Annotated in this window: 57 protein-coding genes (1 of these 57 only partly in view); 37 read left to right on the top strand and 20 right to left on the bottom strand. The window is 40.7% G+C overall.

Annotation, left to right across the window (positions count from 1 at the left end):
- Positions 1 to 553: 553 nt before the first annotated feature.
- Positions 554 to 1282, bottom strand: a complete 729-nt coding sequence (locus HF078_RS07810) for a TspO/MBR family protein (protein WP_169290620.1) — start codon at positions 1280 to 1282, stop codon at positions 554 to 556.
- Positions 1283 to 1471: 189 nt separating this feature from the next.
- Between HF078_RS07810 and HF078_RS07805 the strand changes: the two genes are divergently transcribed.
- From HF078_RS07805 to HF078_RS07795, 3 genes are all read left to right on the top strand, one after another.
- Positions 1472 to 2800: a polysaccharide biosynthesis protein gene (locus tag HF078_RS07805; RefSeq protein ID WP_169290619.1), complete on the top strand. Its 1329-nt coding sequence runs from the start codon at positions 1472 to 1474 to the stop codon at positions 2798 to 2800.
- A gap of 436 nt (positions 2801 to 3236) precedes the next feature.
- Positions 3237 to 4091, top strand: coding sequence for a YitT family protein (locus HF078_RS07800; protein WP_169290618.1), 855 nt, complete (start codon positions 3237 to 3239; stop codon positions 4089 to 4091).
- Positions 4092 to 4224: 133 nt separating this feature from the next.
- The gene (locus HF078_RS07795) at positions 4225 to 5316 is read left to right on the top strand and encodes a nitric oxide synthase oxygenase (RefSeq protein ID WP_169290617.1); all 1092 of its coding nucleotides are present in this window, start codon (positions 4225 to 4227) and stop codon (positions 5314 to 5316) included.
- A gap of 494 nt (positions 5317 to 5810) precedes the next feature.
- Here HF078_RS07795 and mreBH read toward each other — a convergent pair whose 3' ends face one another.
- Positions 5811 to 6818: a rod-share determining protein MreBH gene (mreBH, locus tag HF078_RS07790; protein ID WP_060664306.1), complete on the bottom strand. Its 1008-nt coding sequence runs from the start codon at positions 6816 to 6818 to the stop codon at positions 5811 to 5813.
- Between the two features lie 218 nt (positions 6819 to 7036).
- Between mreBH and HF078_RS07785 the strand changes: the two genes are divergently transcribed.
- A complete protein-coding gene (locus HF078_RS07785) occupies positions 7037 to 7609 on the top strand; it encodes a hypothetical protein (protein ID WP_169290616.1) in 573 nt (190 codons plus the stop codon).
- 33 nt (positions 7610 to 7642) lie between these two features.
- On the opposite strand, the gene HF078_RS07780 is transcribed toward HF078_RS07785, so the two are convergent.
- The gene (locus HF078_RS07780) at positions 7643 to 8314 is read right to left on the bottom strand and encodes a class F sortase (protein ID WP_240951701.1); all 672 of its coding nucleotides are present in this window, start codon (positions 8312 to 8314) and stop codon (positions 7643 to 7645) included.
- Entirely contained in the window at positions 8298 to 9098 is an 801-nt protein-coding gene (locus tag HF078_RS07775) for a DUF4397 domain-containing protein (RefSeq protein ID WP_169290614.1), read from the bottom strand. Before HF078_RS07775 ends, HF078_RS07780 begins: the two co-directional genes overlap by 17 nt.
- Before the next feature lie 333 nt (positions 9099 to 9431).
- On the opposite strand from HF078_RS07775, the gene HF078_RS07770 reads away from it, so the two are divergent.
- Both HF078_RS07770 and HF078_RS07765 read left to right on the top strand, forming a co-directional pair.
- Complete coding sequence (locus HF078_RS07770) at positions 9432 to 9749, top strand: hypothetical protein (RefSeq protein WP_169290613.1); 318 nt, start codon at positions 9432 to 9434, stop codon at positions 9747 to 9749.
- A 183-nt stretch (positions 9750 to 9932) separates the two neighbouring features.
- Entirely contained in the window at positions 9933 to 10382 is a 450-nt protein-coding gene (locus HF078_RS07765; protein WP_240951700.1) for an NUDIX domain-containing protein, read from the top strand.
- A gap of 153 nt (positions 10383 to 10535) precedes the next feature.
- Here the strand turns inward: HF078_RS07765 and HF078_RS07760 are convergent, their stop codons facing one another.
- Entirely contained in the window at positions 10536 to 11831 is a 1296-nt protein-coding gene (locus HF078_RS07760; protein ID WP_169290612.1) for an NCS2 family permease, read from the bottom strand.
- Between the two features lie 170 nt (positions 11832 to 12001).
- Here HF078_RS07760 and HF078_RS07755 point away from each other — a divergent pair, with 170 nt between their 5' ends.
- The 5 genes from HF078_RS07755 to HF078_RS21040 all read left to right on the top strand — a co-directional run bounded on the left by HF078_RS07755 (position 12002) and on the right by HF078_RS21040 (position 16249).
- Positions 12002 to 12394, top strand: a complete 393-nt coding sequence (locus HF078_RS07755) for a DnaJ family domain-containing protein (protein WP_205831554.1) — start codon at positions 12002 to 12004, stop codon at positions 12392 to 12394.
- Between the two features lie 209 nt (positions 12395 to 12603).
- Positions 12604 to 13281, top strand: a complete 678-nt coding sequence (locus HF078_RS07750) for a response regulator transcription factor (RefSeq protein WP_169290611.1) — start codon at positions 12604 to 12606, stop codon at positions 13279 to 13281.
- On the top strand, positions 13278 to 14702 hold the full coding sequence (locus HF078_RS07745; protein ID WP_169290610.1) for a sensor histidine kinase: 1425 nt from the start codon (positions 13278 to 13280) through the stop codon (positions 14700 to 14702). Before HF078_RS07750 ends, HF078_RS07745 begins: the two co-directional genes overlap by 4 nt.
- 104 nt (positions 14703 to 14806) lie before the next feature.
- Complete coding sequence (locus HF078_RS07740; RefSeq protein ID WP_169290609.1) at positions 14807 to 16048, top strand: S1C family serine protease; 1242 nt, start codon at positions 14807 to 14809, stop codon at positions 16046 to 16048.
- 66 nt (positions 16049 to 16114) lie between these two features.
- Positions 16115 to 16249 carry a hypothetical protein gene (locus tag HF078_RS21040; protein WP_010191666.1) on the top strand — a complete coding sequence of 45 codons (135 nt, stop codon included), beginning with the start codon at positions 16115 to 16117 and terminating at the stop codon, positions 16247 to 16249.
- Between the two features lie 157 nt (positions 16250 to 16406).
- Here HF078_RS21040 and HF078_RS07735 read toward each other — a convergent pair whose 3' ends face one another.
- The 4 genes from HF078_RS07735 to HF078_RS07720 all read right to left on the bottom strand — a co-directional run bounded on the left by HF078_RS07735 (position 16407) and on the right by HF078_RS07720 (position 18573).
- Positions 16407 to 16571: a hypothetical protein gene (locus tag HF078_RS07735; RefSeq protein ID WP_169290608.1), complete on the bottom strand. Its 165-nt coding sequence runs from the start codon at positions 16569 to 16571 to the stop codon at positions 16407 to 16409.
- A 315-nt stretch (positions 16572 to 16886) separates the two neighbouring features.
- A complete protein-coding gene (locus tag HF078_RS07730; RefSeq protein ID WP_169290607.1) occupies positions 16887 to 17753 on the bottom strand; it encodes a metal-dependent hydrolase in 867 nt (288 codons plus the stop codon).
- 87 nt (positions 17754 to 17840) lie between these two features.
- Entirely contained in the window at positions 17841 to 18008 is a 168-nt protein-coding gene (locus HF078_RS07725) for a hypothetical protein (protein WP_169290606.1), read from the bottom strand.
- A 340-nt stretch (positions 18009 to 18348) separates the two neighbouring features.
- The gene (locus HF078_RS07720) at positions 18349 to 18573 is read right to left on the bottom strand and encodes a DUF1128 domain-containing protein (RefSeq protein ID WP_010191662.1); all 225 of its coding nucleotides are present in this window, start codon (positions 18571 to 18573) and stop codon (positions 18349 to 18351) included.
- Positions 18574 to 18765: 192 nt separating this feature from the next.
- Between HF078_RS07720 and HF078_RS07715 the strand changes: the two genes are divergently transcribed.
- Together HF078_RS07715 and HF078_RS07710 are read left to right on the top strand one after the other, a co-directional pair.
- Positions 18766 to 19122 (top strand): YtxH domain-containing protein, encoded by a 357-nt coding sequence (locus tag HF078_RS07715; RefSeq protein ID WP_169290605.1) that lies wholly within the window; start codon positions 18766 to 18768, stop codon positions 19120 to 19122.
- 54 nt (positions 19123 to 19176) lie between these two features.
- The gene (locus HF078_RS07710) at positions 19177 to 20001 is read left to right on the top strand and encodes a YihY/virulence factor BrkB family protein (RefSeq protein ID WP_169290604.1); all 825 of its coding nucleotides are present in this window, start codon (positions 19177 to 19179) and stop codon (positions 19999 to 20001) included.
- A gap of 233 nt (positions 20002 to 20234) precedes the next feature.
- Here the strand turns inward: HF078_RS07710 and HF078_RS07705 are convergent, their stop codons facing one another.
- The gene (locus HF078_RS07705; protein WP_169290603.1) at positions 20235 to 22136 is read right to left on the bottom strand and encodes a heavy metal translocating P-type ATPase; all 1902 of its coding nucleotides are present in this window, start codon (positions 22134 to 22136) and stop codon (positions 20235 to 20237) included.
- Between the two features lie 267 nt (positions 22137 to 22403).
- Here HF078_RS07705 and HF078_RS07700 point away from each other — a divergent pair, with 267 nt between their 5' ends.
- Positions 22404 to 23357, top strand: a complete 954-nt coding sequence (locus HF078_RS07700; protein ID WP_169290629.1) for an EamA family transporter — start codon at positions 22404 to 22406, stop codon at positions 23355 to 23357.
- 43 nt (positions 23358 to 23400) lie between these two features.
- On the opposite strand, the gene HF078_RS07695 is transcribed toward HF078_RS07700, so the two are convergent.
- Positions 23401 to 23550, bottom strand: a complete 150-nt coding sequence (locus tag HF078_RS07695) for a BH0509 family protein (protein WP_010191652.1) — start codon at positions 23548 to 23550, stop codon at positions 23401 to 23403.
- A 240-nt stretch (positions 23551 to 23790) separates the two neighbouring features.
- Here HF078_RS07695 and HF078_RS07690 point away from each other — a divergent pair, with 240 nt between their 5' ends.
- Positions 23791 to 24228, top strand: a complete 438-nt coding sequence (locus HF078_RS07690; protein WP_169290602.1) for an SRPBCC family protein — start codon at positions 23791 to 23793, stop codon at positions 24226 to 24228.
- 347 nt (positions 24229 to 24575) lie between these two features.
- On the opposite strand, the gene HF078_RS07685 is transcribed toward HF078_RS07690, so the two are convergent.
- Positions 24576 to 25829 (bottom strand): MFS transporter, encoded by a 1254-nt coding sequence (locus HF078_RS07685; protein WP_346775321.1) that lies wholly within the window; start codon positions 25827 to 25829, stop codon positions 24576 to 24578.
- Positions 25830 to 25890: 61 nt separating this feature from the next.
- Here HF078_RS07685 and HF078_RS07680 point away from each other — a divergent pair, with 61 nt between their 5' ends.
- The 14 genes from HF078_RS07680 (at position 25891) to HF078_RS07615 (ending at position 40334) form a co-directional block, all read left to right on the top strand.
- Complete coding sequence (locus HF078_RS07680; RefSeq protein WP_169290600.1) at positions 25891 to 26271, top strand: OsmC family protein; 381 nt, start codon at positions 25891 to 25893, stop codon at positions 26269 to 26271.
- 499 nt (positions 26272 to 26770) lie between these two features.
- On the top strand, positions 26771 to 27517 hold the full coding sequence (gene map / locus HF078_RS07675) for a type I methionyl aminopeptidase (protein WP_169290599.1): 747 nt from the start codon (positions 26771 to 26773) through the stop codon (positions 27515 to 27517).
- 9 nt (positions 27518 to 27526) lie between these two features.
- The gene (locus HF078_RS07670) at positions 27527 to 28249 is read left to right on the top strand and encodes a hypothetical protein (RefSeq protein WP_169290598.1); all 723 of its coding nucleotides are present in this window, start codon (positions 27527 to 27529) and stop codon (positions 28247 to 28249) included.
- Between the two features lie 234 nt (positions 28250 to 28483).
- Positions 28484 to 29482 (top strand): N-acetylglucosamine kinase, encoded by a 999-nt coding sequence (locus tag HF078_RS07665; RefSeq protein WP_169290597.1) that lies wholly within the window; start codon positions 28484 to 28486, stop codon positions 29480 to 29482.
- Positions 29483 to 29488: 6 nt separating this feature from the next.
- On the top strand, positions 29489 to 30340 hold the full coding sequence (locus tag HF078_RS07660) for a MurR/RpiR family transcriptional regulator (protein WP_169290596.1): 852 nt from the start codon (positions 29489 to 29491) through the stop codon (positions 30338 to 30340).
- 31 nt (positions 30341 to 30371) lie between these two features.
- Positions 30372 to 31283 (top strand): N-acetylmuramic acid 6-phosphate etherase, encoded by a 912-nt coding sequence (murQ, locus tag HF078_RS07655; RefSeq protein WP_169290628.1) that lies wholly within the window; start codon positions 30372 to 30374, stop codon positions 31281 to 31283.
- A gap of 23 nt (positions 31284 to 31306) precedes the next feature.
- The gene (locus HF078_RS07650) at positions 31307 to 32629 is read left to right on the top strand and encodes an ABC transporter substrate-binding protein (RefSeq protein ID WP_346775320.1); all 1323 of its coding nucleotides are present in this window, start codon (positions 31307 to 31309) and stop codon (positions 32627 to 32629) included.
- A gap of 61 nt (positions 32630 to 32690) precedes the next feature.
- Positions 32691 to 33611, top strand: a complete 921-nt coding sequence (locus HF078_RS07645; RefSeq protein WP_169290595.1) for a carbohydrate ABC transporter permease — start codon at positions 32691 to 32693, stop codon at positions 33609 to 33611.
- An 18-nt stretch (positions 33612 to 33629) separates the two neighbouring features.
- Complete coding sequence (locus tag HF078_RS07640; protein ID WP_240951699.1) at positions 33630 to 34523, top strand: carbohydrate ABC transporter permease; 894 nt, start codon at positions 33630 to 33632, stop codon at positions 34521 to 34523.
- Between the two features lie 9 nt (positions 34524 to 34532).
- Positions 34533 to 35642, top strand: a complete 1110-nt coding sequence (locus HF078_RS07635; protein ID WP_169290594.1) for an ABC transporter ATP-binding protein — start codon at positions 34533 to 34535, stop codon at positions 35640 to 35642.
- A 42-nt stretch (positions 35643 to 35684) separates the two neighbouring features.
- Positions 35685 to 36359 (top strand): hypothetical protein, encoded by a 675-nt coding sequence (locus tag HF078_RS07630; RefSeq protein ID WP_169290593.1) that lies wholly within the window; start codon positions 35685 to 35687, stop codon positions 36357 to 36359.
- 9 nt (positions 36360 to 36368) lie between these two features.
- Complete coding sequence (locus HF078_RS07625) at positions 36369 to 37529, top strand: exo-beta-N-acetylmuramidase NamZ family protein (RefSeq protein ID WP_169290592.1); 1161 nt, start codon at positions 36369 to 36371, stop codon at positions 37527 to 37529.
- A gap of 16 nt (positions 37530 to 37545) precedes the next feature.
- Positions 37546 to 39150 (top strand): glycoside hydrolase family 3 protein, encoded by a 1605-nt coding sequence (locus tag HF078_RS07620; protein WP_240951698.1) that lies wholly within the window; start codon positions 37546 to 37548, stop codon positions 39148 to 39150.
- A gap of 2 nt (positions 39151 to 39152) precedes the next feature.
- Positions 39153 to 40334 (top strand): anhydro-N-acetylmuramic acid kinase, encoded by a 1182-nt coding sequence (locus tag HF078_RS07615; RefSeq protein WP_169290591.1) that lies wholly within the window; start codon positions 39153 to 39155, stop codon positions 40332 to 40334.
- Between the two features lie 317 nt (positions 40335 to 40651).
- Here the strand turns inward: HF078_RS07615 and HF078_RS07610 are convergent, their stop codons facing one another.
- The 4 genes from HF078_RS07610 to HF078_RS07595 form a co-directional block, all read right to left on the bottom strand.
- Positions 40652 to 41992, bottom strand: a complete 1341-nt coding sequence (locus tag HF078_RS07610; protein WP_169290590.1) for a (Fe-S)-binding protein — start codon at positions 41990 to 41992, stop codon at positions 40652 to 40654.
- Positions 41989 to 43401 carry a glycolate oxidase subunit GlcD gene (gene glcD / locus HF078_RS07605; RefSeq protein ID WP_169290589.1) on the bottom strand — a complete coding sequence of 471 codons (1413 nt, stop codon included), beginning with the start codon at positions 43399 to 43401 and terminating at the stop codon, positions 41989 to 41991. Before glcD ends, HF078_RS07610 begins: the two co-directional genes overlap by 4 nt.
- Positions 43402 to 43497: 96 nt before the next feature.
- Positions 43498 to 44616, bottom strand: a complete 1119-nt coding sequence (locus HF078_RS07600; RefSeq protein WP_169290588.1) for a CdaR family transcriptional regulator — start codon at positions 44614 to 44616, stop codon at positions 43498 to 43500.
- A gap of 91 nt (positions 44617 to 44707) precedes the next feature.
- Positions 44708 to 45127, bottom strand: coding sequence for a pyridoxamine 5'-phosphate oxidase family protein (locus HF078_RS07595; protein ID WP_169290587.1), 420 nt, complete (start codon positions 45125 to 45127; stop codon positions 44708 to 44710).
- 586 nt (positions 45128 to 45713) lie between these two features.
- Between HF078_RS07595 and HF078_RS07590 the strand changes: the two genes are divergently transcribed.
- Complete coding sequence (locus HF078_RS07590) at positions 45714 to 46322, top strand: YczE/YyaS/YitT family protein (protein WP_169290586.1); 609 nt, start codon at positions 45714 to 45716, stop codon at positions 46320 to 46322.
- A gap of 187 nt (positions 46323 to 46509) precedes the next feature.
- Here HF078_RS07590 and HF078_RS07585 read toward each other — a convergent pair whose 3' ends face one another.
- Positions 46510 to 46815, bottom strand: coding sequence for a TIGR04104 family putative zinc finger protein (locus HF078_RS07585; protein ID WP_169290585.1), 306 nt, complete (start codon positions 46813 to 46815; stop codon positions 46510 to 46512).
- A 136-nt stretch (positions 46816 to 46951) separates the two neighbouring features.
- On the opposite strand from HF078_RS07585, the gene HF078_RS07580 reads away from it, so the two are divergent.
- Together HF078_RS07580 and HF078_RS07575 are read left to right on the top strand one after the other, a co-directional pair.
- Positions 46952 to 47761, top strand: a complete 810-nt coding sequence (locus HF078_RS07580) for a YfkD famly protein (protein ID WP_169290584.1) — start codon at positions 46952 to 46954, stop codon at positions 47759 to 47761.
- 211 nt (positions 47762 to 47972) lie between these two features.
- Positions 47973 to 48296, top strand: a complete 324-nt coding sequence (locus tag HF078_RS07575) for a hypothetical protein (RefSeq protein WP_169290583.1) — start codon at positions 47973 to 47975, stop codon at positions 48294 to 48296.
- Positions 48297 to 48345: 49 nt separating this feature from the next.
- Here the strand turns inward: HF078_RS07575 and yfkAB are convergent, their stop codons facing one another.
- Positions 48346 to 49470: a radical SAM/CxCxxxxC motif protein YfkAB gene (gene yfkAB, locus HF078_RS07570; protein WP_169290582.1), complete on the bottom strand. Its 1125-nt coding sequence runs from the start codon at positions 49468 to 49470 to the stop codon at positions 48346 to 48348.
- A gap of 149 nt (positions 49471 to 49619) precedes the next feature.
- On the opposite strand from yfkAB, the gene HF078_RS07565 reads away from it, so the two are divergent.
- Entirely contained in the window at positions 49620 to 49802 is a 183-nt protein-coding gene (locus HF078_RS07565) for an SE1561 family protein (protein WP_148988634.1), read from the top strand.
- A 36-nt stretch (positions 49803 to 49838) separates the two neighbouring features.
- On the opposite strand, the gene HF078_RS07560 is transcribed toward HF078_RS07565, so the two are convergent.
- Entirely contained in the window at positions 49839 to 50735 is an 897-nt protein-coding gene (locus tag HF078_RS07560) for a GNAT family N-acetyltransferase (protein WP_169290581.1), read from the bottom strand.
- Positions 50736 to 50925: 190 nt separating this feature from the next.
- Here HF078_RS07560 and HF078_RS07555 point away from each other — a divergent pair, with 190 nt between their 5' ends.
- The 4 genes from HF078_RS07555 (at position 50926) to rlmD (ending at position 55958) form a co-directional block, all read left to right on the top strand.
- Positions 50926 to 52467 carry a fumarate hydratase gene (locus tag HF078_RS07555; protein WP_169290580.1) on the top strand — a complete coding sequence of 514 codons (1542 nt, stop codon included), beginning with the start codon at positions 50926 to 50928 and terminating at the stop codon, positions 52465 to 52467.
- Between the two features lie 265 nt (positions 52468 to 52732).
- Positions 52733 to 53548 carry a delta-lactam-biosynthetic de-N-acetylase gene (gene pdaA / locus HF078_RS07550; protein ID WP_169290579.1) on the top strand — a complete coding sequence of 272 codons (816 nt, stop codon included), beginning with the start codon at positions 52733 to 52735 and terminating at the stop codon, positions 53546 to 53548.
- 131 nt (positions 53549 to 53679) lie between these two features.
- On the top strand, positions 53680 to 54561 hold the full coding sequence (locus HF078_RS07545; protein ID WP_169290578.1) for a DNA-3-methyladenine glycosylase family protein: 882 nt from the start codon (positions 53680 to 53682) through the stop codon (positions 54559 to 54561).
- Positions 54558 to 55958: a 23S rRNA (uracil(1939)-C(5))-methyltransferase RlmD gene (gene rlmD, locus HF078_RS07540; RefSeq protein WP_169290577.1), complete on the top strand. Its 1401-nt coding sequence runs from the start codon at positions 54558 to 54560 to the stop codon at positions 55956 to 55958. The genes HF078_RS07545 and rlmD overlap by 4 nt, the downstream gene beginning before the upstream one ends.
- Before the next feature lie 414 nt (positions 55959 to 56372).
- Here rlmD and HF078_RS07535 read toward each other — a convergent pair whose 3' ends face one another.
- Positions 56373 to 56537 carry the final stretch of a GGDEF domain-containing protein gene (locus tag HF078_RS07535; RefSeq protein ID WP_169290576.1) on the bottom strand. 507 nt of this gene lie beyond the right edge of the window, so only the last 165 of its 672 coding nucleotides appear in the window; its start codon lies beyond the right edge, outside the window — the gene reads right to left on this strand; its stop codon occupies positions 56373 to 56375.

The raw sequence follows: 56537 nt of genomic DNA, 5'->3' as shown, positions 1-56537 counted from the left end.
GCCCTCCGCGGTTAAAAAGGAGGAAACATTGTCCTCATAGAGAGCGAATGACGCCCTGGACGGTGTAAAAGGAGGGAACATTGTCCTCATAGAGAGCGAATGACGCCCTCCACGGTGTAAAAAGAGGGAACATTGTCCTCATAGAGAGAGAATGACGCTCTGCACCGTTGAAAAAGAGGTAACATTTTCATCATAAAAACAGAATGACGACCTCCAGGGAGCAAAAGTAAGAACCATTGCCCTCATAGAGAGGAAATAACGCACTCCAAGGTTAAAAAGGAAGAAACATTGTCCTCATAGAGAACGAATGACGCCCTCCACGGTGAAAAAGGAGGAAACATTGTCCTCATAGGGAGCGAATGACGCCCTCGAAGGTTGAAAAGGAGGGAACATTGTCCTCATAGAGAGCGAATGACGCCCTCCACGGTTAAAAAGGAGGAAACATTGTCCTCATAGGAGGGGAATGACGCCCTCCGCGGTTAAAAAAGAGGAAACATTGTCCTCATTCATACAAATCAATACTGTTCGGCAAATCCATCATATAACAATATAACTACTCTTTCTTACCAACCTTACCCCCAAGCAACGTCATCACCGAAATCACGGCAGCCAAGGCATACGCAACATAAGCGACATTGCTATACTCCTCCATATTCTTCACACCGATTCCAATAAATGCCCATACGAACACTAGTGGATAAATCCAGTCGCCTTGAGAAATTCGGAACCAGATAGCTAAAAGCGTGGCCACAACGAGCATGATGACCGTCCATGTCACATCTGATAATCCAAATCCATCCCAGCCCTTTTCAACCAAAACATAACTGATATTGGCAATGGTTGCGACACTAATCCAGCCAAGATAAATGGAGAACGTTGCAAAATCCAGCTTGCCGGGGTTAGATGCGCGCATTTTCGTATATAGTGCGATTAGTGTTAACAATAAGCTAATCATCACAACCACCGTTGTCACCCAGAATCCGTAATGCCACAATACCACCCACGCACTGTTCAATAAGCAGCTTAAGACAAAAAGGCCACTAGTGTTCACATATATAGGCAGGTCCCTCCGTGATTTCGGAAACTGACGAATAATCCAAATACCTAGCAAAAGATAGATTAAACTCCAGATGGAAAATACATAGCCTGCAGGTTGAAAAAGAACGGTGATACGGTTCGCGATATCGCCTGTAGTAAGCCCATTAAGCGGAAGGGCATTAGCAAGATAATTTACAACTATGACCAATATAAATGCTGCGATGTTCAATAAAAGTCTCCACATCCGAAACACTCCTTTCTTCTCTCTACTATTACTATTCCTTTTGAGGAACATCCATAACCTTCCGAATATGCCAGGGATGAAGAATAAGTAGAAGGACTCACAACATTCCAGCCATATTTTCACAACCTGTCTCATAAAATAGGAAATGGATTTTCAAGAGTGAGAGTTGGAGAGGGGACAATTTCATTTATGAATAAATTTTTCAAAGGGACACTCCTTCTGGCAATCGCCGCCTTTCTAGGAGAAAGCATAGAATTTATTGTAAATATGGTATTGGCAAAAAACCTTGGAGAAGAAGGTATGGGGCTTTATATGTCTGTCCTGCCAGTTATTTTTCTGGTAGTGGTCATCTCGAGTTTGGAGTTGCCAATATCTATTTCCAAATTTGTCGCTGCCAAAGAAGAGAAATATCACCAAAGTATGCTTCATCATGCCATGAGGCTGACCATTGTTTTTACCATGATGGTGCTGTTTGTTGCAGCTATCATTCTGCCATTTGTTCCGGTTTTTCAGCACTACCATCCACTTGTAAAATGGTTGGTTCTGATTTTGATACCGGTCATTTCCTTCTCTTCTATCGCGAGAGGATACTTTATGGGCCTTCAGCATATGGGTAAAATTGCGATCTCTAACTTTCTAAGAAAAATAGTGCAACTGAGTCTACTTGTTCTTGTGTATCATTTCTTCCATTTTACGTTGGAGGTTTCCATCCTTATCGCCCTTTGTACATTGGTGGCGACGGAGCTGATTGTCTGTTTGTATCTTCTTTATATGTACAGGCTCCAGTATATCGAATTAAAAACGAAGGCTGCGGCCCGAATTGATGGCAGAACAGTGAGGAAGAGCTTGCTTGAGGTCTCCATTCCTACAACAGGGATGAGACTTTTCCATGCCGTCACCAATGCAATTCAACCTTTTCTTATTAAAATAGCGCTTGTAAAAGCAGGACTCAGCCATACCATTGCACTCGAGGAGTTTGGGCTTCTTGCAGGGGTGGCGCTGACCATTGGCTTTTTTCCTGGATTTATTGCCCACTCGTTGTTGATAGTCCTGATTCCCACAGTGTCTGAGGCTCATGCGAATCATGATTTTAGGAAAATGCAGAGGCTGTTAAAGCAAGTGATGGTTATCACCTTTTTTTATGGCATTCCTATTGTGATGGTCTTTTATCACTTTGCTATCCCGCTGACCAATGTCTTTTTTGAAAATTCTCATGCTGCATCTTATGTGCAACTATTATGGCCATTCTTTCTCTTTCATTTGTTTGTCTCGCCATTACAGGCATATTTGATAGGTTTAGGGTTAATTAAAGATGCTTTCTTACACTCCATCTGGTCAACATGTAGTTCATTTATACTTATGTTTCTTCTCGGTTCACTTCCAAGTCTGCAAATGAACGGGGTGATCCTTGGCATGAATACGGGGATGGTGCTTTTAACGTTGATGCATTATTTTACTGTTTGCAACAAAATCCATGTCACCTTGTGGTTGAAACGGATAGATTCTCCCTCTGTTTAAGGAAGCCACTGAAAGAATCTCTTATTTAAGATATGGTTTTGACACCGTTGTTGATTTCCGCAAATGGCTTCGCTGTCCTAGGGGCGGTGCTTGAGCCTCCTCGCTCTGCTGCGGGGTCTTAAGCTACCGCTATCTCCCTTAGGACAGACAAGGAAGGCTCGGGCAGCGATACATCGCACGAAGAAAATGAGTAGCATTTTCGAGGAGTCTTCGCCTTTTGCTCCAATCAACAGCTAGAATTCACTAATTACATAATATTTAAGTTTTCAGTGACTTGCTTTTAAGCAAGAAGAAATGTTTAAACAAACGTTTGTTTCACGTGAAAAAAATTAATCCGCTTTCAATTGTGCAACTTCTTTTTTATGTGTTTACATGCTTGGTCAGGGTCTTTATAATCCCAACTAGACTGTAAAAAAATAGAGGGAGGCTGACCGTTATGAACAAACACTTGAAAACACTTTTATTCTTGCACGTAGGTCCTCTTTTTGTAGCGATACATGTACACTTTTTTCTTTCTCCCAATAGCTTGGCAACAGGGGGAGTAAGTGGGCTTTCCATTATATTAAACGATGTGTTCCCAATGGTTTCTATCGGTGTGTTAATGTTGATCGTCAATTTACTTTTATTTGTTGTGGGTTTTTTACTTCTTGGATTTGGATTTGGAGCAAAAACGATTTATGCGAGTGTCATGCTGTCTGTAATGGTATGGCTCTTAGAGGCTCTTTTTCCTATTAGCGGGCCATTTAGTGAGGACATTTTAATTCAATTGATCATAGGGCAATGCATTGCAGCGCTTGGAATGGCACTTGTATTTAATCAGCGTGCTTCCACGGGAGGGACCGATATTATTGCATTGATTTTAAATAAATATTTTTCGGTTGATATGGGTCGCGGCGTCCTGTTGGCAGATATCTTTATTGCTTTATCTTCCATTTTAGTTTTCGGACCAGAAGTAGGGATGTATGCCGTATTCGGCGTCATCCTAAATGGCTTGGTTATTGACTACGTACTTCAGCAGGTGAACGAAATGAGGGAAGTGGTCATCATAAGTAGTGAAAGTGATCAGATTCGCTCCTATATCGTGGGGCAGTTGGGCCGTGGGGCAACCATACACTATGCAAAAGGTGCCTTTACCTCTGATGAAAAAGAAGTAATTACCACCATCTTAAACAAAAAAGACTTCTCTAAATTGAAAAAGTTCATCGGTGCAACGGATGAACAGGCGTTTATTACCGTTCATAATATGAAAGAAATATTAGGACAGAACTTTAAACAATTGGTGACGAAGTGAGTTTGGGGGACAGGTTCCTCGACCCATTTGCGGTTGAGGGACCTGTCCCTATTTATTACCAGCACCCAAAAGTTTCATTTCCTATGCCAAAAAGCTACAATAGGAGAAGGGAAATTTAGTTGAGGTGGACATATTGTTAGAAAAAAAGGAAGTTCTTACAAAAAAGGCAGAGGAATTCATCCTGCAATGTTATCAGGAATTGGGAAAATCCGAGGACGAAATGAATTCCAGATTGCAGCTGATAAAAGATGAAATTGACCTTTATGGATATTATGAACATACATATGAAGAGTTGTCACATGGTGCAAAAATGGCTTGGCGCAACAGCAATCGTTGCATAGGCAGGCTATTCTGGAATTCGTTACATGTAATAGACCGTCGACACTTAGAAGACGAAGCAGATATTGCAGAAGCGTTGAAGCATCACATTGAATTTGCAACAAACAATGGAAAAATAAAGCCTACTATCACTGTTTTTCGTCAGCAAAAAGAAGAAGAGAAACAGTTGCGTATATGGAATCATCAACTATTGCGATACGCTGGATATGAGACCGATTACGGAATTATCGGGGACCCTGCATCCATTGAGTTCACTAGAAAATGTCAGGAACTAGGATGGGAGGGGGCAAAGACTCATTTTGATATTTTGCCATTGGTTGTGCAGGTGGATGGAGCGGAGCCGCATCTATTTACCATACCAGATAACATTGTGCATGAAGTGCCGATCGTGCATCCTACTATACCAGCGTTTGATGATTTGGGTTTAAAGTGGTATGGAACTCCACTAATTTCTGATATGCGTTTAGAGATTGGCGGCATCCACTATACTGCTGCCCCGTTTAACGGATGGTATATGGAAACAGAGATCGGTGCGAGAAATCTTGCAGATGTGGATAGATACAATATGCTTCCAAAAGTTGCTTCCCTTATGGAGCTTGATATGAGTACGAATGCGACGATGTGGAAGGATAAGGCGTTGATAGAGTTGAATTTAGCGGTGGTCCACTCCTTTAAGGAAAAGGGCGTCAGCATTGTCGATCATCATACGGCAGCGATGCAGTTTAAGCATTTTGAGGAGAGGGAAGCACAAAGCTGCCGACATGTAACAGGAGAATGGGCATGGTTGATTCCACCGGTGTCTCCTGCTGCCACACATATCTTCCATAAGTCGTATGAGAATAAAATAGTGCTGCCGAATTATTTTTATCAGGATAGGTTGTATTGAATAAGGTCTCTTCCCGTGGATGGGGAGGGGCTTTTTATTTTGATTAGAAAATATTATATGACGGCTGATTTCCGTTCCTGGCGCTTCGCTTGCCTGCGGGTGGTCCGTGAGCCTCCCTCACAACGCTTCAGGGGTCTCACCTGTCCCTTCCTCCCGCGGGCGTCTACGCGCCTTCCACTAAAATCAACAAGGGGACTTTATTCAACTTAAGGTCAATAAAGTTAACTAACCGAATTTGATAAGCCAATAACGTTTCTTTTACGTTATTTCTAGCTGTGGATTGGAGCAAATGGCGAAGACTCCAGCGGGGGAGAAACGGTAGGTTGAGACCCCCGAAACGAAGTGAGGAGGCTCAAGCACCGTCCCGCGGAAAGCGAAGCCATTTGCGGAAAGGAACAGCGGTAATTAACTAAACAACTAAAGTTTTATGAAGTTTTTAGACAAACAAAAACCGAGCCCTAAGAAGAGCTCGGTTTTTATCTTATTTTTTATAATCAAGTAGCAGCCTTTTGCAACTTATGAATAACAGTCAATGATTTTCCTGTCCCAATCGCAACAGACTCTAATGGATTTGGTGCAACATACACAGGCACAACAATTTCATTGCTTAACCATTCCTGCATGCCGTTTAACAGAGCTCCACCACCAGTGATGATAACCCCTCTGTCTACAATGTCCCCACTTAGTTCAGGAGGGCAATCTTCTAGTGTTGCACGGATTGCTTCTAGAATGTGCAACAAAGATTCTTTGATTGCTTTTTGAATTTCAGTAGAATGCAATTCGATTGTTTTTGGTAGACCTGTAACAAGGTCACGACCGCGGATTTCCATTGTGATTTCTTCGTGGTCCACTAGTGCATAACCAATCGTCATTTTGATTTGCTCAGCAGTACGTTCCCCAATTAATAGGTTGTAATTTTTGCGAACGTGGTGCACGATATCATCATCAAATTGGTCTCCACCTACACGGATAGAGTTACAAGATACCACGCCGCCATAAGAGATGATGGCAACCTCAGTTGTACCTCCACCGATGTCCACTACCACGTTAGCCACAGGCTCGTCTACCGGTAAGTCTGCACCGATTGCAGCAGCTACAGGCTCTTCAATCAAATGAACGTGCTTTGCACCACAGTTTTTTACCGCGTCTTGAATAGCACGACGCTCAACAGACGTAGAACCAGATGGTGTACAAACAACCACACTTGGCTTACGGATGGAGAAACCCATCGCTTTGCCCGCTTTTTTCATGATTTGCTTTAACATGCTAGTCGTAATGTCGAAATCTGCGATAACACCATCCTTCAATGGTCGAACGGCCACAATTCTTCCTGGAGTCTTACCAATCATGTTTTTCGCTTCTGTCCCAACAGCAAGCACGGCCTTTGTTTCTAAATCAATTGCTACAACGGACGGTTCATTGAACACAATCCCTTTACTTTTACTATAAACCAGCGTATTCGCTGTACCTAAGTCGATCCCAATTTCAGTTGTTGAAAACATAATCCATTCACCCAATCTTTTAGTTAGTTAGTTTAGGTCTCTTATATATATACTTTCTACGAAGAATGTCGTTTTGTGGGGGTGAATGCGCTAGAATAATATGGTAATATATTTAGGGGGAATGTGAAGAGTGGATACAGTATTAAACTATTAGAAACTCATGGATTTTACTGGATAGTTATGTTATATTCTAGAAAAAAAACGGGGATATACTGCCTATGATTTTTCGTAATGAGCAAAAAGAAATAGAAGAATTAGAAGACGATCGCTTTTGGGATATTAATCCTAGGACGGTTACTTTTTACTTAATGGCGTTGGCCCTAATTGTGGGGATCATCACTTTTCTAAGCTTTTATGATGGGATGAAAGTGAAGAGTCAGGAAGAAGTAGCGAATTATGTAAATGAAATGAATCAACTTTTGATAAAAAGTAAACATTATTCCGATTCTGTGGAAGACTCCCTTAAGAATGGTACCGTTTCTGTTTTCGCCAAAGAAGACGAACAGGAATTTCGTTCCCTTATGGTTACTGCAAGTAAATTGTCTGTTCCACTAAAGTGGAAAGAGCATCAAGAAGCAGCAATGGGTCTTATAACTGCCAGGTATATGTTTTTCTATCAATATCAACAGAGTGTTAGGCTGGGAGAAGAAGACATCGAGGAAAAGTTGTCTGAACTTGAAAAGCTTGAAAAAGTAGAAAAAGAAGTGCTCCTTTCTTCGTTTGATGCTTCAGGTATTACTTATCGTGAATCTGAAGAGGGTAAGATCACCTTCTCCATTAAAACCTATTAAAAAACCTGAAGTTCTCTCTTTTATAGAGAAGCTTCAGGTTTCTTTTAATTCCGTATAGACAACAAGCCGTTCTTGATGGTTGTTTGTTTTACGATCATATAGGCCTGTACAAGTAATCAAGTTCAATTGTTGCTTGTTTGTTGGTCCAAATATGGTCCGAATGGGTGCTTGGTTGTACGGATAGGCTTCCTTCCCTGTGACAACAAAGGTTAAGGTCTGGTCACCGTCTTCCACTATAATCTCGTCACCAATCTCCAAATCTTTCAAATAGAAAAAAATGGCGGGGCCGGTGTAGTCGTCAACATGTGCAGCCAAGACTGCATTACCTTTTGCACCAGGTTTTGTTCCAGGTTCAAACCAAGCGACAGTTTCCCCGTCTTCAGGAACAGCCATCGCACCTGATTCATCGAGTCCGTATGGTTTCACATTCGCATCAACATTGATGGCAGGAATGGTGAGCCGAGTAGGAATGATGCCTTTGGGAGGAGTTACAATTTCCGTTTTGCTTTGCCTTGTTTGATTTTCTTTGTCTGGTTTAGTAGGATTCTCATCTACCTGCGAAGCTATTTCTTCCGCCGGAGCTTTGACAGACTCCGGTGGAAGATTTGTGTCAGCTTCATTTTGTACAATGGGTGTACATGCTGTGGAGAAGATTAGAAGGCTTCCCAACAGACCAATTAATATTCTATTATTTTTGTGCCGCAAAGCGACGCACTCCAACAACCGCTGCTCCAACCACTAGAAGACCGGCAATCAAAGCCCAAGAGTTCATTCCATTAGATTGGGAAGCGCCACCCATACCTGTTTGAGGCATTTCGCTTGGCATCATCGTGTTATCTTCTAATAATAGTACTTCAATGCTGTCTACTGTGTTGATTGCATACACAGAGTAAACTTTATTTTCCTCAAGCATTGTACCAGACAAGTCTAATACTTGCTCTCCACCATCAGCAGTTCGAACTTCCAAATCATACGTTCCAGCATCCAGTGTCATGTAATCTGTTACTGCTTTAAATTCAGCACCAGAGAATACGTCATCTCCACCGATTAATCCAACATTTACTGCAGGTGCATCAGGTGAGAAGTGACCTACACGAATTTTTGATTGGCCTTCCGCTATCATGTTGTCATCAGAGGTAACGGATAATTCAAGGTTTTCCACTGTGTTGATTGCTGCAACAGTATAAGACATTCCTGCTTCAACTGTTAAATCAGTAGCGATAACCGGATCTGCTTCGCCCATTGTTCCAGCTGCATAGATTTCCACTTTGTGCGTTCCTGCTGGCAGGTTCATATAATCAGTAGCTGCTTTGAATTCTGCATTTTCCACTGTTGCTTCGCCATTTACATAAACATCAACTGCCGGGGCATCAGGTGAAGCGTGAATGATACGAACCATTGCGTGGTCATCTGCACTTGCAAAGCTTCCTAATACCGAGAATGCCAAAATACTTGCGATACCTGCAATCAATAAACGTAACTTCTTCAATCAAATCTCTCCCTTTTGTATAATTTATGTACAGGTGATGTTCATCTCCTGTATAACTACTATATACCACATTACTTTGAATTAAAACTAATTATATGCTCTTGAATGTGCTCTATTAAAAAATGAATTTGTTTTATGAGTGAGGAGTGCGGGTATTACAAGACTATAAAACAAGGAGGCGATAAAATGAGTAAACTATTTAAAAGAGTGTTTGTTGCGGTGTTGCCGATATTGGTGAAGGAAGGATTCCGATATTATAAAGAAAGAAAAAGCTCGTCCACCAGCAACACAAAAAGTGCGTAAGGTATTGGTGTTTGAAAGGAGGGAATCACATTGGATAAGTTTACTTATTATGTAACAATGGAAACAGGCCAGATTCACAGGGAACCTTTTGACGATCAGGTTAAATATTATGAAGTTCTTGCAACACAGGAAGAAATTCATGAGATTGAAAGACTTTTTGAGGAGTTGCATACGACAGAATATAGTCCAGATGCGTTCAAAAGCCCGCTAAATGAAAAAAGCACCCAAGAACATAGGGACAAACAGCAATTAATACTAGATAAAATTCTTGTAGCCATCTATGAGTTGGGTACGGAAGTGACCAAAGAAGAGATTCGCACAATGAATGGAATGAACCAGCGTGTTTAATAGGACGCTGGTTTTTTTATGGGGGTAGAGTGTAAGATTGGTAGCATCTAACCATAAATAAGAACAATATGGAATAATTTATTTGGAATAAAGACCTATTTTTGGCTATGCCTTGGGCTTTCCGTTGAAAGTAGCGTGAGACCGCGTTAGACTAGGTTAAAAAGTAGTGTTAGGAGTATTCCTATGATGAATAAACAAAAACCAATTAGCATGTATCCTGCAGTGGCAGTGATCATCTTTGATGAACAAAAAAGAATCTTATTACAAAAGCGAGCAGATGTGGGTTTATGGACCATTCCAGCCGGGCATGTAGAGCCCGGTGAGACAGTAGAGGAAGCGGCTGTGCGCGAGGTGTATCAAGATACAGGGCTGGTGGTCGATCCGTACCGCCTGATTGGAGTGTACTCAGATCCAGAATCACAAACTTTCGAATACCCGGATGGGCGCTTAGTCCAGTTTGTCACATCCTATTTTGAAGCGGAAATTACGGGAGGGACAACAACTAAGAAGGACCCTGCATTGATTGAACTAGAATTCTTCGCCCCAAACAAATTGCCGCATGACCTGTTGCCTATGCATCCAAGATGGCTCGTCGATGCATTTTCAGATCGACGTGAGGCGTTTGTACGATAAAGATAGAATACGAATAAAGGATAATTTGGTGCAACCATTTAGTATTCGACACTAACTAAAAAAATCCTTGAGGGGTCTGACCCCCTCAAGGATTTTTTTTTCATATCTTTCTACTCATATATATCAATCAATCTAAAATCAATCTTCGAACCATCAATGCACATTTGTTAGAAACGTCAGGAAGAAGAGTGCCGCGATCACATAGAGTGGGGCGGAGACTTCTTTTGCTTTGCCTAGTACCAGCTTCATTAGCGGGTAGGCGATGAATCCGAATGCAATTCCGTCTGCGATAGAGTAAGAGAATGGGATCATTACAATTACTAAGAATGCAGGGAATCCTTCTGATAGGTCTTGGAAGTCGATTTGCTTCACCGATTGAAGCATCAATACACCAATGATAATCAAAATTGGCGCAATCGCACTGCCAGGAATTATTTTAATGAAGGGAATCGCAAACAAGGAAAGCAAAAATAGGCTTCCTGTCGTTATTGCTGTTACACCGGTTCTTCCGCCAGCGGCGATACCTGCTGCCGTTTCCACTGTCGAAACGGTAGGGCTGGTACCGAAAAATCCACTTGTTAAAATGGAAATTCCGTTTGCCTGGAAGGAACGTTTGAACTTTTCAGGGCGGTTAATCATTCCAAGGTGTCCGTTGATAAGCCCGATGTTCTCAAACAGGAGAACCATCGTTAAAGAGAAGACAGCCACTAAAAATGTGAACTCTCCAATCTTTGCAAAAGAAACGGCACCAAATAAGGAAAGATAGCTATCCATCGGTAAAGCACTTCCTCCAACATCAGAAAAGCTTACCACTCCTAAAACAGCTGCAATAATTGTACCAGCAACAATACTAATTAAAAAGTTGGCTGGGACATTTCGCATAAATAACGTAACGGCTAAAATAACAGTCAGAATTGTGGCAACCACATAGGGATTAGAAACATCTCCAAGTGATAGTAGAGAGTTTTCACCCTTTACGATAAGACCGCCTTTTTCTAAACCGATCAGGGTCAAAAATAATCCTAACCCAACCGTAATCGCATGCTTTAAAGAGCTTGGAATTGCCTCGAGTAGCACTTGTGCAAGTTTTGTAAACGAAATAATCGTTACTATCACACCAGAAACCACTACAACGCCCAATGCTTCTTGCCAAGTTAATCCCATAGAGTGAACCAACGTATAGGTAAACATAGCGTTGATTCCCATACCCGGAACGAGGATGATCGGCGCATTTGCCCAAAACCCCATCAGCCAACAGCCCACTACACAAGTGAGGATAGTGGCGATGATTCCGGCTTCCATCGGAATACCTGCTTCTGCAAGAATCGTTGCATTAACAGCAATAATGTACACAATGGTAAAGAAAGAGATCATTCCGGCCATCATTTCACGCTTTAGAGTCGTCTCATGACCAGCCAAATCAAATGAATTCTTCATCCATTGAAGCATAATAAAACACCTTATTCAGTTTCCCTCTCCCACCCGGCCGCACAGGACCCACAAACATGTATTATAACGCGCAAACACCCTTCCGACAATAGTAAATTTCGTTGAGTGTTGTTAGAATGTTCAGAAAAAATACACATTCTTTTATATATAAATGGGGTAAACTGGTAGTAATGAAAAGGAAAAGGGTGAGTGCGGTGGACTTTTTTCGACTAACAGATGAAAAAATTAGAAAAGCTTATGAAGATGGAGAATTTGAAAACCTGCCAGGATACGGAAAACGTTTGGAACTTGAAGACTTATCCAATGTTCCTCCAGAAATGAGAATGGCCTACAAAATGATGAAGAATGCCGGAATGATGGAAGAACAACAAGTGCGGACAGAAATTGAATATTTGGAGGACCTTATCGAAGGAGCGCATAGTGATTTAGAGGAAGCCAGGTTGAACCAAAGACTGACTGAAAAACAACTTCGATTACAGCAACTCATCCAAAAGAAGAAAAAAGATGCCAACTCAGCAGTTTTTAAAGACTATCAGAACCAAATCATGAAAAGGTTTGATTAAACTATAAAATCCACAACCGAGTCACCTCTTGAATTAGGTGAACTCGGTTTTTATTTTACATAGACGTTACACCAACATTACACTTTCAATTCTCATCAAATTCTCATCCCACCAGCACCAATATTTAGGTAGTATAAAAGAGAGACTCAAAATTAGGCAATTCGTCTAAAATAAATCATAGAACCCACACTTAAAGTGGAGGTGCAACCATGTGCAAAGTACTTATTATAGAAGACGAAAAAAATCTTGCTCGCTTTATTGAGCTGGAATTACAATATGAAGGTTTTGAAGTTGCCACATCTTATGATGGGAGAGAGGGACTTGATCTCGCATTAAAAGAAGAGTGGGATATAATCTTGCTAGATCTGATGCTACCCGGACTTAGTGGGATGGAAGTTTGTCGGAGAATACGTGCAGCCAAAGAAACCCCCATCATTATGCTGACTGCAAGGGATAGTGTGATGGACAAGGTATCAGGTCTTGATAGTGGTGCAGATGACTATATGTCCAAACCATTTGCAATTGAGGAGCTACTTGCAAGAATTCGTGCACTTTTCCGCCGTATGGAAGGGAAGAAGGAAGAGGCACACAATATTCTTTCATTCAGAGAGCTGAAAGTAGACCTGGATGCAAGAACCGTCACGAGGGCGGATGAACAGATTGAACTGACAAAAAGGGAATTCGACCTTCTTGTGGTGTTCATAACCAATATTAACAGGGTGCTAACAAGGGAACTATTGTTAGATAAAGTATGGGAGCTAGGTTCTTACGCTGAAACAAATGTTGTTGATGTCTATGTCCGTTATCTGCGCAATAAGATTGATAAACCAAACGAAGAGAGCTATATCCAAACAGTACGAGGCACAGGTTACGTGATGAGAAAATGACTAAATTGCAAAGATATATTAAGCAACTGCCAATCAGATGGAAAATAACTATTTGGTCATCATTAGTATTATTTGTCCTCTTTGTAGCCTATAATTCTGTTCAATATTATGTAATGAGAACGTGGATGATTGAACAAGAGGAACGTAATATTCAGGAAAAGATGAAAGAAATACAAGCATATTTCTCTGAACAACCATTTTTTATAGGAAGGTCTGAGATAGTTAATAGCAGCGGTTTTATTGAGAAAGTAAATGAAACGAATGAACTTATCCGTGTCATCGACAGAGAAGGGACTCTGCTGGTTGCTGTTGCAACAAATCTCCCTCGAGAATTACTTATCACACCAGTGGAAAGCAAAAACCTTGAGCATGTGAAGGTAAATGGAAAACACTATCTCATTCATCGAAAACCCGTGATTACCAATGGATTTATTGGGTACATAGAAATAATAAGAGACTTAAAGAATTATGAGCGGCTTCGAGGACTGATTTTTCTTGTCACATGGTCTGCTGGTGCTGGAGCCATTCTTTTGAGCGGAGTCGGCGGTATGCTTATTGCCAAACAACTCCTTGCCCCAATCCAAGCGCTCACGGATACAATGAAACGAATTAAGATGCGCGGCTTTAAAGAACGGGTGCCGCAGGATAAAAACCAAAAGGATGAGATAGCAGATCTGTCCAATGTTTTCAATGAAATGATGGATGATGTAGAAATTTCTTTCCAAAAACAAAAACAATTTGTAGAGGATGCCTCCCATGAATTGCGTACTCCAATATCCATTTTAGAGGGACATCTGAAACTGCTCAATCGTTGGGGGAAAAATGATCCTGAGGTGTTGGAAGAGTCACTAAAGGCTTCACAACAAGAAGTAGAACGGCTCAAAATGCTTGTCTATGAGTTGCTGGAACTCACCAGACTGGAATCAGATAGATTGGAATTAGCAGAGGACTTCATACAACCTGTCCATGTGGTAGAAGAGGTTGTGAAAAAATTCACCTTGCTCTACCCTTCTCTCTCATTTAAGTATGAGAATAACTTAAATAGTGATATGAAAGTAGCCATAGCAGAAAGGCATTTGGAGCAGGTTCTCATCATTTTACTTGATAATGCCGTGAAATATTCTAATGGTTCCACAACAGTTGAGATTGTTACAGAACAAATAGAAGACCAATTTGCCTTATCCATAAAAGATTATGGGATTGGAATTCCAAAAGATGATCTAGAAAAAGTTTTTGATCGTTTTTATAGAGTTGATAAAGCACGGAGCAGAGAAAAAGGTGGTCAAGGACTTGGACTCTCCATCGCAAAAAGAATGGTGACGAATTACAAAGGTACCATTATAGCGGATAGTGTAGAAGGAGAATGGACGATGATTACTGTTAAGCTGAATGGTGTACTAGAAGAAACACAACAAGAGTAGCGTAACTGAAAATTTCTCATCATATTCTCATTTTTCTTTAAGATTACTTTCATCCTAATAGGGTTAAATAAAAGTAGATAAAAAACTGATGAGGTGAAGCGAGTATGGGTTATTATGACGATCATGTAACTCAAAAGAGAACTAGGAAAGAAAAAAGCTTCGGAAAAGTAGTCTTTGCAGCAGTTACAGGAGGAGTTGTAGGTGCGCTTGGAATTGTAGCCATGTTACCCGTCCTTTTGGACTGGGGATTTTACATGGATAACAATGAAGCAGGTGCAACTGAATCAACACCAATGAGTGTAGAAACCAACTCTGTAGTTCAAACAGACCAAGTGGAATATGAAAAAATACAAACAAACATCACAAATGCGGTAGAAAACGTTTCTGAAGCTGTAGTTGGGGTAGTTAATATACAAAGTGGCGGAAATTCCTTGTTTGACCCACGAGGCGCACAGGGAGATCAGGAGGCTGGAACCGGCTCAGGTGTTGTTTACAAAAAGGAGAACGGTAAAGCTTATATTGTAACTAACGCACATGTTATTGACGGAGCTTCGAAAGTGGAAGTAAGCTTGGTGGATGGAACGAGAGTGGAAGCTGAAGTGGTTGGCAGCGATGCATTGACAGATTTGGCTGTTTTGACGGTAGATGATGCAAACATTAAACAAGTTGCAACTTTCGGTGACTCTGATGCAATCACCTTAGGTGAACCGGTCATTGCTATTGGTAACCCTCTAGGACTTGAGTTTTTTGGATCTGTAACACAAGGAATCATTAGTGGAAAAGAGCGGATTATTCCCGTTGACATAGATCAAAATGGCCAGGCTGACTGGGAAGCAGATGTTATTCAAACTGATGCTGCCATTAATCCAGGGAACAGTGGTGGAGCACTTGTTAACCTTCGTGGGGAAGTTATCGGAATCAACTCCATGAAAATTGCTCAATCAAGAGTAGAAGGAATAGGATTTGCCATCCCTATTCGTGCTGTTCAACCGATCATCGAAGATCTGGAGAAGCATAAAGAAGTGCAAAGACCGTTTATGGGAGTAGGCTTAGCTTCCCTATCTGATGTGCCACTTGAAGCACAAAGGTCTACTTTAAAGCTTCCTGAAGAAGTGAAAAGCGGAATCGTCGTTACAGGAGTAGAACCAACTTCTCCTGCAGATAAGGCTAATCTTAAACAATACGATGTAATTGTAAAACTAGATGACCAAGAAATAAAGGACGCACTTGGTTTAAGAAAATTCCTTTATAGCCAAAAAAATATCGGCGATACGATGAAAGTTACTTATTATCGTGATGGCAAGTTGGAAGAAACTGAAATGAAACTAGTTAAGCAAATGTTCTAGTGTAGAATATAGATCAAATATGTATGTGTGAAAGTCCAAAAATCTAATGAATAGAGGGATTGAAACATGCAAAAAACTGTAGAAAAAGCCAAAAAAGGAATCGACGTCAGGAAGATTGTCGATAAGTACAAAGCTAAAGGAATTAAGGTAGAAGTCGTAAAACCCAGGTTAGATCTTATTAAAGGATTAAGCCCACAATAACCATATATTCTCCCCCCTTAAATATATATAGGCGATCTGTTATCAAGAGTGGTAACTGGTCGCCTTTTGTGGTTCTTTAACAATTTTGAAAAAGATTATTAAATTTGGTCAAACTAAAAAACCGGACATTTGTCACGGTTTTGTAAGGGAAATCTATTTATTTCGTAATTAGTTCTTGAACCATGTATTTTTGGTAGATGTGAATGATTTCTTCATCATCCATTCCTAAAACTTCTTCACGCAGGTGACCTTTGTTAGCTAATGTTTGTTCTACACTTTCACGTTCCATGTCCGTTAAAAAGTATCTCTTTGAAACTATCATCTTCTAGCACCTCGTTTGTTTTTAGTATTTAATGATAGTATTCCCAGTTTAGTAGAATAATATACATGAAAAGCTAAAAAAAACGAAAATTTATGATATATCCTCAAACGCCGCTGTTGATCTACGCAAATGGCTTCGCTTTCCTAGGGGCGCTGCTGGAGCCTCCTCGGCTACGCCTGCGGGGTCTCCACCTAGCGCTATCTCCCTCAGGAGTCTTCGCCTTTTGCTCCAATCCACAGCTGTAAATTATTAAGTACCGCAGGAGTCTCGTAACTTTTTTTCAACAAGCAAGTGGGATATGTTAATACTTTACATTTACTGTTTTTCTATATATTCAAATAGGAATGATTGGCCGTTTCGGTAGAATCTTGGGTCGTAGATGCCCAGTTTTTCTTTGTCATCGACTATTACTACAAATGGAGACCATTCGTATAAGGTTTTTGCTTCTGGAACTTCGGCAAATAGTGTGTCCAGGTCGGCTTCTTCTGCGGATTTTAATGTGTATTGCAATTTAGGTTCTGTGAAAAGTGCATCATCAAAGATTTCCACGGTATGTTCATTTTTACCTATGATAGAAAAGTGCCAAGGGAGGAAACTTGCAGACAATGCGACTTGATCGTATTTATCTTCATATTGCTTATACAACAGATATCCCTGGCTAGTCTGTAAGGCAATATGAGCAATTATCAGAACCCACACCAAGCGATAAAGTTGATGTCTTTCTTTATTCCAAAGCTTTCTGGCGAAAAAGGCGAGAGCAATAACTATCCAGATAACAAAATCCACAATGGGGATGGTGCCAAAGGTTATTCTTATAGTGGAGAATGGCTCTAGGTATCCTGTTCCCCAAGCGTTGAACAAGTCTGATGTGTTATGGATGAAAACAGCAATAAGCGGGACCCAGAGAAAACGCCAATCTTTTCTCTTCAAAAACCAGATACTAATTAGAAAGAAAAGCAATGCCCAAATCGGAACCATAAACAATGAGTGGGTAATGCCTCTGTGCCACATTTGATACATGCCTTCTGTATCCCAGAGGCTGGAGATGACATCACTGTCCGGAATTTGGCTTGCCCCAACAGCTGAGACAAACATTGCTATTTTTGTTTTTTTGTCATCTTGGCGCTTGTCGACTGCACCGTATATGGTCATCCCAAAAAGTGTATGGGTAATCGTATCCAAATAAGCCACCTCATTGTATGTCTATTCCTTATTTATTTTACCTTATTAAGTCCAAATAAAAAAAGAAACAACCTTCTGCAGGTTGCTTCATTTTGCGTTTATTGATTCATTTTCTTCTGTCGGTTCTGGAGGCAGAGGATCAATTTCTATGGCGTCTTTTTTGTTAAGTCCTTGTGAGACATTATAGAGAAAGATGCCCATCAATAAAAATAATAATAAGACAAATCCTATTGTTGCTGCGTATAGAAAAGCCATGCTTATCCCCCCTCTGTACACTTATATGCACAAGGAAGTAGGGCTAGTACTATGTATAATTTAGGGTGAATGTTGAAACTGTAAATTTTTTAGCTGTTGATTGGAGCAAAAGGCGAAGACTCCTCGAAAATGCTACGCATTTTCTTCGTGCGATGAATCGCTGCCGAAGCCTTCCTTGTCCTGAGGGAGATAGCGCTAGGTGGAGACCCCGCAGGCAAAGCCGAGGAGGCTCTCGTCAGCCCCTAGGAAAGCGAAGCCATTTGCGGAAATCAACAGCGGCGTTTAGCAAAGTATTTTAGATAAAAAAACACCTACCGAAGTAAGTGTTTTAGAATTCAAGTTATTGTTTACGCAGGTTGCCCAGTTCTTCTGCGATTGCTTGCATTTCGTTCGGGCTGAATGATGGTTTTCTCATGACAAGTTCATAAATATCTTTTAACTCTTCATACATTTCTTCATCAAAATGGGAAGGCTTAATGGCGCCAAGGTTTAATACTTTGAGTTTGCCTTTGATGGCTTCAATCATATATTCTACATTTTCTGTTGATTTTTCTGTTAAGTTCATCTGAACCGTCCTTTCGTTCAATAGCTTTTCCTTATTTTATCACGAATGGAGAAAAAACAGTATCTTCTTATGGAAACTAGGGTATTAAACCATTACAAGATTCGTGAAAGTTTCAAAATATGTTTATAATAAAGGTATGTTTGACGGAAAATGTATGTAAAAGAAAAACTATTGGATAGGAGAGAGATTATTATGGGGAACAGAAATAAATTAGTGGATGGTATGTTGATTGGGGCGCTTATCGGTGGGGCCATTTCTTTATTAGATAAAAATACAAGAACCACAGTCATACATAATGGCAGGTGTGTTGGTTCAAAATTAAAGTATGCGATGCAGCATCCACAGGAAATTGCTGATTCAGTACGTCATCAAATCGAATCTGTAAAAACAAAAGTGGAAGATGTATCGAAGGATATTGATTATCTTCGTTCTAAAGTGAATGAGTTAAAAGAAACGACACCTCAGATGCTCGAGATAGTTTCAGAAACTAAAGAAGTTATTGCTAAGCATTTGGATTCAGCAGAGCGAAAGAATAAAAACTTGTCGTAAGGTGGACTTGCTCACAATAGAATAGAGTAAATGATACGTGCTGGAGGAGAGTGAATGGGGATATTACGTTTTGGAAAACAGCTGTTTCATCGCCTAGATCGGAATGAAGCATTGGGTATGTCAGCAGAGTTAGCGTATTTTTTCTTATTATCTCTTTTTCCGTTTCTTATTTTTTTACTCACCCTAATTGCTTATGTGCCGATTACACAGGATGATGTGTTAGGAATGATTCACCAGTATGCTCCAGGAGATACGATGCTTCTAATTGAATCAAATGTAGTTCGCATCCTAAATGAACAACGTGGAGACTTATTGTCTTTTGGGATCATCGCGACGATTTGGTTTGCTTCTAATGGAATTAATGCAATTGTTCGGGCGTTCAATAGGGCATTTGATGTAAATGAGAATAGACATTTCTTCATTGTAAGAGGCACGGCAATCTTGTTAACCCTTGCGATGGTATTTGTCATTATTGTGGCGTTGTTATTGCCTGTTTTTGGTAGGGAGATCGGTTTGTTTATTTTTTCCTCCTACGGCCTGTCAGAAGAATTTATCACCATCTGGAATACCATTAGGTGGGGAGTAAGTTTTGTCATTTTGTTTTTTGTTTTTACTTGTTTGTATTTGGCTGCACCAAACATCCGTCTTCACTTAAAGGATGTGTTGGCAGGTTCTTTTTTTGCAACAATCGGTTGGATGTCTGTTTCGGTTTTGTTTTCCTATTATGTGAGCAACTTTGGGAACTATACAGCGATGTATGGAAGTCTTGGAGGGATAATTGTTCTGCTTGTGTGGTTTTATCTTTCAGGTCTGATGATTATCATTGGTGGAGAAATCAATGCAATCTTGCTGCAATGGAAGAAAAGCTTTGTGCGATAAAAATTCCCAGACAAACTTTTCACTCAAAAGGGAAATCTATTGTTGAAAGACACTCTAACCAAATCGGAGGGACCTTTCATGACAAAGCATACGAAAAAAGATGGCGGTACAAAACAAAACTCTAAGCACAAACCGAAGAATAAAACTTCAGGAAGTGCAAACGGGCAAAACGGCTATCACTAGATAGCAAAAAAGCAGCGGGCATATGGCCTCGCTGCTTTTTTATGGTGAATCTATCGTAATAATCTTAATCCATTTAGGATAACAAGTATGGTACTGCCTTCATGGCCAATGACACCGAATGGAAGGTCAATGAATTGAAGGAAGTTGGAACTGATTAGAAGCATAATTACTGTGATAGAGAAAATGACATTTTGTTTAATGATTTTGTTCATTCTTTTCGATAGCTTTATGGCTTCAGCAATTTTCACTAGATCATTTTTCATCAGTACGACGTCAGCAGTTTCAAGTGCTACATCTGTGCCTTCCCCCATTGCTATTCCTACATTGGCTGTTGCGAGTGCCGGAGCATCATTTATCCCGTCCCCAACCATTCCGACCATGTTATATTCTTCTTTTAAATTTTTTACGGTTTCTACTTTTGTCTCTGGCAAGCATTCCGCTACAAATTTTCCAATAGCAGCCTGATCTGCAATGGCCGCAGCTGTGCGTTCGCTATCACCAGTAATCATAATGGTCTGAACCTCAAGAGTACGAAGTTGCTTGATAGCTTCTACGGTTTCTTTGCGGATAACATCTTTTAAAGCCAGAATGCCGACAATTCCTGCTTCATCTTTTACATAAACGACCGTTTTTCCTTCATTGGTGTAGGATTCTGCAATCCCATCCCCAAACAATTTGGCAGTATCTGTCCCAACATAATCGGCCTTGCCTACAAGATATTCCTTATCATGTAAGTTTCCTTTTACTCCCCAGCCTGCTTTATCGTCCAAGTGATCCGGACGTATGAGAGGTTTAGGGCTATTTTTTCGGGCATATGCTGTAATTGCCTGTGCGAGCGGATGGTTAGAATAGCTTTCAATGGAACCGACAATATATAAGAATTCGTCTTCCGTTATATTTTCACGGACTACCACGTCTGTTACTTCAGGCTTTCCTTTCGTTAGCGTCCCAGTTTTATCAAAAGCGATGGCTTGCAGATGGCTTAAATTCTCCAGGTGCACGCCGCCTTTAAACAAGATTCCTTTGCGCGCACCATTGGAGATGGCAGACAATGTTGCCGGCATAATGGAAGCAACTAGTGCACAAGGAGAAGCAACAACAAGAAGAATCATCGCCCGGTAAAAGGTTTCGTTCCAGCTCCATCCGAGAAGGAAATGGGGGAGAACCATCATGACAGCAACAACCCCAAGGACAATTTTCACATACGGTCCTTCAAAACGTTCCAAAAATTGTTGAGAAGGAGATTTTTCACTTTGAGCATTTTGGACAAGATTGATAATTTTTTGGAACAAGGTTTCTGTAGAGAGTTTGGTGACCTCCACCACTATTGAGCCGTTAACGTTCATGGTTCCTGCATAGACCCCATCGCCTTGTTTTTTCTCAAGAGGGATCGATTCGCCTGTGATGGCAGCTTCATCTATCGCGGATTCTCCTCTGACAATGTTTCCGTCTGTTGGAATACGTTCGCCAGGTTTAACAAGTACGTGTTCACCTATGGCAAGCTCGGAAATATGCACTCGTTCTTCCTTGTCACCCATTATTCTTAATGCTTCCTCAGGTTGAATGTCCATGAGGGCGGAAATTTCTTTTTGACTCCGGTTCATTGTGTATGTTTCTAAAGCGCCACTTAGTGCGAAAATAAAGATAAGAATGGCGCCTTCCATCCAATACCCGATGATTGCAGCACCAATGGCTGCAATGATCATCAGCATTTCTACATTCAGTTCTTTTTCTTCGATGGTATCTTGTATGCCTTCTTTTGCTTTAAAGTATCCACCAATCAAAAACGAAAGAATGAAAATAGGGACAGCAACGGTTTGGATATCAAACTTTAACAATATCCAACCTGTAAAAATTAGTACCCCTGAAATTATGGCGAAAATAAGTTCGATGTGAGTGGTGAACCTGGTGAGAACTGATTCTTTTTGTAGACTTTCTGTCATTTCTTTCATATTATGCAACCTCCTAATTGAGAAAAATAATCAACATCAGTAACCTAATTAAATGATGAAAGCTGCCATCTATGTGATAGCAGCAACACTTATAAGGAGTCTTTTCTACTGAGAGTAATTATCAATAAATTATATTAATTATTATCTAGTTATTATTATAGATTAATGCAATGGAGATTGCCAGTATTTTTTCTTTTCCAAGACTATACAGTATGTAAGATATAATTCTTGTGTGTATAATGTAGCTTGGAGAGAAGGTGAATGGCCGTGAAAGCTGAAAAATTTTTTACAAGCAAGCTTGGTATCATTGCAGCAGCGATGTTTGCGACATTTCTGTGGGGCAGTGCATTTCCTGCCATTAAACTAAGTTATACTGCTTTAGATATAGGGGCGAGTGATTATGACAAGCAGCTTTTATTTGCTGGCTATCGATTTTTCCTCGCTGGTGTTATGATCTTTCTATTTTTTACCCTATTGAGCCAACCGCTAAAACTGAGAAGAGCGACTATCATTCCATTGGCACAGCTAGGGTTAGTACAGACTTTCTTGCAATATTTATTGTTCTACTTTGGTTTAAGTTATTCAACGGGAATGCAGGGAGCAGTTATAGCTGGAACGGCTTCGTTTTTTCAAATTTTGTTTGCTCATTTTTTATATGCCGACGATTCCTTGTCTGTCAGGAAATGGATTGGTATAGCATTGGGGTTTGGTGGCGTGTTAGTGGTTAATTTGCCAAAAGCCGGTGCGGGTGTTCAATTTGGAATAGGGGAGTTACTTCTTTTGCTGGCGATGATGGCTTCTGCTTATGGAAACATTATGGCAAAAGAACGCGCGGCATCCATGAATGTGTCTTATCTAACGGCGTATCAAATGTTGTTCGGGTCGGTAGGGTTAATTGTCGTTGGTGGAGTTAGCGCAGGGTTTCTTCCATTTGCCTTTAATGGGTATACGCTGTTGCTTGTGGTGTATCTTGCATTTTTATCCGCAGCAGGCTTTATTCTGTGGAACAACGTAATGAAATATAACAAGGTTGGTAAAGTGTCGATGTACCTTTTCCTAGTACCTGTGTTTGGTGTAATGCTATCTGGTGTGTTTTTAGATGAAGTTATGCATTATTCCATATTGATTGGCTTAATGCTTGTGGTTGTAGGGATCATTATTGTCAATGGACAGAAAAAAGCAAAAGTAACACAAAATGAAAAACTGCAACCTTCCGCTTGATGTGGGAGGTTGCAGTTTTTTCTTTTTGGGTGGAACTTCGATTTTAGAGACTTTGATGAATCATCATTTGCTCGTAAACATTATTGTATAGATGCTCGATATCGGCATCCGTCATAAAAGCCAATGACTCACGATCTGCCTTCTTCATCACTTCAATAAAATTAATCATGTTTTTACGTTCCTGTCTGCTCATGTTCTCTTCTCCTCCTTTGTATTAGTACAGTGTATGTTCGATTTATATTATTATATAACAGAATATTTAGAAATGGAACAACTTTTTGAAAGTTTTTTGAAAAAGGGGTCAGACCCCTTTATGTCGCGGTAATAAGGTGATGCGACAAAGGAAAAGGTTGATGTAAGGGGGTATTCCAGAAGTTAGTGGTATGGTAGGATTAGACATTAGTTAGAGTTTTTTATGTCAGGAGGGTAATTTATGGTGAATGTTACAACAGAGGTTATCATTAACTGTTCGAAGATGCAGGTGGCGGACTATGCAGCCAATCCGGATCATGCGCCGGTTTGGTATTATAATATCGATTCATCCGATTGGCGGACACCCAAACCTTTGCAGCTAGGTTCACAAATTGCGTTTAGAGCAAAATTTCTTGGCAAGGAACTCGCTTACATATATGAAATTGTTGAATTTATACCTGGCGAAAAATTAACGATGAAAACTGCACAAGGTCCATTCCCAATGGAAACCACTTATACATGGACTGCAATAAATACCAATACAACTAAGATGACACTTCAAAACAAGGGAGAGCCAAAGGGCTTTTCCAAATTGTTTTCACCTATTATGGCAACTATGATGAAAAAGGCAAACGAGAAAGATTTGAAGAAAGTTAAGGAGATATTGGAAAACCAATAAATTCTGGGATAGGAAAAAGGAGACTAATAATGTTTTTCAAAAAGACATGTTATTTTTGTAAGAAAAAAGTAAGAACCTATTTCACTTACAAGGAAAAGAACAAAAAGATTTACTGCTGTCCCCTTTGCAAAACCTATGCGGATAGGAGAGCGTTTGTACCATATTAATTGGTTTATATTATGCTTCAACTCTTTCATTAAATCTCCTAGCTTATGGATAGGGATTAAAGAAGTGCCAAAAACACCTGTTGTCTAAATAAGTAGGACAACAGGTGTTTTTACTAGGGACTAAATATTGATACTGCATTTAAAGGAGCTTGCAAGTAATCGCATCTTGTTTATATCGATTTATCCTTTCACCGCAACCATCCCTCGTTCTCCAAAAGAATACGTCAACAAGAATATCACAAACAGCAAAAAGCTAATGATGTGGAAAAAGCTGATGTCAGAAAAGTATTGAATAAAAAGCCCTCCGAAAAATGGCCCGCCCAGACTCCCAATACTAAAAGCAATTCCACACATAAGATTACCAGTAGGGAGAAGGTTTTTAGGCATCAGGTCTGTCATGTAGCTGATACCGAGCGAGAAGGTAGATCCCACGAGCATTCCTGCGATGAAGATGCATACCGCCAATGCGATGAAAGTTTCTTCAAGGAAACTTGCGGTTACAAAACTTAAGCAACCCGTGGAAAGAATAACCAGTAAAATATTGCGACGACCAAATTTGTCGCTCAATATCCCAAGAGGCAACTGAAAAACGATTCCACCGATAGCAAAGGAAGCAAGTAATACAGAAACACTTCCAACCTCAATTCCAGTCCGCAAAGCGTATATAGGAAAACTACCGTTCAATGAAGCTTCCAAGAAGCCATAGCCTAGAGGTGGCAGGAAGGCAATCCATCCATATTTCCAGGCTTTACGGAAGCGTGCAATGGTTTCAAAGAAAGAGTTAACTCCAAGTTCCTGTTCAGGATGTTCATTTTTCAGAAAGAAGAGAAACACCCAACCTATCAAACAAAGTATGGAGGATAAAATAAATGGAAGTGCCTGGTTTATCTCAACCAATGGCGTCATTAGAGGGCCAGTTGCAAAACCAATTCCAAAAAACACTCCGTATAGAGAAATATTTCGGCCTCGTACATTTTCAGCTGAAAACGATGTAATCCAAGTTTGCGTTGCAAAGTGCAAGGCATGGTCTCCAATCCCAATCAGCAAACGTAAAATAAACCAGAACCAGAAGCTCTGCCATAATGGAAAAAGTGCGAGGGAAACAACAACTAGAAAACCGCCGACCAAGATTACTGGACGGTAGCCGTATTTACGCAAAGGTTGTTCCATAAAAGGGGATGCAAGTAATATTCCAATATATAAGGCTGTGGCGTTTAGTCCATTTAAAGTAGAGGATATGCCACTATTTTCAAATATAACAGCAATTAAAGGTAACAGCATTCCTTGGCTAAAGCCGGAAACTGCTACAATGGATACAAGGATCCAAAAACGGAAACGATTCATAAGATGCAACCTCGAAATGTTAGTATTTTTACCACCCCTAATTCTACATAACTTATTACGATTTTGGAATGGATAATATGTAGCAGACAAAAAACTGGCAAGGGTATTTGTAGATTTGCTATTCTAAATGTAAGAAGGAGATGAAAGCCAAATGGAATTCAAAATGAGAGAAGTCGGATTTAAGACGAACTTGGAATACGGAGAGTTACATGTTGCAGGCGATGAGCAATACGGTTTCCGTCCGTATCAGTTGATGGTATCTTCCATCGCAGTTTGCAGTGGCGGCGTGCTAAAGAGCATCCTGAAAAAGAAGCGCATGGAAATAGAGGATATCACGATTAATGCAGATGTTACACGTAATGAAAAAGAAGCGAATCGAATTGAGAAAATACATATTCATTACACGATAAAAGGACAAGACCTAGTGGAAAGTAAGATCGAATCTGCCATCGAGCTTGCCAGCAAGAACTGTCCGATGGTCCAATCTGTTAAGGGCAGCATTGAAATTGAAGAGTCATTTGAATTGGTTTAACACCATTAGAAGTACTATCCACTTGGTTGGATGGTGCTTTTTTAGGTTGTGGGATTAGGGGTGCCCTTACTAGAAGTGGTTTTAGGTAATTGATCTTTTATATTAAGAATGGATCTAAAAAACGGGGCTAAATTTGTACGAAATCAGCAAAAACTCATACTTTTAAATGTGTTCGGCCATTTTGGGCCGTGCTTCGGACACTTTGCTCGTATTTCAGCAGGACGTTCGGACAATTGAGGGTGGAGTTCGGTCAATTTTTTTTCACCTTTGGACACTAAAAAATTTCGTTCGGTCATTTAACGTCAATCTTCGGTCAACTTCTCCAAATCTTTGGTCAAAAATCCGAAATCTTCGGACATTTAGACTTACGAAACAAGTATATGGCACTCAAAACCCCACGACACACTTTATCACTGGTATTTTCATAAACTAACTATCAATATAAAAAAAGGAAAATTTTATAATATATAGAATACAAACAGAAAAGGGTGCAAACACAATGATAATTCTAAAATCAGAAAGGGAAATAGAAGCAATGGCAAAAGCGGGGAAACTTTTGGCGGCCTGTCACAGAGGATTGGCGAAAAAGATTAAACCCGGAATTACTACCATAGAAATTGATAAGTATGTGGACGCATTTTTAAAAAAGAATGGTGCTAAATCGGAACAATACGGATATAGGGGATACAAGTTTGCTACATGTGCCTCCGTTAATGATGAGATTTGTCATGGATTCCCTAGGGAGACACCTCTAAAAAAAGGAGATCTTGTCACGATTGATATGGTAGTGAATCTCCATGGTGCACTCGCTGATTCGGCCTGGACCTATGCTGTTGGTGAGGTATGTGATGCAGCACAAAAACTGATGGATGTGACGAAAAAATCCTTATATCTAGGAATTGAAAAGGCGGTTATCGGTAACCGTCTTGGAGATATCGGTCATGCAATCCAAACGTATGTAGAAAAAGAAGGCTATTCAGTTGTCCGTGATTTTACTGGACACGGCATTGGCAAAAGCATTCATGAAGAGCCGCAAGTTTTCCACTTTGGGTCACCGGGTCGTGGCGTCCGTCTAAAGGAAGGAATGGTCATCACCATTGAACCGATGGTTAACGAAGGCACCTGGCACAGTAAGATGGATGATAATCGATGGACGGCTAGGACAGTGGACGGAAAACTTTCTGCACAATATGAACATACCATAGCCATCACAAAAAATGGACCGGTTATTTTGACTGAGCAATAAAAAAAGGAGATGATACTGATTAAAAGATGGAATGATTTAACGGCATATGAGTGGATTGAAGAAAATACCGTAAGTGTTGATTTTGAAAATTGGAATGGCGGCAGAGTCGGCAATCTTATTCCGAATGGCTATACCCACTATTGCAAAATCATGAATTCAACCTTTTATCGAGACCAAAGTATCCAAGATGAGACACTTTTCTGGAGTCAGTTTCATCCGCTCCATGAAATAGAAATGGACCTTGGTGAAGGGATAACCCTAAAGGAGCTCGCTACAAAGTACGATATCTTATATGACAAAAAGATTAGCAGTAAGGCAATTGCCAAAAAGCTTGGAGGCTGTCCAAGATATTTAATTTATCCTGATGAAGGTCATATCAATCTGGATGTACTGAAGGAAATGACCAAGGTATTGGCACCCTTCGCGAATAATAAAACATGTTATTTCTTTTATCATATTATGAAGCTAATTGGCAGGATCCCGGAAGATGAAGTGGAAAACGGGCATCTGTATACAGGCAAACTCAGCGATATATTCACTATTTATAACAAGGGGGAATTGGACGGCTCCCCTACATATTGGTGGCCCGAAGATCGTAGCTGGTGCCTGTCCACCGACTATGACCTTGATTTCACGATTTTCGGAGGAAGTAAACGTCTATTCGATGCATTAATGTCCAATGATAAGTTAGAATGTATAGAAGTAGATTTGGAGACTAGGATTGATGAATAGTCTTTATTCTAAAGTAATATGGGGCAACCTTGTTGATCGAAGCGCCTGGAACGAAGATCAACCGATACATGATATAACCAAAATGGTTAATAGTTTCTAGGTTTGTAGACCACTCACCCCGAGTGGTCTTTTTAGAACCATTTTTGAAATTAAATTTCAACTTTAAAAATAATTGTTGACACTAAAAATCAGAAAATTTATACTTATATTAATAAAAGTGTTAGGGGATTAACAATGATTATAGGCATTGACGGGGGAGGAACCAAAACTACCGGAGTGGCTGTAGAAGAGGGTGGAAAGATCCTTGCGTTAAAAACGGTAGGTCCCTCTAACCCGAATAGTTCGTCCGAAGAAGCAGTTCGTCATGAAATCAATGAGTTGTTTTCTATTTTAACAAAAGGGAAAGCGCTTACAGAAGAAGATGTTGTTTTTGCCGGTATATCAGGTGTCGAAAGTGGTGGAAAAAAAGAGTGGTTCATCAAGTTGTTGAGAGAGTTTACAGGTCCGCTTGCCAACATTTTCGTTGATAACGATGCTGTGACAGCACTTTATTCGGAAACAAAAGGTCAACCAGGAATTGTATGTATCAGTGGTACAGGTTCTATCGTCTATGGAATTAACGACATGCTAGAACGTGACCGTGTTGGTGGCTGGGGGTACCTGATTGGCGATGGGTATAGTGGATTTGCCCTAGGGAAAAAAGCGTTGGATCATATTTTCTCTAACTATGATTATCAAGGCGAGTCACCAGGAGAAATGAGCGATAAAATACTCAACCAATTTAAAGTGGAGACGGTTCCTGAATTGGTACCTGTTATGTATGAGATGGGGAAAAGCCGTGACAGAGTAGCTTCCATTGCTAAGATAGTGATAGAGCTTTCAAGTATAGGTGATGAAAAAGCTATTAGTTTTTTACATGAAGCAGCAGACTCCATGATGAAAGACATTACTATTTTATTTTACAAATTATATGGGCAAGATGGTGAACATAAGCAAATTCCTATCGTCTTAACTGGCGGAATTAATCAACATGCCAAAGAGATTATAACTTATCTGAAAGAAAAAGGATTGAAAGAGCGTTCGCCGTTTTCTTTCAAGCGGGCAGCCCAACATCCTGTGGCAGGTGCTATATATGCTTCTCATAAGGAAATGGGAAAAGACATCACTCCAATCTTTATAAAAAGGTTGGAAGCAGAATTAACAAAATGGATGAAAACGGATGTAAAAGGATGATAGAAAATGAATGGTGGACTATTACGGTTACGTGAAGCATTATCAACAATCAATCCCGCGGAGAAAAATGCCGCAACTTTCATACTCGAACACCCTGAGGAAGTTTGCACTTTATCAGTGAAAGAATTGGCTGACAAGAGTAATTCCAGTCAAGCAGCCATCATCAGACTTTGTAAGAAAATTGGTCTGGATGGGTACAAAGAATTAAAACTTCGTATTGCAGGAGATGTTACAAGCATCTCGTCCAACACCCAAGAAGCCTATCATGAGTTTAAATATAACGCAGATATTCCAACTTTTATGAAAACCATTACCGAAAACAATATTAAATCTTTACGCGACACGTTGGAACTACTTGATAAAGAGGAAGTAACCAGAGCCGTTCAGTTGTTACATAAAGCACATCGAATAGACTTCTACGGAGTGGCTGCATCACAGTTAATCGCTCAGGATGCTCAACAGAAATTTATGCGAATTAATAAGCTGTGTACAGCGTACAGTGATTCCCACCTGCAACTTACATCTGCTACAACCATGACCAAAGGGGATGTAGCTGTTGGGATATCTTATTCAGGAGAGACAACACAGACAATTGAGGCAATCAGAGAAGCAAAGAAGGCCGGGGCATTAACAATCGCCATTACGAAATATGGTATAAATTCTTTGAAGGAGCTTTCTGATATTTCTTTATCCATCTCTTCCATGGAATCTTCCATTCGAAGTGCGGCTACTTCTTCTAGAATCTCGCAATTGAATGTAATAGACATACTATTCACAGCAGTAGCAGCGATTGACTTCGAGCAATCGGTCGAATATCTGAAAAAATCCAGAGAGACAATCAATAACATTTACAGATAATAAGAGATGCATAAAAAAGGTGATGGTGATGATGGGATTAGAAAATTTACAAGATTTAGTGACGGAACAACAAAACTTGAAAACATTGAAGATAGATCGTAAGTCTACCGAAGAAATCCTTGGAGTCATCAATGAGGAAGACCAAACAGTACCACTTCATATAAAAAGGGAAATCCCAAGCATTGCTGCGGTGGTGGATCAAGTGGTGAAATCCTTTGAAATGGGCGGAAGACTCTTTTATGTTGGCGCAGGAACGTCGGGTAGAATCGGAATCTTGGATGCCTCCGAGTGCCCCCCAACTTTTGGAACCCCTTCAGAAATGGTGAAGGCAATCATTGCTGGTGGGGAATCGGCAATTTTTAAAGCAGTGGAGGGTGCTGAAGATAGTGAAGAACTTGGAGCTTCCGACATGCAAAATAACGGGGTAAGGCTTCATGATGTGGTCATAGGCATTACGGCGAGTGGAAGAGCTCCTTATGTAATAGGTGCCCTAAAGGAAGCCAAAAAGCTCGGTGCCAATACGGTTTCCTTCACTTGCACAAAGGATTCTGCCCTTAATAAAGTAGCAGATTACAAGATTAATATAGAGGTTGGCCCAGAAGTTATCACAGGTTCTACAAGAATGAAAGCTGGTACCACGCAGAAGCTGGTTTTGAATATGATCACAACCACTTCGATGGTGAAACTAGGGAAAGTATACAACAACTTAATGGTAGATGTTCAACCGTTAAATAAAAAACTGGTAGATCGCGCAAAAAGAATTATTCAAAACGTGACTGGCTGCACATTTGATGAGGCTAGTGAGCTCTTTGATCAATCAGAAGGCAATCCGAAAATCGCTATTATCATTTTTACCTGTCAAGTCGACAAGGACAAGGCGGCAGAACTACTGAAGGACGCAAATGGATTCGTTTATAAGGCTATTAAGGCTTATAATAAATAAAAATTATCAAGGGGGAATTGGTTGTGAAAAGGGGTTTAAGTTTAATGATGGTCTTGTTGCTTGTAGCTGCCGTAGTTCTTGGCTGCTCCAACAATTCATCGACTTCATCAGATGGAAAAGACGTTGTAACAGTTTGGACATATCCGGTTCATGCAGAATATGAAGCGGAACTAGAAGAGTTAATTGCTTCATTTGAAAAAGAAAATGAAGATATTAAAGTAGAGTATGAAGTGCTAAGCTGGGCGGAAGGTCCACAGAAGTTTGATATAGCTTTGAACTCTGGTAATCCACCGGATGTTTATTTTGGAAAACCACAAGGTAAATATGTGGATTCCGGTTTAATTGTAAACCTTAATGACAAATTGAATGTTTCTCCAGATGATTATAATGAAGTTGCTTTGGATTATATGAAAATTGAAGACAATCTGTATGGTTTGCCAATTTATATGTTCTTGCATGTATGGGGCGGAAACAAACAAATGCTAGAAGCAGCTGGCGTTGATTATGAAAAGATTCAACAAGAAGGCTGGACTTGGGATGAATTTGAAGAGCTAGCATCTAAAGGTATTGGGAAAAAAGACTCTGGTGAAGATACTTACGGATTTGTATTCCAAGGAAATAACGAAGAGCTTCTTGTTCATTTAGCGATGAACAATGGTCTTCCAAGCCGTTATAATGCGGATGGAACGACTTGGAATGACGATAAAATCTTAGACACAATGAAGTATATTACCAACTTAGTTGATTCTGGGATCATGCCAAAAGAAACGGCAGCAGTTGACCCTGCAAAACGTATGGAACTTTTCTATAACCACCAAGCAATGTTCTTTGGTCGCGCTATCCCTTATTTTGACCCGGTAGTAGAAGCTCATAATGAAGAAATCAAAGCAGGGAAAATTGAAGGGGAAGAAGTAGATTTCGTTCTATTACCAATCCCTCATAACGAAGGGGAAGAGCAAGTATCATTTGGTGGATCTGAAGGATACATGTTATTCACACAAAAGAATGCGAAAGAAGAACACTTGAATAATAGCGTAAAAGTATTAGAGCATCTAACAAGTTCAGAAGCTGGTAAAGCAGCAGCAGCATTGGCGTTGCCACAAGTTCATAAAGATGCAGAAGGCAAGTTTGAAATGCCATTAGCTCCTTATAATGAAACGGCTGCAGAAGTTTTAGCTTCTAAAGTTTTACCACCTGCAAATGCAAATGCTGAAATGGCAGCAAAAGATGATCGCTTCCGTACAGAGGTAGTCATCCCAACATTCCAAGGTCTACTAAGCGGTGAATTGACACCTGAAGAGGCGTTAGAAACGTTTAAGACCAAGGGTGAGGAAATCTTTAAGTAAGGAAGAAGAAAAAGAGGAGGGGGTAACGCTCTTCCTCTTTTATTTTCAAGGAGGTGTAGACATGTCAGCGAAGCCAGCAGTAGCCGCAACTACCAACAAATTTAATTTCTCCCAGTTTATAAAAGATTATGGATGGTGTTATGCCTTCATAGCTGTTCCTATCATTCTCTTTTTAATGTTTACACTCTTTCCAGTAGGTTACGCCTTTATTATGAGTTTTCAAAACTATCATGTATTAGGCTCCACTTGGGTAGGGTTGGAAAACTATCAAACAATGGTAAACGATGATATCTTCTGGAAAGCGATGAAGAACACATTCATTTTTACGGTTGGTACCGTACCTGTGAATGTAGCCATCACCCTATTTTTAGCAGTGTTAATCTTTCCTCGTGCAAAAAAAGCTCAAACCTTCTTTAAAGCATCGTTATATCTTCCAACGGTAGCTTCAGGGGTAACTATTGCATTAGTATGGTTCTGGATTTATGATCCGACCACTGCGGGACTTTTTAATATGTTTTTAGGTCTTTTTGGTATCGATAACATCATGTGGCTCGGGCAGAGTAGTACAGCACTATTTTCTATCATGCTAATGTCTTATCTGACAGGACATGGCGCCGGTATTATTCTTTACCTAGCAGCACTTGGAGGAATTCCAAAATCGCTTTATGAGGCAGCAGACATCGACCATGCATCCGAGTGGTCCAAATTTCGAAATATCACTTGGCCATTACTGAAGCCTACCACTTTATATCTTTTAGTAACGGGAATCATCATGAGTTTCCAAGTGTTCATGAGCATCTATCTTATGACTCAAGGTGGTCCGAACTTTGCGACAACGACCATTGCCTATTTAATTTACACACATGCATTTGAATATTATAAATTCGGCTTGGCGGCTGCGGAATCATTTGTGCTTGGAGCAGTGATTATTGTGGCTTCTGTCATCCAATTTAAAGTGATGTCATCTGACGTAGAGTTTTAGGAAAGGAGGAAACATCTTTTGGAAACGACAACGGTAAGCAATCAACAATATGCAGAAATCGCTTTGAAAAAAGAAAAAGCAAGAAATCGCAAAAAGAAGATTTATAGTGTAATCAGTTATAGCATTCTTATTTTATGGGTAATTATCACAATCATCCCCTTATACTGGATGTTAATATCCTCCTTCCGGGATACCACTGTCAGTGTCTCCTTTAAACCTGAATGGTTCCCTTCCGAAGTGACACTTGCGACGTATGTTCGATTTTTGACAGAAACGGATGCATTACGTTGGTTATTTAATAGCATTTTCGTATCTTCCGTGTTAACGATAACCAATGTTATCTTCTCTTCACTTGCAGGTTATGCATTTGCAAAACTGCGGTTTCCGGGAAGAAACACTATTTTCTGGTTACTGCTTGGTACGATGATGATTCCAGCTCAGGTTACATTAATTCCTGTTTATATCATGATTGTAAACGTGTTCGGGCTAGTAGATACATATTTAGCCATTATGCTCCCGATGTTTACAGTAGTGGGCAACATCTTTTTGATGAAACAATACATGTCTACACTTCCTACCACTCTCATTCAAGCAGCCCGTATTGATGGGTGCAGTGAGATTGGCATATTCAGAAAGATTATTTTGCCGATATCAAAGCCCGGTGTGGCTGTGTTAGCGATCTTCACGTTTGTGTCTACTTGGAATGAATTCTTTTGGCCGTTCCTTGTTACACAATCGAGTTCCATGAGAACCATACAAGTTGGTTTGGCGAGCTTTAAATTCCAAGATGCAACAGACTATGGAGCAATGATGGCAGGCTCCATGCTTGCGGCCCTGCCAATGTTTATATTGTTCTTTGCATTACAACGTTACTTCCTTCAAGGAATTACAATAGGTGCAGTGAAAGGATAGGTGGAAGAAATGGCAAGTATCATTATGGAAAACATCACAAAAACCTTCGTGGACGAAAAGCGTGGCGGAACCTTCACTGCTGTTAATGATGCCAGCTTTGAGATAAAAGATAAAGAGTTTCTTGTATTTGTAGGACCTTCGGGTTGTGGAAAGACGACTTCTTTACGAATGATAGCAGGTCTAGAAAGACAAACATCAGGAAACATCTACATTGGAGATAAAGTAGTAAACAATATGCACCCAAAAGATAGAGATATCGCGATGGTGTTCCAGGATTATGCGCTATACCCGCATATGACCATTGAACAGAACCTTGAATTTGGATTGAAAAACATGAAGGTTTCCAAAGATGAAATAAAAAAGAAGGTTCAATATGCTTCAAGAATTCTTGGGCTTGATGAGATGCTTGATAGAAAACCAAAAGAATTGAGTGGGGGACAACGACAACGTGTGGCTGTAGGTAGAGCCATCGTCCGCGACCCGAAAGTCTTCCTTTTTGATGAACCTTTATCTAACTTGGATGCCAAGTTACGTGTGCAAATGCGTATTGAACTTGCTGAATTGCATCAGAGATTAGGAGCGACAATTGTATATGTAACGCATGATCAGGTGGAAGCAATGACACTTGGAGAACGAATTGTTGTCATGAATAAAGGGGAAGTCCAACAGATAGCATCACCAAGAGAGTTATACCGCAACCCTGCAAACATGTTTGTTGCGGGATTCATCGGTTCTCCACCAATGAACTTTTTTGATGGAGTACTTGAAACGGCATCTACCTTAAGGATTGGTGATATTACCTTCACTATTCCAGAAGGACTTGTTAAACAATATAAAGACTATATTGGCAAAGAAGTTATTCTAGGATTACGTCCAGAAGATATTTATGACGAAGAGTTTGCGTTTACCGTTCCAACTAATAATAAAGCGGCTATAAAGGTTAAGGCGATGGAACATTTAGGCGGAGAAAACCTTGTTTACTTCTCTATTGGAGACCGAATGATTACCGCGAAAGTAAATGGGGAAAGTTTCGTTCGTCCTGGAGAAGCTAAAAATTATGTATTCAACCTAGATAAAATGCATCTGTTTGATCCAACAACAGAGAAAAGAATATTTTAATCGAAAAGACAACAAAGAAAAGAGTTTAAAGGAGAGAGTGCAATGGATGGATTAACACAAATTATAAGAGTCACAGGGAGAGAATATTACAAGCATATAGTTTCTATGGTCATGATCAGCCTTATAATGGTGACGGTACTTAGTCCATCCTTCTTTCTTATTAAACTACCTTTTTCCATTGTATACGTCATGATTGTAATGGGGCCTTTGTTTGTGGGGGCTGCCTGGGCTGTTCAACAGTTATTGCTTGATAGAAGCACATCTGTTATCAAAAGTTTTTTTCAGGGGGTAATAAGATACTTTCTTCCAAGTATCGGCTATAGCTTGTTTTTATCCTTTTTCGTCATCATCATTGCAGCTTCCTGGTGGCATTACAATCAAGCGGGTGGAACCTTTTCCTTTGCATTAGCGTGCTTTCAGACTTATTTCTGCGGCATGGTTTTCTTAAGTCAGATCTATACGGTTCCTTTAGTGGTGAAATTTGAGTATTCATTAAAAGATAGTATCTTCACCAGTGTGAAACTTTTGGTGAAGAATCCTTTGTACACCATCCTATCGTTCTTTCAAATCTTATCGGTATTTGCTTTATTGTTATTAACCGTCGTGGGACTTTTTCTAATTTTCCCAGCTCTTGCGACTCTTTTTAATAACATCGTAACAAGTTCCGTCATTGCTACAGAAGAAAACATCGATAGTTGGGAAACGGTAAATATTTAGGAGGGGAATATGGCCAAAGTCTTTTATGGAATTGATTGTTTTGTAGAAGAAAACTCAGGGGCTTGGAGCGGGAAAAGAATTGCTCTTGTAACAAATCAAACAGGGATTACTTCTGATTTCCGGTCTACTATCGATGTGTTGAAAGAGATGGAAGGAGTATCTCTTCATAAACTATTTGCGTGTGAACATGGAGTAAGAGGAGATGTTCAGGCAGGTGTGCATATAGAAGATTTTATAGATGAGAAGACAGCATTGCCTGTTTTTAGCTTATATGGCCCATCCAAAAAGGTATCTACAGAGTTGTTGGAAAATGTAGATGCCATTTTTTTTGATATTCAAGATGTTGGAGTAAGATTTTATACATACTTGGCTACCGTTAAGTACATCATGGAGGCTTGTCATAAGACTGGGACGGCATTTGTGGTACTGGACCGTCCAAATCCAATTGCGCCGCTCATCTCAGGAAATATCATAGAGTCAGACTTTGTATCCTTTGTAGGCCCGTATTCCCTGCCAATATGCACTGGCATAACTATTGGGGAATATGCAAGGCTCATACAAAAGGAGTTATATCCGGAGGTTGAGTTGCATGTGTATGAGGTGAAGAATTGGGATCGGAGCATGTGGGGAGATCAATGGGAGCAGCAATGGATCCCGCCATCTCCAAATATTCCGCACTTCTCCACCACGTTGGCCTATCCCATTACATGCTTTATCGAAGGGACGAACCTTTCAGAAGGAAGAGGCACGACCAAACCTTTTGAGTGGATTGGTGCACCTTGGTTTAAACCGGAAGAGATGATTAAGCATTTTTTAGATAAAAATATTGATGGTGTGGAACTTATTCCAACGTATTTTACACCAAACATGAGTAAACATGCTGGTGCGCTATGTAAGGGAGTTCAACTCTTGATTACGGAACGGGACTCCTTACAAGTTTTCCAAATAGCATTTGAATTCTTGCATTCTATCTTTTCCGTTCATGAAGAGGCAGAGTGGTTAGAACCTTTTAAAGAAGGCATGCATCCTTTTGCTGACCTATTGTGGGGAACAGAAAAAGTCCGGAAGGGAATCGACGCCCTTTTGCCGTATGAGGTTGTAGGAGAAAGCTGGGAAAAAGGATTAGAAGACTGGAAGAAACGAATAGATTCCATATTACTTTATAAATGATAGAGGAGGACTTGGAATGAAGACAATTCACGAGATGACTTTGCGGGAAAAAGTTGGTCAATTGTTTGTTGCGGGCTTTCACGGTACTTCACCTTCTGAGGAAATAGTAAAACTAATAAAGGATTATCATGTTAGCGGAGTTATTTATTTTGCTCGTAATGTGGAAGAGCCTAAACAGGTTCATGCGCTGTCAAAAGGATTGCAGAGAGCTGCAAAGGATGCGGGAGCAGTTCCACTGTTCATTTCCATCGACCAGGAGGGAGGAATGGTTGCCCGTATAACAGAAGGTGTGACGTTAAACCCTGGCAACATGGCACTTGGCGCAGGACGTGATGAAGAGACAGTTTACCAGCTAGGAAAAATAGTAGGGGCGGAACTTCGCATGCTGGGGATAAATATGAATTATGCCCCATGCATCGATGTAAACAACAACCCTTTAAATCCTGTCATCGGGGTTCGTTCTTATGGCGAGAGTGCAGAGTTTGTTGCCAAGATGGGGGTACAGGCGGTGAATGGATTGCAGGATGCCAATGTATCTGCAGTTGTTAAACATTTTCCGGGTCATGGAGATACTAGCGTGGATTCTCATTTAGACCTTCCTGTGGTAGGACATGACATTAAGCGATTAAAAGAAATAGAATTGGTTCCATTTTATGAAACATTTAAGCATGAAGTGGATGCTGTCATGGTTGCGCACGTTGCCTTTCCTTCCATTGATCCAGAGAAAGTTCCTTCTACTCTATCTCGTCCTGTTGTAACAGGGTTGTTGCGAAAGGAAATGGGTTTTAACGGAGTCGTCATGACAGATTGCATGGAGATGAATGCCATTATTGATTATTATGGCATGGAAGAAGCAGCTATCCTGGCAGTCGAAGCAGGTATCGATCAAGTCCTTATCAGTCATACGTTTGAGCGGCAAAAAAGAGCGATTGAAGCGGTTATAGAAGCAGTGGAATCAGGCCGGATCTCCTTGCAGCATATTGACGCTGCGGTGAAGAGGGTTCTTAATCTTAAGGAAATACGTAAGCTTCAGGAAGACATTCCTGAATGGACAGAGATTAGTAGTGAAATTGGATCTAGGAAACATTTAGAGATTGCTCAAAAGGCTAGTGAAGCAAGCATTACTCTGGTGAAAGAAAGTAAAGGACTACTTCCTCTTCAATCTGAAGAAAAGATTCTCTTTATATCTGTAGATCCCTATGTCACTTCAGGAGCAGATGAAACCTTATATTCACAGGTCACGATTGGTAGCTGCTTAGAGGAAAAGTTACCAAATTTAACTGAAGTCATCATTTCTGTCACACCTGAGGAAGAAGAAGTGGAGAAGTTAGTCATTGCAGCTTCTCATGTGGATAAAATATTTGTGGCTACTTACCAAGCCATTCAGCACAATTCACAGGCAAAACTTGTTCAAAGACTTGTAAACGAATTTGGAAAAAAGGTAGGAGTCATCGCTTTACGGAGTCCATATGATGTGGAAAAGTTCCCAGAGGTATCCACCTATATTATTACGTATGAAAGCAGAAAGCTTGCCCTTCAATCTGTTGGCAAATTCCTATTGGGAGAGATAGAAGCAAAAGGGAAGCTGCCTATCACCCTTGGAACAGCACCGGTAAATTAATTATGCTTAACAAATTATTAAACGTTACAAGTAAACCAGAACGGATTGGAATTGGCATTATGTCTGGAACGTCTGTAGATGGCGTCGATGTGGCGATTGTATCTGTAAAAGGTAGCGGTGAAAAGTTGACGTATCGCCAACTTGCCTTTGATACGGTGGAAATCCCACAAGCATTGAGACGGAAGATTTTTAATCAGTTTAACCTTGTAGAAAGCTCTGTGGATAAACTGTGCAGTCTTAATTTTGAACTTGGCCAGCTTTTTGCTTTAGCCGCTCGCTCTGTTGTGGAAAATGCAGGCTTGCGCATGGAGGATATTGACTTCATTGGATCACATGGTCAAACAATCTATCATATACCTGTGGATCAGAGTGATTTGGGCTTAGTAAAATCGACCATGCAGATAGGAGAAGCATCCGTTCTGGCAGAGATGTTCCAATGTCCTGTCGTTTCTGATTTCAGGGTACGCGATATGGCGGTCGGTGGGGAAGGTGCACCATTAGTTCCATATGTTGATCATCTTCTTTTTAGGTCTGATACCGAGAATATCGCCTTGCAAAACATCGGTGGTATTGGAAATGTAACCTATTTGCCCAGAGGCGGCTCTGCCTCTGATGTGATTGCCTTTGATACGGGGCCGGGGAATATGATTATGGATGAGGCGATGAACATCCTAACTCAGGGGAAATTTCTGTTTGATGAAAATGGTGAGATGGCAGCGGAAGGGACGGTTCATCATGAAATTTTAAAAGAATTGATGGCTCATCCTTACTTTACGTTGCCTGTACCTAAAAGTACGGGCAGGGAATTGTTCGGGGCAGCTTTTACTAGGAAGCTAGTTGATAGAATGGTTGAGATGGGGCTTTCTTCAGCTGACATTTTGGCAACGGTCACGATGTTTACTGCTCTGACAATTGTAGATCAGACAGAACGATTCTTGCCAGGTGAGATTGATACACTTGTGGTGAGTGGTGGTGGGGCTTATAATGCAACCCTGCTTGGTTTCTTGAAGGAGTTAGGTAGTTTTGCGGTGAAGACGCAAGAGGATCTTGGTTTTTCCAGCGAATCTAAAGAGGCGGTGGCTTTTGCTTTATTGGCAAATGAGACGATGTTTGGGCTGCCTAATAATGTACCAAGTGCTACTGGTGCGGCCAAGCAGGTGGTGCTCGGGAAGTTGACGATTTGAAAAGCTGAGGCGGTTTCTCCTTTCTTAAAGACCTCTTTAGCGTGAAAATTGAAAGGAAGAGGTCTTCCCTCTCTCCGATGCCAGAAATCCTTGGTTCAATGTGGCTTTGTCATCGATGACGGTCACCGATGCCAGAAATCCCTGGTTCACTATGATTTTGTCATCGATGACGCTTACCGATACCAGAAATCCCTGGTTCATTGTGGTTTTGTCATCGATGACGCTCTTCAATGCCAGCAATCCCTGATTCACTATAGTTTCGTCATCCAAGTTTTAAAACAAAACCACTATTACCTGAAATTTCACGATTTCCGAAATTACTTGTTTCCTTTTAGTTGCCCCTCCAAACCCTCTAACAAAAAGTCCGCTATATGAACTGCTCGTAGCACCCCTGTCAATCCTTCTCGCTCTATTCCAAGCTTCATCTGCAGCAGACATCCCGGATTTGCAGTTACAATGGTCGTTGCCATAGTTTCTGCTACTTTCTCCATTTTATTGTCCAATATCTGCATGGACATTTCCGATTCTACGAAGTTGTAGATTCCCGCCGAGCCGCAGCAACGGTCAGCATCTTTCATTTCATAAAAGTCTGCACCAACAACTGCCTGCAATAGCATCCTTGGCTGAAGAAAGGTTCCCTGTACATTTCGAAGATGGCAGGAATCCTGATAGGTGACCCGTTGCGGTCGCACCGATAAATTTTTCTCATGAAACTTCAATTCTACTAAAATTGCGGACATGTCTTTGATTTTCTTTTTAAAGGTATGCGCGCGCTCCGCCCACTCGGGATCGTCTTTTAACAGATGGTCATAGTCGATAAGGAAGGCCCCGCAGCCCCCTGCATTGGTGATGATATAGTCAACATCGAGACCTTCAAATGCAGCAATATTCTGCTTTGCTAGCTCCTTGCCTCTATTTTTCTCCCCGCTATGGCCGTGTAGCGCTCCACAACAATTTTGAGAGGGTGGTATGACAATCTCACAACCTGCATGCTGGAGCAGTTTCATTGTGGCATCATTTGTTTTAAGAAACATCGTATCCATCAGGCAACCGGAAAAGAAAGCCACTCGTTTCTTCTGCGCTTGAAGCGCTGGAAGGTGAGAAGGGCGATTTTTCATTTCCTTCATAGTGGGAACTTTTGGGAGGACGCGCTCCATGCTTGACATGCTTTCAGGTAACAACTTTAGCAATCCTGTATGATGTACAGCGCTTTGAAGTCCAGAACGCTGATAGATTCCGAGAAAATTTGTCATCATCCTCATGCGATTTTGGTGTGGAAACAGCCCTTCAAAAATAGTTTTTCGGAGGACACGAATCGGAAGCGAGTGTTTTTTATTCTGATTAATGATGTCGCGTGCCTCCTCGAGAAGGTGGCCATATTTTACTCCTGAAGGACACACAGGCTCACAAGCTCTGCAGCCTAAACAAAGATCAAGAGTGCGTTCCACATCTTCATCAGGTTCTATCACACCATCTACCACCGCTTTCATTAAAGCAATTCGTCCCCGTGGGGAGTGAGATTCTTTAAAACCTGACTCCACATAGGTAGGACAGGAAGGAAGGCAGAATCCACAACGCATACAATTTAGCAATTCATCCTCGTCCATGCGACTTTTAAATTCGGCTTGAATGACTTGTTTTTCTTTTACTGAGGTCATCTGGATACCACCACCCGTTTTCTGGATTCCTTGGCAAAAACCTTGCCTGGATTCATGATGTTATTCGGGTCGAATGCCAGTTTAATAGCCTTCATGGCTGCTATACCTTCCTCGCCGAGCTTCCATTCTAGATAGGGTGCTTTCATCATTCCAACTCCGTGCTCTCCGGTGATGGTTCCGCCAAGTTCAATTGCCTTTGCAAAAATGTCTTCAAATGCCGCTTCGACCCGTTCCATTTCTGCGTGGTCCCGAGCGTCCGTTGCTACTGTAGGGTGGAGGTTACCGTCTCCTGCATGGCCGAATGTACAGATCTTTACCTGATGTTTTACGGCAATCTCATTAATTGCTTTTACCATCGTGGCAATTTCCGAGCGAGGGACTGTTGCGTCCTCGAGTATTGTCGTAGGCTTGAGTCTAGCAAGTGCTGAAAGAGCAGAGCGACGTGCGGTTCGTAATGCTTCTGCTTCCGTCTCCGTTTTAGCAACCTGAACCGAAACAGCCTTCTCTGCCAGACAAATTTCCTGTATTTTTTGCATATCTCTTGCTACTACTTCAAGCGGGCCGTCTTGTTCGATGAGAAGAACTGCCTGTACGTCTGTAGGTAGCCCGATTTTAGCAAAATCCTCGACCACCTCAAGGGTGGGCTGATCCAAAAATTCTAGTGTGGAAGGAATGATTTTATTGGAAATGATGGTGGAAACCGTTTTGGCTGCAGCCTCTATATCATGATAGAGGGCAAGCATGGTTTGTTTTGTTTCCGGCATGGGAACAAGTTTCAATGTGGCTTCTGTAATAATGCAAAGCGTTCCCTCTGAACCAACAAATAGTCTAGTAAGGTCATAACCTGCAACATCTTTCGCAAGTTTGCCACCTGTCCTGATGACATCGCCATTAGGCATGACAGCCTCCAGTGCAAGAACATAGTCACGCGTTACCCCGTATTTTAATCCGCGTAATCCACCTGAATTCTCGTTAATGTTGCCACCAATCGTGGATATTTTCATGGAGCTTGGATCTGGCGGATAAAATAACCCCTTTGCTTCAACAGCTTGAATCATATCAAGGGTTACAAGGCCAGGCTGAACGGTAACAGTCAAGTTCTCTTCATCCAACTCAAGTAGCTTGTTCATGTGAGTGAAAAGGACGACGATACCGCCTTCTGTTGGACAGGTTCCTGCACAGAGGTTGGTCCCAGAACCTCTTGGGACAAGCGGAATGCGATGCTCGTTGCACAGTTTCACAATGTTAGAGACATCTTCAGTGTTGCGGGGAACGATGATAGCATCAGGCATAGCTTGATAGTTTGGTGTAGCATCATAGGAATAAACAAGTTTTTCTGAAGGGCTGTCCTGATAGTTATACGGGCCGACAATATTAATAAATTGCTTTTTTAACAGTTCACTAATCATAAAAAAACCTCCCAGTCTATAAAACATCTTTTCTTTATTTTATAAAAAGGAAGGGAGGGGCACTATGTATGATTAACTAAAATAAAAGGTAGATAACTAGTGTTTATTTGTAGAATCATCCAAAAGAATGCAAGCTAGGTATAAAGTTGTCAGATCATGAGGCTTTTTGAGTTCTAACCCGGTTAAACTCTCCACTTTACGCAATCGATAATGAAGCGTATTGATATGAATGTGCATAGATTGGGCCGTGTCTTTCAACGATAGATGGTGGAAAAAATATTTCTGGATGGTCTCGAACAAGTCCTTTTCGGATAGGACGGGAGAAAGAAGGCGAAGTGCAAACTCTTTCTTCACTTTATTAGGGATTGCTTCCAAAATCATTTCCAGACGGAGGTCTTCTTCAAATGTAATGGGTACGTCAACAGAACAGGTGTTTAACGCTCTTTCTGCATCTGAATAAGAGTCTTTTAGCGAGGAAGGTTTGCATGCTTTTCCAACCCCCATATAAACAGGTGCACCAAAATAGCTTTGGAGTTGAACTTGAATTTTTTTCAAGAATGAAAGGAGCGACTCTTTGCTTGGGACGGTATTGCTTGCCAGTAGTAAAATCATTCTATTTTGTCCCCATTGCACAAAAATATCTTCTTTCTTCCATTCCACATCCAATTCGGAATGATGCCATCCTTTGGCTTTCATTAGGCTTTCATTTGTTTGGAATTCTATCAAAATTACTTGCCGGTTCACTTCCATGTTTACCCCTAGCACTTCTGCACGTTTTGTGATGAATGTAGAAGGTCCGTCCTTCAATAGCCAATCAAACACAAATGTCTCAAGAGATCTTGCTTCCCATTCGAACTGATCTTGGTAGTGATTTTCTTGGATCAGTAGCTCTGTCATTTTCTTGATCAATTCCCCGTACGGAAGGACTTTTTCTGGCGTTCCTGTAATGCCGATGACGCCAACAACTTTTTGCTGATGGAAGAGGGGAAGGGTGATGCCAGCTTTTACCCCTGATAGAGTGATTTCGTCCTGTTTAGAGATGATACGCATCTGTTTTTCAGAGGCTGCCAGATATGCTCCTTCATGGAAATTTCCTAGTCTATCAGGAGCTGTACTTGCAATGATGATACCAGATGTGTCGACCATAATTAAATCTTCTTCTATAAAATTTTTCACTTCTCGAATGATCTTTTTTGCAAGGGATGTTCGCAGCAAAGTGAGACCTCCTATGGAAAAAGCGGCCTATGAGGAAGGGCCGCTTTCTAGTCGTTATATTTAACTTACCATAAGAGCAGGAAGGCTTCTACTACTGTTCCAACACTTCCGCCTCACTACCAGCCTTTTCATAATAACGAATAACAGAAGGCGTTAGTTTTAATAGCAAATATTCCGGATCATCTGGGCTCTTAATCCATTCTGATAACTTCTCATCCCAGAACTTCTTTTTCAATTCCGCACTGTCTTCAAAGCTTGCCTGTGCCTCAATTTCCGCGTATGGTTCCTTCCAACTTGTACCTTCCATACCTAGAAGGATATGTACATGTGGATTGGCTTTAATATCCTCAATTTTGTGAGTGTGCTCGTTCGTTGCACAATACAACACCAAATCTTCATTGAAAAATAACATAAAACGGGAATATGGACGGTCGCCTCTAATGGTGGCCAGTGTGCCGATTTTATGATTGCTGAACATGGAAGTGATTTTGTTCTTTAAATCAGTATTCATGGTTAGCCTCACCTTTCATTTAAAAAGTACTCACTGTTAATGTGGCATGTTTAGGGAGATTTTAAACACAGATGTTAATTGGGTTATAAGAAGAGCTGGGGGATAAGATAAAAGTTAGAGGAGTGGAGGGGACATAAAATGGAGGCGTTTCGTTAAGGCACGAACTTGGCACACTTTGGCATGAACTTACTCGTTTTCCGCACGAACTCGGCTATTTTTGGCATCAACTTTGATGATTTTGGCACGAACTTCCGAAATCACACAAAAAACTCTGTGCGGTAGGCTGCACAGAGTCCCAAAAAATATAGGGCTAACTGATCGATTCTAAGTACCATGGCGTTAAAGCTTTGAACTAAGGAATAAAAAGCTTTATATGTGCACTGTGTAGGTGTAAATCACTCCTTCACTCTAAGGTGACTTCGCTTTATTTCCCTCCTTCGTTTTAAGGTATTGATAGTATATAGGTTGAATGTTATAAATATTCTGATTTATTTAATCTTTTTTTCTTTTTTTTCATATTTTGATGATTCACGCTTACAATGATAAAGTAGGACAAGTGATAGTAAAATGTAGAGGAGTTATCAGATTGGTTATACGAACATTATTTTATTTAATTGGACTTTTTGTCTTATCCTTCGGGATCAGTTTGACGATAAAATCGGATTTAGGGGCTGGTGCTTGGGACGCTCTGAACGTAGGGCTTTCTTCCACATTCGGGCTGACGGTTGGAAGTTGGGTGTTTATTGTCGGGATTATCCTGATTGCAATTAATGCTTGGTTGCATAAAAGCAAACCGGATTATCTGGCGGTCATTACGATTTTCCTTGTCGGAGTTTTTATTGATTTTTGGTTGATACAGGTCTTCGGTGCATGGATTCCAGTGGGAATGGTTTTACGTTTTGTTGTCCTTTTGGCCGGAATGGTCATCATGGCAGTGGGAATATCTGCATACCTGCAAGCAAAGTTCCCGGTTATTCCAATTGACAACTTGATGCTCGGAATTCAGAATCGTTTTAAGGTGAAGATGATGACTGCAAAAACGATTGGGGAAGTGTTTGCCCTAATTTTTGCTCTTATTTTCAAAGGGCCGATTGGGGTTGGCACATTTATCATTACTTTTGGGATCGGACCATTAATTCAAATTTTCTATCCGCGTTTAGAAGGCTTATATAAGAAATTACGACACGAGAGCTGAGATTAGCTTTCGTGTTTTTTCATTTTTGAAGAAGTGGCACTGTCCCATAGCCACCAAAGAAAGGCGTAAAGTATGGACAAAACGAACATATCCAAAAACGTTCTATTTGTAAAAAAAGGGTATGTCAGCAAATTCGCGATAAAAAAGATAATAAAATGAGTAATATATCTATTTCCGAAAATGGTTCTTACCACAATGGCTCCTCCTTGTTGCTTAGTCGATAGAAGAACGGCATCCCTATTACCAACACCACAACACAGATAATATACACCATTGCTAGATAGAAACTGCTAACACCAAAGGAAAGGAAAGGCACATTGATAATTGGAAAAATGATTGGAAGTAAGCATAATTTCTGCCGAGCACTCTTCGTTATATACTGTTTCTCTCCACAAAATGGGCACGTAATCGCTTGTTTAAATGTGAACGTCTTTTTCCAAGTCATCTTCCAACTCCACTGTTTATGGCAGTTTGCACAGGTAGGTGTTTTCATCCTATTCAGCTCCTTCTATATTTTATTTACGAATTACTCAGGTAAAAAGTTTCACCTTTCATGGATAATCTTAAATCGGTTCGAAAAAGATAACAGTACATAGATTTCAAGACGATTGAAAGGAGTAATACACATCATGCGCATACTTCAAATTGTTATGGCAATCTTTATTGCATTTGGATTCACACTAAGTAGTGTCCATGCGGAAGAAACAAAGGTGAAAACTGATAATAAAAAACTGGAGGTACCGAATTCTGTTTTAGACATCTCCAAGGACAATACGTATCCAAATCCGTCACAAGATGTTCCATACTTGCAGCCAAGTGAGCTATCTCAAGAACTGATTGATTCTTCCAATGTGAAAATTGAAAATCCAAAACTTATTAAAATTTTAAATGAGTCGAACATTTCGCCGTCCCCTGTGGCTATCGGTTATCGAGCCACCATCTACCTTGGTCAATGGCCGCTTTCCTACGAATCCACGGAAACGAGCGTTAACTGGGAATACCAAAAAATCAACACCAATTACACAGATAACCGCGGTGGAAAAGTCCCGCAACAGCTTCATTATCGTCAAGAAGCACAGAAAAGTGTCAAAGGCGGTTTGACTTCCAAAGTGGAGGCCGCTGATGATGTAAAAGAAATGATGATGTTAAAAGCGATGGATAAAACGAAGCTTCCCTTATCCTTCCAAACCATTGTTGGCGCTGGAACGAAAAAGGATCAGGTATACAACATACCTGTGAAAAAGTTAGGATATTTGTACGCCTATTCCCCTGCAGTAAGTGAAAAAGGGAAAGTTACGTATGGAGAAGTTTACCTAGTCTTAAAAGGCAAAGAGATGAAAATTGTTGTGAAGAATGTCACTTCACAAGGAATCGGTGCGTGGATACCGGTTCAGGACCATGTGAGCTTCATTTTTGCAGCTTCCGATCGCCCTAGATAGTACATTTTGTTACACCAGCCTAATTCGAAAGGCTGGTGTTTTATGTTGAAAGTTGTGCTTATTTTACTAGTTTCAATTCTTTTTAAAGCTGGGTAATAAAAGGTTACAGAACTTCCACTACCTTGTCGAACGAAAAGCCTGCCACAGACCGAAACTTTTTCCGCCTTCAAGCGTCTTAAAAAGTGAGAATAAAAAGGAGGTCATCAACAAGATGATGCACCTGGTATTATTGGTCTTAGGTTTAACTGTTTTGTTAGTTATTGTTCGGACAATGGTCACAGTTGAATTGAGGCAACAGCCATCTTATATAGAAAATGAAGATAAACATCATGCCATTTTACTGCTTTGGGGTATTGGAATTATTTTTCTGCTTTTATTCATCCCCTATCAAGCATGGCAATTGGCAGGAAGCTCGCGCGGATGGGACGGAGCGTTAATCTTGGGTTCAAGCTTGATGGGAAGTGTGCTGATCAGTTTAGGATTCTATTGTGCCTTAAAGGGGAAAAGACTCAAAGCGAGAGTACCGACAACTTAAATTTTTCGCACAGAAAGAAAGCCTGGGATTACATTTCCCAGGCTTTTGTTTATTTTGTCATTTTCGTTTCACGAACAGTGAAATCCATGTTTGGATAGTAAGCATTTTTTACTAATATGTTTGGTCCAAGACAAGCAACTGCCGGACAGTGGCAGTCTAATTCTTTTGCAATGGAAGTCTCTTTCCATTTTTCATATGCAGAAGGAAGATCCGTTGTTTGAATGTTTCCAAGGGGAGGCGTATCGCCAAAATCTGTGACGATGATATCTCCGTTAAAAATATTCACGTTCAAACGGGAGCGGCCGTCCGGATCATTCCGAACTGTCACATTCTTTGACTCATACACGCGTTTCAACAATGCTCTGTCTTCTAGATTATCACTGCAAGGATAAAACGGCAGTGTACCAAACAACATCCACGTATTTTCATCCCGCATGTCTAGTAAACGGTGAATCGCGTCCCGCATTTCATCAAGCGTGAGTACTTCCATGCCGCTAGCAAAATCGCTAGGGTACATAGGGTGCACTTCATGTCTTTGACAGTTCATTTCCTCGACAATTTGCTTATGAATATGCTCAATATGCGGTAGCGTACGTTTATTCAGCATCGTTTCAGCAGACACAATCACACCGGCGGCAGTTAAGGCTTTCGAATTTTCAATCATACGCTCAAAATACTTCGCTCGCTGCTCATACGTCGGTTTGCGGTCCATCATCGCAAATCCGCCTTCTACAAAGTCATCCATCGTACCCCAGTTATGAGAAATATGTAACACATCCAGGTAAGGAATGATTTTTTCGTATCTGGCTAAATCTAATGTTAAGTTCGAATTAATCTGCGTGCGCACACCACGTTCGTGCGCATATTTTAGTAGCGGAACGACGTATTCATTTACTGACCTCATACTCATCATCGGCTCACCGCCAGTGATACTGATGGAGCGAAGGCGTGGAATTTCTTCCAAACGTTGGATTAACAACTCTATTGGCAGAGCTTGAGGATCCTTTGGTTGTAATGTGTATCCGACGGCACAGTGCTCACAACGCATGTTACAAAGCGTGGTGGTGGTAAATTCTACGTTTGTCAGTTCCATCTGGCCGTATTCTTTTACATCTAAGTATGCTTCCCATGGATCATAGGAAGGGGTAATTGGTGGTAGTATAGTTGTCTTCATCGTAAACTCCTTTATTAAAAAACCTTACCCTTCATTGTATCATGATTCATGGAATTACAGACCGGAAAATTCTTTGAAGGTTGCTTGATGTGCTTTAGTGCGGTAGTATAAAGAAAAACTTACAGGAATGGCAGAAAGGTGCGATTATTATGGGCAAAGCAACAGACAATAAAGACTCCCAAGTCGATTACTTGAAAAATAGATTAAATATGTTTTTGGAGGTCGTGGATTCATTAGATCCGGAATCAACAGATGTAGAGGACATCGACCGTCTGATTCAAATGCTTGATGATTTGGAAGGGAAATACAATCAGTTTAAGAAGGATTGGTAAGACGTATAGGGATGGAGCTCATTAAGAACCTCATCCCTATTTCTTAACCACCCTATAAACCTCCAACAACTCTTTCACCGACACCCCATCAATCTTCATTCCGGAAATGTCGCAAGCGTTAATCTCCACATCACTCAACTTACAATTGGTAAACCTCGTTCCCATCAATTCACAGCGATCAAAGCTTACGGGAGCATCTTCAATCGTTGTATCCCTAAACTCGACGCCACTCATGTCAACGTGTTTTACTCTACTACCAGAAAGGTTCAAGTCAGCAAACAATGTTTCACGGAAATTAATGTTCTGGAACTTTGATCCTCTTAAATTGATATTGCTAAAATGTGCCCCAGCTAACGTGCTATTGTTGAAAGCACTATTTGCTAAATTCGCCTGATAAAAGGTCGCATCTTCCAAATTGCAGGATTCAAATGCATTTTCTAAAGCCGCCGTCCCCGTGCGAATGCGTTTGATGTAACAAACCTCATCTTCCGTTTCAAATGTGCGTTCAAAGCCCATCTTTTCATAAAAATGGAGGTTACCTTTTTGTCTTGGAGAGGTTTCCAAGTCCCAAGTTGTTACAGAAGGATGTGCTTTTTCTACTAACCGGATCACTTCAGATCCTAAGCCTTTCCCTTGATAAGCGGGATCAATAAATATTCGATCAATCCGGCCAAACCTGTTACCAGTCATCGTCAGAATAATCCCGCCGACAAGTTGCTCCTCCAACATTATCTTGTAGTAGGTAAGCTCTTCAATCATATAGCAGGTAGTATGAACGGAATCATAACCCGGTGGTTGGATGTTATAGTCCACGATATTTGAATCTATACTACCAAGCCAGTGAAGAGCTTCCTCATCAAATGTCTTTTTCATCATACCAGTCAATTGCTCTGCATCATCTAGTTTTGCTTGTAAAAGTCTAATCTGTGCCATGTTTGTGTCTCCCATCTCTCCTGTTTCTATATCCCACTTTACCACAAAAATCCAACAGGACTTAGGGTTTTGATGGAATCGGTTACAAAGTGCTTTATCCTTCTAATTAGAACAAGTATAATGAAGGATGTATAAAAGATAAAAGAAACGTAGATAACTTTTCAACTGGGGATAGGAGAGGGAGTTAAAGATGAATAAATTATATGAGAGCATGTATGACTTGATCGTAGAAACCTCTACAAAGCTGCCTAAAGATGTACGTCGTGCGATTGCTAAAGCAAAAGTTAGCGAGAGTGCAGGAACCCGTGCAGCGATGTCACTTGCTACAATTACAAATAATATTACGATGGCGGATGAAAATGTGTCTCCGATCTGTCAGGACACAGGACTGCCTACATTTAAAATAAAAACACCTGTTGGAGTAAACCAGCTGGAAATTAAAAAAGTAATCAAAGAAGCAATTGTCCAGGCTACAAAGGATGGAAAGCTGCGTCCTAATTCAGTGGACTCCTTGACTGGTGCAAACAGTGGGGACAACCTTGGAGATGGAGTTCCTGTCATAAAATTTGAACAGTGGGAAAAGGATTATATTGACGCGCGCCTTATTTTAAAAGGTGGCGGCTGCGAGAACAAAAATATCCAGTACAGCTTGCCATGCGAGCTTGAAGGCCTTGGCCGTGCGGGTCGTGACCTTGATGGCATCCGTAAGTGTGTCATGCATTCTGTTTATCAGGCACAAGGACAAGGCTGTAGCGCCGGAGTTATCGGTGTTGGGATTGGCGGCGACCGCACTTCCGGTTATGAGCTTGCAAAAGAACAGCTTTTCCGCAGCCTGGATGATGAGAATACAGTTCCTGAGTTGAAAAAACTTGAAGAGTATGTAATGGAAAATGCTAATAAGCTTGGTATTGGTACAATGGGCTTCGGTGGCGAAACGACATTGCTTGGCTGTAAGGTTGGGGTTGCGCATCGTATTCCAGCTAGCTTTTTCGTATCAGTTGCGTATAATTGCTGGGCATACCGCCGCTTAGGAGTGAAGATCAGTCCGGAAACTGGTGAGATTAACGAGTGGTTATATCAGGAAGGCGAAATGATCGATTTCTCAAAAGAGTTGGCAGAGCAAGAAGAAGTGGCAGCAACTTCTGAAGCAAGTGAAATTGTTCTGGAAGCGCCGATTACGGAAGAGAAAATTCGTTCGTTAAAGGTGGGCGACGTGGTTCGCATTAATGGCAGAATGTACACTGGCCGCGACGCGATCCATAAGCACTTGAGCGACAATGATGCCCCAGTTGATTTAGACGGGCAAATCATTTATCACTGTGGCCCGGTTATGCTAAAAGATGACGAAGGAAACTGGCATGTAAAAGCAGCAGGACCAACGACAAGTATTCGCGAGGAACCTTACCAAGGGGATATTATGAAAAAGTTCGGTATACGTGCAGTCATGGGTAAAGGTGGAATGGGTGCGAAAACATTGAAAGCCCTGGAAGAGCACGGAGGCGTTTACTTAAATGCCATCGGCGGAGCGGCACAATACTATGCCGACTGTATTAAAGGTGTCGATGGTGTCGATCTGATGGAGTTTGGTATTCCAGAAGCAATGTGGCACTTGAATGTAGAAGGCTTTACAGCGGTTGTAACAATGGATTCGCATGGCAACAGCTTGCATGCGGATGTAGAGAAGTCTTCTTTAGAAAAGCTTGCTCAGTTTAAGGACAGAGTGTTTAACTAAATTATTAAATTGACGGTTCGGTGACCAAGATGGTTGCCGGACTTTTTTATTTAGGGGATGGTCATCGATTGAAGATGGTCGTGTCATTATTTCCCGGTAAATGTCGATTGGCTTGTATTGCAGTTATTTCGGACAGTATTGCCTCATTTTCCGACAGTAAGTAAATGGTACCTTTCAATTGGAAAACAATACACCGTATCAATCCCTTATCCCCAACGAAACATAATAGTAGCTAGAGATATCATGGAAGGGAGGAAACATCATCATGCGAAAATTACTTAATATCCTAACCATTACTGTTATTGCACTTTTCATCATCCCGCATTTGAGTCAAGCGGACACCTATTCCACTACCACCCTGCATTGGGGATTCAAAAAGAGTCAAAACCATGAGCCGCCTGATGCAGGACAAAAATACAATGAACTTTTAAAGAAACATAACGCCTTTTACCTTGGAGATACAACCAAAAAAGAAATATATCTTACTTTTGATAATGGCTATGAGAATGGATACACCGAAAAAGTATTGGACGTACTGAAAGAGAAAAAAGTACCTGCAGCTTTTTTCGTAACAGGGTATTACCTCAAAGACCAGCCTGACCTGGTCAAACGAATGGTCAATGAAGGTCATATCGTTGGTAATCACAGTTGGCATCATCCTGATATGACACAAGTAAACGATGTTCGTTTTAAAAAAGAGCTCGACATGATAAAAGAAGAGTACAAAAACATAACAGGTCTTGATAATATGACCTATTTGAGGCCTCCCCGCGGAACGTTCAGTGACCGAACACTGGCACTTGCAAACCAAATGGGTTATCAGCACGTCTTCTGGTCTCTAGCTTATGTAGATTGGTATACGGACCAGCAAAAAGGTTGGAAATACTCTTATGATAATATCATGGCTCAAATACATCCTGGAGCGATACTTTTACTTCACACTGTGTCCAAAGACAATGCAGAAGCGATGGAAAAGGTCATAGACGACCTTCGCAAACAAGGGTATGAATTTAAAAGCCTAGATGAAATTGCTGCACAACATACTATTCCCAATCCGATATTGCTTATACAAGAAAGCTGACTCCTTCGCATACAAGCAAAGGAGTTTTTCTGCATGTTCTTTTTAGTATTTCTCTTCCCTCACCCACCCTGTTTGGCAACACGCCAGAAAGCCGTTATAATTGGGAAAGTATATAAAGGACGGTGGGGAAATTGGTTAAGATAAAGATAAATGGACCATATGATTTTGACAGAGTATTGCAGCGACTTTCCATTGATCCGCTAATGGTCGTCGATCATAAGGCGCGCTCTGTAAAAGTACCGATGTATCAGGGAGAAGCTCCAATTGTTATAGAAGTGCAGGCGACTGGGTCGAAACAAAACCCGAGCTTTCAATTATCTAGTACAGCAACACTGACAGATATGGAAATTCAGCACATAAAAACAATTTTCCAATGGGACAAGCCGCTTCAAGACATCGCCGATCATTTTGCCGAAACAGATCTCGCAACAATTTTCCAAGAGCACGAAGGGACGCCGCTCGTACTTGATTTTGACATATACCACTGTCTAATGAAATGTATTATTCATCAGCAGGTAAACATGAAATTCGCACATACGTTGACGCAACGTTTTGTCCATACATTCGGTTTTATGAAAGAAGGAGTTTGGTTCTATCCGAAGCCAGAAGATGTATCCGAGCTTGATTACGAACAAATCACCGAACTGAAAATGAGCCGCAGAAAAGCGGAATACATTATAGATACCTCCAAACTGATTGCAAATGGAGACTTGCCACTTTACAATTTGGAGCAAAAAACGGATGAAGAAATACTGAAAGAACTTGTAAAAATAAGAGGAATAGGCCCTTGGACTGTCCAAAACCTGCTTCTATTTGGACTCGGGAGGCCAAATCTATTCCCAATTGCTGATATTGGCATTCAGAATGCCTTGAAAAAATTAAAAGGACTCGACCAAAAGCCTACTGTTCTGCAGATGCAGGAGTGGGCGAAGGACTGGGAACCATATTTAAGCTATGCTTCCCTATACCTTTGGAGAAGCATCGAACCGCAAGCTGAGGAGTTAGTGAAATGAAAACGAAGAAACCATACAACAAGCAACAATCCAATATCGATATGAAAGTGGGCCAAACTTTTCCGTTAACGATTAAGCGTTTGGGGATCAACGGAGAAGGTGTGGGTTATTTTAAAAAGCAAGTGGTGTTTGTTCCTGGTGCACTACCTGAAGAAGTGGTCGTGGCGGAAGTGACAGACGTGAAAAATAAGTTTGCGGAAGCGAAAATCAAAAAAATCCGAAGCAAATCCCCACATCGTACCACGCCCCCATGCCCGATTTATGAGCAATGCGGAGGCTGTCAGCTGCAGCATTTAAAATACGACCAACAGTTAACCTTGAAACGTGATATCATCATTCAGTCTCTAGAGCGCCATACAAAACTGAATGTGAGTAAACTCGACATCAAGCAGACAATTGGCATGGAAGACCCGTGGTATTACCGTAATAAGAGTCAATTCCAGGTTGGCAAGCAAAAGGAAAAAGTGATTGCAGGACTTTACGGGGCAAGTTCGCACAAGTTGATTGATATTGATAATTGTATCGTCCAGCATAGTGCCACAACGGAAGTAACCAATACGGTGAAGAAAATATTGCAAGACTTCAACATACCTGTTCAAAATGAGAAAAAGGGACAACCATCCGTTCGCACCATCATGACAAGGATTGGTTTTTCTAGTGGAGAAATACAGGTAGTTCTAATAACGACAGATGAAAAATTGCCACGCAAACAGTTAGTAGTAGAAGAAATTCAAAAGCGTTTGCCAAAAGTGAAGAGTATTATGCAAAACGTAAACGGCAAAAAAACCTCCCTTATTTTCGGAGAGGAAACGATTCATTTAAGCGGAGAAAAAGTAATTCAGGAAACGCTAGGAGATGTATCGTTTGAATTGAGCGCAAGGGCATTCTTCCAGCTTAACCCTGTCCAGACGGTAAAGCTTTATGATTTGGTAAAAGAAGCTGCACAATTGACGGGAAAAGAAAAAGTCGTCGATGCTTACTGTGGAGTGGGGACCATCGGCCTTTGGCTTGCAGAAGGTGCAGGTGAGGTTCGCGGTATGGACACCATTGCGGAATCCATTGAAGATGCAAAAGAAAACGCCAAACGTCATGGATACACGAACATGAAATATGTTGCAGGCAAAGCGGAAAAATGGCTGCCAAGATGGGTAAAAGAAGGTTGGAGACCCGACACTATCGTTGTGGATCCACCACGTACAGGCTTGGACGAGACTTTCATGAGGACCGTCCTTGACGTAGAGCCGAAGAATTTTGTTTATGTTTCCTGCAACCCATCCACACTTGCTAAAGATATTCAGTTCCTTAGCAAAAAGTACAAAGTGGAATGGATCCAACCTGTGGATATGTTTCCACAAACCGCTCATGTTGAAAGTGTCGTGAAGTTGGTTTTGAAGTAATGTAACTAACCAATAGAAATCCTACAAAACACAATTAAATTTTTCTGCATTTTATCCACGTTTGGAATAAATTTCTTCAAAAAATGTGAAGAAATAGCTTTCATATCAACAAGAATGGGAAAAAGCGAATTTTTTTGATAAAGGGATTCATGATTCATTTCCCTATGCTAAAGAGATATTAAAATACATTCCTTCAAGAGAGAAGAAAATATTCGTAAATTAATTGGTGAATATAAGGTTTCCAAAAAAGAGCATCTTACAATGGATGCTCTTTTTTATTTACTACAATGATTTTGTATTCTTGTTACATGAGAGTGCAGTGACTCAGAGATTAATGGCATATTAAGAAAGATTCAGGGGTAAAAACAGATTCAAAAAACTTCATTTATTTAATGTAAATTACAATGCTTTCAATCATAGAGTGAGATGACATTTCTTAATTTGTAAAGTGTTTTTTGACGACTTAATTTGATACATTTTGTCATCAGCAATCTTAATTAACTCAAACAAATCCCTACTTTGATTAGGATAGATAGCCGAACCTATAGAAACTTTAACAGGAATTTTTAATTGATTAGA

Source organism: Bacillus sp. RO2, assembly GCF_012911845.1.
GTDB lineage: Bacteria > Bacillota > Bacilli > Bacillales > Bacillaceae_I > Sutcliffiella_A.
This window is presented reverse-complemented; position numbering and strand designations above follow the sequence as displayed.

Bases quoted from the DNA above. Each gene is read 5' to 3' on its own strand.
- HF078_RS07805 (WP_169290619.1), top strand. From the start codon at position 1,472: ATGAATAAATTTTTCAAAGGGACACTCCTTCTGGCAATCGCCGCCTTT.
- HF078_RS07645 (WP_169290595.1), top strand. From the start codon at position 32,691: ATGTCAGCGAAGCCAGCAGTAGCCGCAACTACCAACAAATTTAATTTC.
- murQ (WP_169290628.1), top strand. From the start codon at position 30,372: ATGGGATTAGAAAATTTACAAGATTTAGTGACGGAACAACAAAACTTG.
- HF078_RS07800 (WP_169290618.1), top strand. From the start codon at position 3,237: ATGAACAAACACTTGAAAACACTTTTATTCTTGCACGTAGGTCCTCTT.
- HF078_RS07725 (WP_169290606.1), bottom strand. From the start codon at position 18,008: ATGGCTTTTCTATACGCAGCAACAATAGGATTTGTCTTATTATTATTT.
- map (WP_169290599.1), top strand. From the start codon at position 26,771: ATGATAATTCTAAAATCAGAAAGGGAAATAGAAGCAATGGCAAAAGCG.
- HF078_RS07610 (WP_169290590.1), bottom strand. From the start codon at position 41,992: ATGACCTCAGTAAAAGAAAAACAAGTCATTCAAGCCGAATTTAAAAGT.
- HF078_RS07565 (WP_148988634.1), top strand. From the start codon at position 49,620: ATGGGCAAAGCAACAGACAATAAAGACTCCCAAGTCGATTACTTGAAA.
- HF078_RS07765 (WP_240951700.1), top strand. From the start codon at position 9,933: ATGATGAATAAACAAAAACCAATTAGCATGTATCCTGCAGTGGCAGTG.
- glcD (WP_169290589.1), bottom strand. From the start codon at position 43,401: ATGATTAGTGAACTGTTAAAAAAGCAATTTATTAATATTGTCGGCCCG.
- HF078_RS07635 (WP_169290594.1), top strand. From the start codon at position 34,533: ATGGCAAGTATCATTATGGAAAACATCACAAAAACCTTCGTGGACGAA.
- HF078_RS07625 (WP_169290592.1), top strand. From the start codon at position 36,369: ATGGCCAAAGTCTTTTATGGAATTGATTGTTTTGTAGAAGAAAACTCA.
- HF078_RS07630 (WP_169290593.1), top strand. From the start codon at position 35,685: ATGGATGGATTAACACAAATTATAAGAGTCACAGGGAGAGAATATTAC.
- HF078_RS07555 (WP_169290580.1), top strand. From the start codon at position 50,926: ATGAATAAATTATATGAGAGCATGTATGACTTGATCGTAGAAACCTCT.
- HF078_RS07710 (WP_169290604.1), top strand. From the start codon at position 19,177: ATGGGGATATTACGTTTTGGAAAACAGCTGTTTCATCGCCTAGATCGG.
- HF078_RS07660 (WP_169290596.1), top strand. From the start codon at position 29,489: ATGAATGGTGGACTATTACGGTTACGTGAAGCATTATCAACAATCAAT.
- HF078_RS07665 (WP_169290597.1), top strand. From the start codon at position 28,484: ATGATTATAGGCATTGACGGGGGAGGAACCAAAACTACCGGAGTGGCT.
- rlmD (WP_169290577.1), top strand. From the start codon at position 54,558: ATGAAAACGAAGAAACCATACAACAAGCAACAATCCAATATCGATATG.
- HF078_RS07695 (WP_010191652.1), bottom strand. From the start codon at position 23,550: ATGAGCAGACAGGAACGTAAAAACATGATTAATTTTATTGAAGTGATG.
- HF078_RS07750 (WP_169290611.1), top strand. From the start codon at position 12,604: ATGTGCAAAGTACTTATTATAGAAGACGAAAAAAATCTTGCTCGCTTT.
- mreBH (WP_060664306.1), bottom strand. From the start codon at position 6,818: ATGTTTTCAACAACTGAAATTGGGATCGACTTAGGTACAGCGAATACG.
- HF078_RS07595 (WP_169290587.1), bottom strand. From the start codon at position 45,127: ATGAATACTGATTTAAAGAACAAAATCACTTCCATGTTCAGCAATCAT.
- HF078_RS07585 (WP_169290585.1), bottom strand. From the start codon at position 46,815: ATGAAAACACCTACCTGTGCAAACTGCCATAAACAGTGGAGTTGGAAG.
- HF078_RS07680 (WP_169290600.1), top strand. From the start codon at position 25,891: ATGGAATTCAAAATGAGAGAAGTCGGATTTAAGACGAACTTGGAATAC.
- HF078_RS07745 (WP_169290610.1), top strand. From the start codon at position 13,278: ATGACTAAATTGCAAAGATATATTAAGCAACTGCCAATCAGATGGAAA.
- HF078_RS07810 (WP_169290620.1), bottom strand. From the start codon at position 1,282: ATGTGGAGACTTTTATTGAACATCGCAGCATTTATATTGGTCATAGTT.
- HF078_RS07740 (WP_169290609.1), top strand. From the start codon at position 14,807: ATGGGTTATTATGACGATCATGTAACTCAAAAGAGAACTAGGAAAGAA.
- HF078_RS07690 (WP_169290602.1), top strand. From the start codon at position 23,791: ATGGTGAATGTTACAACAGAGGTTATCATTAACTGTTCGAAGATGCAG.
- pdaA (WP_169290579.1), top strand. From the start codon at position 52,733: ATGCGAAAATTACTTAATATCCTAACCATTACTGTTATTGCACTTTTC.
- yfkAB (WP_169290582.1), bottom strand. From the start codon at position 49,470: ATGAAGACAACTATACTACCACCAATTACCCCTTCCTATGATCCATGG.
- HF078_RS07785 (WP_169290616.1), top strand. From the start codon at position 7,037: ATGATTTTTCGTAATGAGCAAAAAGAAATAGAAGAATTAGAAGACGAT.
- HF078_RS07735 (WP_169290608.1), bottom strand. From the start codon at position 16,571: ATGATAGTTTCAAAGAGATACTTTTTAACGGACATGGAACGTGAAAGT.
- HF078_RS07705 (WP_169290603.1), bottom strand. From the start codon at position 22,136: ATGAAAGAAATGACAGAAAGTCTACAAAAAGAATCAGTTCTCACCAGG.
- HF078_RS07720 (WP_010191662.1), bottom strand. From the start codon at position 18,573: ATGAACTTAACAGAAAAATCAACAGAAAATGTAGAATATATGATTGAA.
- HF078_RS07760 (WP_169290612.1), bottom strand. From the start codon at position 11,831: ATGCTTCAATGGATGAAGAATTCATTTGATTTGGCTGGTCATGAGACG.
- HF078_RS21040 (WP_010191666.1), top strand. From the start codon at position 16,115: ATGCAAAAAACTGTAGAAAAAGCCAAAAAAGGAATCGACGTCAGGAAG.
- HF078_RS07620 (WP_240951698.1), top strand. From the start codon at position 37,546: ATGAAGACAATTCACGAGATGACTTTGCGGGAAAAAGTTGGTCAATTG.
- HF078_RS07575 (WP_169290583.1), top strand. From the start codon at position 47,973: ATGATGCACCTGGTATTATTGGTCTTAGGTTTAACTGTTTTGTTAGTT.
- HF078_RS07755 (WP_205831554.1), top strand. From the start codon at position 12,002: ATGAAAAGGAAAAGGGTGAGTGCGGTGGACTTTTTTCGACTAACAGAT.
- HF078_RS07580 (WP_169290584.1), top strand. From the start codon at position 46,952: ATGCGCATACTTCAAATTGTTATGGCAATCTTTATTGCATTTGGATTC.
- HF078_RS07715 (WP_169290605.1), top strand. From the start codon at position 18,766: ATGGGGAACAGAAATAAATTAGTGGATGGTATGTTGATTGGGGCGCTT.
- HF078_RS07670 (WP_169290598.1), top strand. From the start codon at position 27,527: ATGATACTGATTAAAAGATGGAATGATTTAACGGCATATGAGTGGATT.
- HF078_RS07615 (WP_169290591.1), top strand. From the start codon at position 39,153: ATGCTTAACAAATTATTAAACGTTACAAGTAAACCAGAACGGATTGGA.
- HF078_RS07560 (WP_169290581.1), bottom strand. From the start codon at position 50,735: ATGGCACAGATTAGACTTTTACAAGCAAAACTAGATGATGCAGAGCAA.